The organism is Chitinophaga agrisoli (assembly GCF_008386695.1).
In the GTDB taxonomy this organism is placed as follows: domain Bacteria; phylum Bacteroidota; class Bacteroidia; order Chitinophagales; family Chitinophagaceae; genus Chitinophaga; species Chitinophaga agrisoli.
On record NZ_VUOC01000001.1, the window covers coordinates 1 to 57671 of the forward strand.

Genomic DNA, 57671 nt, shown 5'->3' on the forward strand with positions numbered 1-57671 from the left:
AGCCGTATCACACAGCGACGGCGTGCCGTTATCGCATACCTGATAGCTCAGACTATCAAGACCATTGAAGTTAGCGTTTGGGGTATAAGTAAAGCTACCATCAGCATTCAACACCACCGTACCATTTACAGCCGCAGTTACCAGAGAAGCAGTTAACCCATCCCCCTCGGGATCACTGTCATTAGTCAGCACATTGCCGGTGGCGGGTACATCCTCCGTAACGCCCACACTATCCCGTACAGCTATCGGCGCATCGTTAACAGCAGACACATTAAACACCAAACTAGCCGTATCACACAGTGACGGCGTACCGTTATCACAAACCTGATAACTCAAACTATCCAGACCATTATAATTACTATTCGGGGTATAGGTAAAGCTACCATCGGAATTCAGCACCACAGTACCATTTATAGGCGCAGTTACCAGAGAAGAGGTCAGACCATCGCCTTCAGGATCGCTGTCATTAGTCAGCACATTACCAGTAGACGCCACATCCTCTGTAACACCCACACTATCCCGCACAGCTATCGGCACATCATTAACCGCTGACACATTAAACACCAGGGCAGCCGTATCACACAGTGACGGCGTACCATTATCGCAAACCTGATAGCTCAGACTATCCAGCCCATTATAATTACCATTCGGGGTATAAGTAAAGCTACCATCGGAATTCAGCACCACAGTTCCGTTTATAGGAGCGGTTACCAAAGAAGCCGTCAGACCATTGCCCTCAGGATCACTATCGTTAGTCAGCACATTGCCCGTTGCCGCCACATCCTCGGTAACACCCACACTATCCCGCACAGCGATCGGCGCATCGTTAACGGCAGATACATTAAACACTAAGGTAGCCGTATCGCACAGTGATGGCGTACCGTTATCACAAGCCTGATAAATCAGACTATCAAGACCAGTGTAATTAGCGTTAGGCGTATAAGTAAAGCTACCATCAGCATTCAGCACCACGGCGCCATTCACAGGCGCAGTTACCAGAGAAGCTGTCAATGCATCCCCCTCAGGATCGCTATCATTAGTCAGCACATTGCCAGTAGAAGATAAATCCTCCGTCACATCCACGCTATCCCGCACTGCGACCGGGGCATCGTTCACCGGCGTAACAATAAACGAGATCAGCGCAGTATCGCATAAACCGCCCGCGTCGCAAACACGGTAAGAAGCGCCATCTGTCCCATTAAACCCAGGGTTGGGCACATAAGTGAATGAGCCGTCCGCATTCAGCGTGAGGGCGCCATTAGCAGTATTAGTTACAAGGGAAACCGTTAACGGATCGCCATCCGGGTCGCTGTCATTATCCCTTACATTACCGGTGAGCGTGCTGTCTTCCGGCAGGGCGTAAGCGTTGTTCAGCGCAATGGGCGCATCATTAACAGTATTTACGGTAATGCGGGCCACACTGGTATCGCAAAGGCCGCCGGCATCGCAGATGGTGTATACAAAAGAGTCCAGCCCGTTATAGTTTGGCAGGGGTATGTAGGTGAAGGAGCGGTCCGCGTTCATGGTCACAGTACCATGCAGGGTGCCGGTAAGCAGGCTTACGGTCAGGGCGTCCCCATCTACATCGCTGTCATTGGCAGATACGCCGGGGGCAGGTACGCTCAGGGTAATATCTTCCTCTGTCTGGTAGTCATCCGGCTGGGCTACAGGAGCGTCATTCACCGGGGTGAGTACAATGCGGATCCAGGCGCTGTCACAACCGCCAAAGGGATCACATACTTCATACTGAACGCTGTCAATACCGTTAAAGTTAGCACTGGGCGTATAGGTATAAGTCCCATCCGGGTTCAGCACATAGCTGCCATGGGTGGGATTGGTGATCGGATGGCCAGTCAGCAGATCGCCATCCGGGTCTGTATCATTTACCAGGGCTACGCTGGTGGGGAAGGTAAGCACGGTATCCTCTGTGCGTACAAAATAGTCGTCAACGGCTATAGGACGGTCATTCACCGGTGTGATAGTGAACCGGATGATAGCTGTATCGCAGAGGCCCTGCAGATCACACACGTTGTAGGTGGCGCTGTCTGGACCGTTATGATCCGGGTTAGGCGTGTAGGTGAAGCTGCCGTCTGTATTCAGTGACAACTGGCCATTCGCCGGCGGGGTCTGGATAGATGCCTGTATAGCGTCATTATCCGTATTCCCGTCGTTAGCAAGTACGCCGGGCGCGGTTACCACCAAAGGCGTATCCTCGCTAAGGGTATAGGTATCTGCATTGCCTGTTGGGGTATCGTTGACGGGTGTAACGTTGATCGTAACAGTATCTGTAATGCACTGATCTGTGCCGGAGGTATCACATACCTGGTAGGTGAAGATATCCGTTCCGTTAAAGTCCGGCGCAGGGGTGTAGCTAAAGCTGCCGTCCGGGTTCACCGTTACGGCGCCAAACTGTGGCGGTGTTGCCAGGGATGCTACCAGCGGGTAGCCGTCAGCATCGCTGTCATTGGCCAGTACGCCGGGCGCGGCGATGTTCAGCGGAGTGTCTTCCACGGTGGTATATACATCTGCGGCGGATTGTGGCGGGTCCTGTACCGGCCATACAATGATCCTTACTACGCCGGTGTCGCAGGCGCCAGCCTGGTCACAGGCTGTGTAGATGATACTATCCGGTCCGTTATAGTCCGGGTTAGGGGTATAGGTGAAGCTGCCATTGCGGTTAAGGGTCAATGCGCCGTGTTGCGGGCCAGTGAGCACGCTGGCTACCAGCGGCTCTTCATCTGCATCCACATCATTGGCCAGCACACCGATGGGGGCTACTGTCAGCACATCATCCTCCAGCACATCGTAGGTGTCGTCGCTGGCAACGGGTTTATCGTTAACAGGCAGCAGCTCTATTACTATTACGCCGGTATCGCATAATCCACCGGGATCACATACCTGGTATTGAATACTATCCAGACCGTAGAAGTTGGCCGCCGGGTGATAGGTGTAGGTGCCATCCGGATTGGCCGTATAGCTGCCTTTTGTCAGGGTACCAATGGGCTGACCGGTCAGCGGGTCGCCGTCCGGGTCTATATCGTTTATCAATGCGACAGATGGTGGGAAGGTGATCACGGTGTCCTCGGTACGTACAAAATAGTCATTTACGGCTATGGGCGCGTCATTGACGGGCTGTACATGGATCACTACGGAGGCGGTGTCACACAGGCCGCCCAGGTCGCAGGCACGGTAGGTAAAGGTATCTGTGCCATTAAAGTTATTACCGGGCCGGTAGATGAAGGATCCGTCGCTGTTCAGTTGCAGCGAGCCTTCTGAGGGAGATTCCAGTATGGACACCAGCACTTCTCCATCCGGGTCCGTATCATTCTGTAATACGCCGTTTACGGCGGGTACCTGTAGTACGCTGTCTTCTAGTGTTACATAGGTATCGCTGTTTGCTTCGGGCGGATCATTACGTGGTTCCAGGTTGATGATAATACGACCGGTATCACACAGGCCATGGTTATCGCAAACTTCATAGTCAATGCTATCCAGACCATAATAGTTGGGGGCAGGCGTGTAGGTGTAGGTGCCGTCCGGGTTCTGCACATAGGAGCCTTTTTGCAGAGAGCCTATGGGATGGCCTGACAGCGGATCGCCATCTACATCAATATCATTGATGAGCACTACGGATGGCGGGAAGGTAATAACGGTGTCCTCGCTTCTTACAAAATAGTCGTTTACGGCTATAGGCGCGTCATTGACCGGGGTAATATTCAACGTTACCGTACCGGTGGCGCAAGCGCCGGATAGGTCGCAGGCCTGGTAGGTAAAGCTGTCCGAACCGTTAAAGTCCTGGTTGGGCCGATATACAAAGGATCCGTCACTGTTTAATGTTAGCGTACCACTGGTAGGGGTCTGCAGGGTGGCTACCAATATTTCTCCATCGGCGTCATTGTCATTGCTCAGCACACCGGTGGAGGCAGGTACGGTTAATACATTATCTTCTGCCAGTTGATATTGGTCGTCAATCACCACCGGTACATCGTTCTGGGCAGTCACCGTTACTGCTACGGTGGCGGTATCGCATAATTGCGGGGTACCGTTATCACAGATGCGGTACTGGAATACATCCGTGCCGTTAAAGTTTGGCGCCGGGGTATAGGTATAATCACCGTTGGGGCTGATGGTTACCGTGCCGCTATTGGGCGGTACCGCCAGCGAAGCAGTGAAGGCGTCATTGTCCGTATCTGCATCATTGGTCAGCAGGTTGCCGGTTTGCGGGGTATCCTCATTGACCAGTATTGTATCACTAACGGCGGTGGGCGCATCATTTACCGGCGTTACGGTAATATTTACGACTACGGGTACACAGGCCAGGTTGGCGTCGCATGCATTGTAGGTAAACTGGTCTGCGCCATTATAGTTCAGGTTAGGCTGGTAGGTAAAGCTTCCATCTGCCTGCAGGATCACGGCGCCATTGGCAGCGGGTGTCACCAGGGTGGCGCTCAGCTGGGAACCCGCATCGGGGTCCGTATCATTGGCCAGTACGCCAGGCGCTGGTACCGTCAGGATCTCATCTTCATTTACGGTATAAGTATCGGTTGTGCCAACGGGGGGATCATTCTCTTCCCCTACTGTAAAGATGATAAATGCGGTATCGCAGGCGCCGGCAGGATCGCATACCTGGTAGGCGGCAGAATCTGGCCCGTTGTAGTTAGCGTCCGGGTTGTAGGTGAAGGAGCCATCTGCATTAAATGTCATCACGCCATGCGAGGTAGAGTCGATCAGCGTAAAGGTGAGCGCATCGCCATCCGCATCATTGTCGTTAGCCCCGGCATTGCCGCTTACGTTGGTATCCTCCAGGGTATTCAGCAGATCGTTGCGGGCTATCACCGTATCGTTCACCGGGGTGATAGTAAGGTAGGCCGTATCAGTTACACAAGCGCCGGCATTATCACAAACCTTGTAGATGAAGAGGTCTGTGCCATTATAATTTGGATTGGGCTGGTAAGTAAAGCTGCCATCAGGGCTTAGGGTAAGGCTGCCGTTCACAGGCGCCAGTTCCAGGGTAGCCGTGAGGTTATCGCCATCCGGGTCATTGTCATTGGCCAGTACACCATTGGCAATAGTGACAGACAGCGGCGTATCTTCCGCTGTGGTATAATTATCGGCTGCTGCGATGGGCGCATCATTTTCCGCGGATACTACAATACGCACTGTACCGGTATCACAGGCGCCGGATGGGTCGCAGGCACGGTAAACAAAGCTGTCCACACCCTGGAAATTGGCAGCCGGGGTGTAGGTGAAGCTGCCATCTGCATTAGATGCGAGGCTGCCATTGGCAGGATTGGCGATAATGCCGCTCAGGTTAATAGCGTCACTATCGGGATCCTGGTCATTAAGCAGTACGCCGGGCGCGTTGAGTACCAGCGGCACATCTTCTGGCGTGGCAAAGTTATCATCCTGTACCCTTGGCGCATCATTAGCGGCGGTTATAGTGAGTGTTACTACGGCTGTATCACAGGCCGCCGGAGTGTTATTGTCGCATACATTGTATACAAAAGAGTCTACGCCATTGTAATCCGGCGCGGGGGTATAGGTAAAGCTGCCGTCTGCGTTTACCACCACCGTGCCGTGCAGGGGCTGCCGGAAAATACCGGTAGCCGTCAGCGGATTATTGTCTGCGTCCGTATCGTTCGCCAGCAGGCCGGGGGCGGCAATGGTCAGCGGGGTATCTTCCGTAAGGGTATAGCTGTCATCAACGCCGGAGGGCGCATCATTGGCGGCGGTCACGTTAATTGTTACCGTGTCGGTGCTGCACAGGGAGGGCGTGCCATTGTCGCAGGCCTGGTATACAAAGCTGACTGTACCGTTGAAGTCTGGTTGGGGTGTATATACAAAAGAGCCGTTACTGTTCAGGACCAGGCTACCACTGGCTGGCGGCGTTACCAATACCGCCGTGAGCGGGTTACCTTCTTTGTCCTGGTCGTTGAAAAGCACACCGGCTGCCGGTACGTTCAATACATTGTCCTCTGTGATGGTGTATACATCCTTACCGGTTACGGGCGCATCGTTCACGGCAGTAACGGTAATGTTCACCGTTGCGGTATCACAGTTGCCGCTGCCATCACAGGCCAGGTATGTGAAACTATCTGTGCCGTTGAAATCAGCGCCGGGTGTATACACCAGGCTGCCGTCGGCATTGAGCGTTACACGGCCATTAGCGGGCACGCCTAACAGCGTGGCAGTGAGCACATCGCCATCCGGATCAGTATCGTTGGCCAACGGACCAGGCGCGGGCAGGGTCAGGTTATTATCTTCTGCTATGGTATAGCTATCATCTACGGCCAGCGGTTTATCGTTCACCGGCTGCACGGACAGGGCTACTGTACCAGTATCGCAAGCGCCGGAAGGATCGCAGATGCGGTAGGTAAAGGTATCCGTACCATTATAGTTAGCTGCCGGCGTATAGGTAAAGCTGCCATCAGGATTTAATACCAGTGAGCCATGGGAAGGGTTAGCCACCAGGCTAACGGTAAGTACATCATTATCCGCATCCTGTGCACTGAATAATAAACCGGGTGTGCTTACCGTCAGGGGCACATCTTCTACCACCGTGTAGCTGGGGTCACCTGCTGCGGGCGCATCATTTACAGCCGTTACGTTCAGGGACACGCTGGCTGTATCGCAGCCGCCTTTACCATCGCAAACGCGGTAGGTGAAATTATCTGCGCCGTTGTAGTTAAGACCGGGCGTATAGGTAAAGCTACCATCCGGGCGGAACACCAGCACGCCATTAGCCGGCTGGGTAATAAGGGTGGCGGTCAGCGCATCGCCATCCGTGTCGGTATCATTGGTCAATACACCGGGTGCGGTAATATTGAGCGGCGTATCTTCTGTAACATTATAGGTATCATCAACGCCCACTGGTGCGTCATTCACCGCAGCCACATTAATGGTGGCTGTTGCGGTATCGCATAAAGCGGGGGTACCGCCATCACAGAGGCTGAATGTGAAACTAGCCGTGCCGTTAAAGTTTGCCGGCGGCGTATAGGTAAAGCTGCCATCCGGGTTAATGGTCACGCTGCCATTGGCCGGACCAGTTACCAGGGCTGCTGTGAGGGTCCCCCCTTCTATATCTGTGCCGGCGGCTGTTAAACCGGGCGCGTTGATCACGAGCGGCACGTCTTCCGTAGCATTATAGTTAACATTGTTCACCACCGGGGTATCATTCACGGGGGTGATGGTCAGCGATACGGTGGCTGTATCGCAGGCGCCCTGCGGATCACATACGCTGTACGTAAATACATCGCTGCCGTTGTAATTAGCCTGGGGTACATATATAAAGCTACCGTTGGCGTTGAGGGTAAGCGTACCGCGGGTAGTGGTCTGCACCAGGGTAGCCGTAAGCGGGCCGCCTTCTACATCTGTATCATTGGCCAGCACGCCCGGCGCGGCGATGTTAAGCGGCACATCCTCTGCCGTGGTGAAAGTATCGTTTACGGCTACAGCGGTGTCATTTATGGGGCGTACGGTAATGGTCACTTCGGCAGTATCACAAAGCTGTGGCGTACCGTTATCACAAACGCGGTAAGTGAACCGGTCTACCCCGTTGAAGTTAGCAGCGGGTGTATATACAAAGCTACCGGCGGCATTCAGCGTTAAGGTACCGTTCGCAGGGTTGTCCACTACAGTGGCAGACAGCGTATTGCCATCTACATCCATGTCATTTGTAAGCACGCCGGCGGCGGCAATGGTCAGGGGAACGTCTTCGTTGGTACTATATGCGTCGTTGCCGGCATCTGGCGCGTCATTCACATTGGTCACTGTGATATTAACGGTAGCCGTGTCGCAGGCGCCGTTGGCATCGCAGCCACTGTATGTAAAAGAAACAGGCCCATTAAAGTTATCTGCAGGGGTATAGCTAAAGGAGCCGTCCGGGTTCAGGGCAAGGGTACCGCTGGCCGGCGCGGTGATCACGCTGGCAGTGAGGGGATCATTGTCTGCATCAGTATCGTTGGAGAGGACGCCAGCTACGGGCACATTCAGTACCGCATCTTCATTTACTGTGTAAGTGTCGTTATTGGCTACCGGTGCGTCGTTTTCATTACCTACCTCGATGGTAACGGAAGCGGTATCGCAGGTGCCGGCGGCATCGCATACCCGGTAGGTGAATGTAAGGTTACCCGTAAAATCCTGGGGCGGGGTAAAGCTGAGGGAGCCGTCGCCGTTCAGTACCAGCGTACCGGCACTTGGGGGCGTTACCAGCACTACGGTGAGCTGGCCGCCGTCTACATCAAAATCATTTCCCAATATCCCGGGCGGAGGAATATTAGTGGTCACATCCTCCAGCACATTTATTACATCCGGCGCGGCTACCGGCGCATCATTTACCGGTGTGATGGTCAACGATACGGTGGCGGTATTGGAGACAGCGCCCAGATTATCCCGCACCGTGTAGCTGAATACATCCGCGCCGTTATAGTCTGCTGCGGGTGTGTAGGTGATCACACCGGCAGGTGATATTGTCACTGTTCCATTAGCGGGCTGACTGGTCAAGGTAATACTACCCGTGTTCAGGCTGCCATCGCTGTCAGTATCGTTTGCCAGTACGCTGATGTTCACCGGCTGGTCTTCATTGGTGGTAATAGCATCATTTACCGCTACGGGCGGCGCATTTACAATGATCTGCACATCATCCGTACTACTGGTACAGGGTGGGTTGCTGATGGTCCAGCGGAAAACATAGGTACCCGGTACCAGGCCTGTTACGCTGGTAGTGGCCAGCGCAGGGTTTACAATGCCAGCAGTATTGGGACCGGATACCTGTGTCCAGGCCGCGGTACCGTTAACAGGCGTATTTCCGTTCAGCTGTACCTCGCGCAGGTTCAGCGGCCCCTGGTCAGCGCCGGCATTGGCGGTGCTAGCAGGCGGCGTAACGGTTACCTGTATAATATTGCTGATGCTGTTGCCGCAACCGCCGGAGATAACAGTTCTGCGGTAGCTGGTACTTTGCGTAAGACTGGGGGGCGTATAATTCTGCCCGTTGTTGGTACCGGCTGCGGCGGCAAAGCTGCCGCCACCGGTACTGCTTTCCCATAGATAAGTATAAGTCCCCGAAGCGCCCGATGGCGCAGTGCCGGTAAGCGCAGCAGGCGTGCTGCCGCTACAGATGGTTTGCGCGCTGCTGATCGTATTATTGGAAATGCCTGCCAGCACGGTTACGGTTACCGCATTGGAGATAGCATCCGCGCAGGCCCCGGACCGTACAATACGGCGGAACCAGGTAGTCTGGGATAAAGCGCCGGCATCATATACCGCTGCCGTAGCGCCGCTGATATCTGTAAAGCCGGCGGAGGCGCTGGTCACCGAGCTTTGCCACTGATAAGTATAGGAACCTGTGCCGCCTGTGGGCACAGTGCTAACTGTAAATGCAGCCGGATCACCGCTGCTGCAGAAGCTTTGCGAAGCGGCTATACTGCCTGCGGTAAGTGTGGGGTTGATGGTAACTGTGATCACATTACTGATCGCATCCGTACATACGCCGGAACGGGTAATACGCCGGTACCAGGTGGTTTGGCTCAGCACTGGCGCATTATATACCGCCGCGGTAGCGCCGCCGATATCTGTAAAGCCGGTGGAGGCGCTGGTCACCGAACTTTGCCACTGATAGGTATAGGTCCCACCGCCGCCGGTAGCGGGCCCGGTTTCCGTGAAGGCGGCCGGATCGCCGGAGATACAAAAATCCTGGTTACCGGCTACTGCGCCAGCCGTTAGCACGGGTGTTACCGTTATGGTAACCACATTACTGATACTGGCGTTGGTACAGGTACCGGAGGTCACCAGGCGGCGGAAATACATGGTACTCACCGCCTGGGAGGGATCATAGGACAGACCCGTAGCGCCGGACAGGTTTGTCCAGGTGCTGTTATCTGTACTGCTTTGCCATTGATACGTAAACGCGCCGTTTCCGCCCGCAGGAGTGGCGCCGGTAATAACCGCCGCATCGCCACTACCACAGAAGGTAGTAGTAGCCGGCGCGAGGATGGTGTTACCGGTAACCGCCGGCTGTATGCTGATCGTTACCACATTACTTACGGAGGCAGTGGTACAGCTGCCGGAGGTGACGAGCCGCCGGTAATAAGTAGTAGCGCTGATCGCCGGTGGGTCATAGGCCGCGGAAGTAGCCCCGGTAATATCTGTGAAATTGGTATTATCTGTTGATTGTTGCCATTGATACGTATAGGAGCCGGAGCCGCCTGTGGGCGTAGCACCGGTAATAGCGGCCGGATCACCGCTACCGCAAAAAACAGCGGTAGCCGGCGCGGTAATGGTATTACCCGACAACGCTGCCTGTACGGTGATCTGCACATCGCTGGTGCTGGCGGTACACGCGCCGTTACTGATAGTCCAGCGGAATACATATACGCCGGCGGTAAGCCCGCTCACGGTGGTATTGGCCACTGCTGCATTGGCAAAGGCCTGGGTACCGGCGCCGCTTACTTTTGTCCACGTGCCCGTGCCCACTGTAGGCGTATTAGCCGCCAGCGTGGCGGAAGTAGCCGCGCACAATACCTGCGCGGGGCCGGCATTGGCGGTAGTAGGCGTTTGTGATATAGTAGTGACGTCTGTTTTGATGTTATTACAGCCAACACCAGATGGCGCGGCATCACATTCTACCTGCGGATCTGTAGGCGCCGCCGCATCCGGATTAGTAGCGTCAGGGTCTGTTACGTCTGTGGGGCGCATCACAGACGAGGTAACGGATAAGCTGCCACCGCCTGGAAAAGCAGATACGGTACCGGTAATGGTAAAAGTGACCACAGCGGCATTGTTCATATTCAACGTGGCATTGTATTGATTACCGGATGTTGTGCCGCCGGTTACGCTGGCAGTACCGCTGGTAACTGCGCTGGTAACGCCTACGCCGGTGAGCTCCGCAGGAAAGGTAAAGCGGTAAGCGGCGCCTGTTACATTATTGGGGCCATTATTGCGTACTGTAACAGTATAAGTGATAGGCTGGCCCTGGCAAAGAGTTGCAGGCGTTTTAGCGATGCTTACTGTTTCCAGATCTGCCTCGCGCAGCTGTATAGCAAGCGCGGTGGCTGTAGGCGTGCTTTGCAGATAAGCCCAGGTATCCAGGCCATTCTCGTTACCAAAGTCCGTACCGCTGTAGGAGGTAGATCCCCATTTATGTCCGTTTGTGGCGCTGGAAAGGCCGGTAGTATTCACCAATGGGTTAGAAGGGGTACCGGTACTGGCGATATTGCTGTCATCCCAATACACGGTATTGTTACCGGCGCCGCTTCCGTTGGTGCGCGTAATGATTATACCATTTGGGTTATTCTCCACATCAATAAAAGGGAAGTGCACTTCGCCGCTGAATAATATTACCCTTGTATTATAGTTATTGCTGCCGGAAAGCACTTTTACTCCCTGGCCGTTGGTACCGTCCCAATAAGCATTATTAACGCCTACTACTGCGGTGCCTGTAAGTCTTTTATCTACGGCGTCTGCATAGGAGCCATTATTGTTGATATCTATATCCACGCCATAGTTGGTGGCATTGGTAGCAGTAAAACGCACATACCCGCCGGCAGGATTGGTGCCTGCTATACCGGCAGAGCCTTCTACCCCTACAAAGCTGATATTGGATACCGCTAGCGTAGGCGGGGTATTGAGCAACCAAATGCTACCGCTCACAGAAGGGGCATTGGCCGGGAGATCTGTAGCCGGCGTATTGAAGAAGATCTTATGGGTGATATCAGTTTCTGTATCTGCGGTACGGGGATCTTTTAAATTAGGGCTGGTAAGATCATCAATGCTTTTATAGGAAGGGTTGCCATTGCTAAGACGGAAGCCTTTATTATTTACGAGGAACACAAAACCATAACCTGCCTGACCGTTGTTATTAACGGTGTACATGTAACCATCCTGCGTTAATATATGGAAGATGGGATTAAAAGGCGCCGCAGGGGATCCCAGATGCGCGGAGAAAATATTGGTGAACACGCGGCCAGGAACAAAAGTATTGCTGCTATTACGCACGCTTACATCAAATGCCGCTATATAACAGGTGCCGGTTGGCTGGCTCCAGGCGGATGACGACAGCACAGCAGTGGGGTTGGTATTGTTACTGGCATTGGGCGGTACAAAATCTATTTCCCATACGCCCGCCTGACCAGCGCCTACTGTAACGATAAACGGCGTATACCCGCCATCGAGCAACGCCACAGATGGCCCTACCACTTCCTGCGAGCGGCTGCTGATACGGCCTGTAAGCGTACTGCTACCGGAAGTATAGGTTTGTCCGTTAGGCGCGCGCAAATTAATAGTACCACTCCCTATACCCTGCGCACTCGAGCCCAGGTAGATCCGCTCCCCCACATTTACATACACTTTTACAGTACCCAGTGTAGGGTACGGATTGAGTGAGCTGGCAGTAGTACTGGAATTGATATAGGCGCGGTAACCGCCACTTTGGTTCAATTCCTTACTGCCCTCTGCAAATAACAGCGGCGCCGTGAAAAGCAATAGAATAGCTAGAAGACAGCAAGCCTTCAGTGCTTTCATAACACTGGGGTAATAGAAAAAACTCATCTGCTGGACGGAATGACGTTACATGCTAATCAGTTTCTAAATCAGAGAAAACGCATCGACGCATGACAATACATTTTGGCTGAACTTTTCAGCGGCAGTAGGTTATGAAGAAAGGGCTCACAGGGGTATAGAGAAAATAGCAACGAAAAGGAATATTGGTATGCGCTTACTTAAAGGTCTTCATCAAAGGTCTTCATTCAGTCGTAGGTTCATCGGGTAATCAAAAATATACAAAAGATTATTACACCGTGCATTCCCCTATCAAAAAAATTCTGCCAAGGAAGCCGTGGGCGCTTACAATAGCCCGTTCTATTCCTATTAGGCATAATTCTTAACTGTTGAGGTTGATACTGTTCCCCTGGTAAAAATTTTTCTGGCTGGATCACGTGATGGGTTATATGAATAAAAAAGCAGGGGAATGTCTTTATCAGCTTAATACGGTATTCGTCAATTAGGTCAAGTTGAACAAAACCATCCAGGGACATGTGCATAAAAGCGATCACCTTTCTCATGGCTAATTGTTTGTAGTAGTTATAAATTTTCGAGTACTGTCTTTAAGTTCGCCAGGCTGCTTTCCAGGTCTTTGGCTAGCATACCTTCCAGGTTAAGCAGCACCAGCATAATGTTCATGGGATATTTTGTGCTGCTGCTAAAGCTCCATTTTACTTTGGTCTGGTCTCCGGATACAGCGGCCGTAGTGATATGGGCGTCTGCTTTGCCTTCGAAAGGTCTTATAAACCGCAGCTCCGTATCAATACCCTCGCCTTCACGGACATTTTTTATCTCCTGCTCTCCTTTGCCTACTTTTTTATTTTCGCTATCCCAGGCATATACAAAACCAGCAGCGCCATCTGTTCCCCTAAACGTCTTTTTTGAATTAGGGTCTTCCATGTTCCACTTGTTAAAGTTATCCTGGTTCCTGATAAGCTTAACGTAGTTGAAGACGGTTTGTTTGGACTGGTTGATCGTGATCTCCCGTTCGATCGTGTAGCCCTTTTTTACAAACAGGGCTACGATCAACAAGAGGGCGATCAATGCGGCCAATACGATTACAATGCCTGACAGGATGCTCATGCTTCTTTTGTTTTATGGTAATAGATATAGGAAACGGTGAGGATCACGAGGCCTACCAGCGGCATCAGGGCATTTAAGAAACCCAGCACTACGGCGTTGGCGATCATAGCAGAAATAAGGGAGATGCCAAAACCTACATAGGCCCATTCTTTCAGGCGGGCAGGCACCATGGGAAGGATCAACAGGATACCGCCTATTATTTTACCTATTACCAGTTCTACGCCGAAATAAGCAGGGAAGCCCATAGCGCGGATACCTTCTTTGGTCATCTCAGAATTGAAAAAGATAGCCGCCGGTACGGAATCCAATAATACAAACAGGGAAGTGAAGATCCAGTAAACGATCTTTTCTTTACGAACGCTTTTTTGAGTGGTTGCTAAGGTTGTCATGTTACTATGATTTAAGTGTGTTAAAAAATTTCGTTTGTTTCAGTGATGTAAAACTATCCCGAATTCTTAAATCATGTGGTCTGTAAACACGACATTCTAAGGGGGAGATTACGACATTCGTTTCAGCGCCTTGCTGATGGGCCGGAAGGCAACGAAAATGCTTATATTTGTATAGACCTATAAGCGTACAGCATATGCAATACCAGCAGATCCTACCGCCAGACCATCTGAAAGACTACGTCCGTTATTACTGGGTGCTGGAAAGCGATGCTGCAGATCCGGTAGCCGCACGTTCTTTCCGCACAATGGCCGACGGCCGCCCCGGCCTTATCTTCCAGGCGCCTGATAAAGGCGTCATGTACCAGAACGATAAACGTTTACCTGGTATCTTACTATACGGTCAGGCCACTACGCACGCCAATATACGGTTGGCCGGAGAGTTCAGCACCATTGGCGTTTTCTTTGAGCCCAATGCATTGCATAGCATCTTCCGGCTCAATGCGGAAGCGCTTACAGATACCTGCGTGGACCTGGATGAGCTGGCGGCGCTTAAGGATGTACGCCTGCTGGATCAGTTATGTAATACGCCTTCCTGTTATGACCAGGTGGAAGTACTCTCCTCCTATTTGTTTTCACTGATCCGCAAAAACAGCCATCTGGCGGATACGGATATGCAACATGCATTGTCTTGTATATTACAAACAAAAGGCAGTATTGCCCTACCGGACCTGCGGGATACCTTACAACTTTCCGAACGGAGTTTTGAGCGCAGGTTTAAACAGTACGTAGGCATCTCCCCTAAATTGTTTTCCCGTATCACCCGTTTCCAGGCATCACTAAGTCAACTGAAGAATAACCGGTTCGATAAATTGTCAGACATTGCTTTTGAGCATGACTATGCGGACCAATCTCATTTTATCCGCACTTTTAAGGAATTTGCCGGCTGCTCCCCTTTCCATTTCCAGAAGAATGCCACCAGGCTGACAGATAATTTCTCTGAGGTTACTTTATAAGGCGCTGCCGGTAATACCGTTAACAGTTGGTTAAACCATAGTTACCGCCCCTGCCGGACAGAGAGAAACCATAACAAATGCCGTTTTTTGTGAAAATTTGTTTAATTTTCGGTTGAATTATGAGCAGTCATAAACTAGCGAAATATCGCTATTACAGTGAACAGATGAGATGATCTATTCGTCGGCTTAGGTTACAAGGCTTGCACGTTAAACTCAAAAAAGTCAATATTCAGTTATCCGGAGAGCGCGTTTTCATAGATATTATCTATTAAAGGCTGTCTATTGCCCCCGATAGCGGCTTTACACTGTGCGTAGCAAAGTATACCCGGCTAGCCGTATATCGTATCATGGAAGTTCGGAAAAAGGATCTAACTAATTGAATTTAATACTATTACCACTATGACACACGGATTAAATAATCCCTGATACAGCTACGGCAACCATTTCATCGGACACCAACTTAATGCAAAGATTATGGCAATCTTAATGACGTTTACAACCAGCTATTATTCCTCCTGCCCCCCGATAACCCGGGCAGGCGGCCACACACACATTTTAGCCTTTGGAGCGCCGGGCCGGCAAATCCCCGCGCGTTCAATGGGTATGCCCTGATGGCGCGTTTAACTGTTCTTAAACCAACTATTAATTTTTAACCTTCAACTACGCACGAGCCATGAACAAGGAGAACGTACTGGATATTGCATCCGCTATAAAATACTACCTCTGTCCGTCCGCTACACCGCAGGCACAGAGCTTTGGATTGGATAAATATGAAGGTATCTGCCCGCAGGACAGTTTTGCAGTATTGAGCAATGAGGGCTGGCTTACAGAAAAACCACCTATCCGCCTGGATCATTATGCTGTGATCCTGTGCGTAAAGGGCAGCTGCACCCGCAGGGTAGGTCATTTTGAGTTTGCGGTAGCACCCGGCACGCTGCATGTGGTGTCACCCCGTCATACCAGCGCTTACCATCAGGCATCGGACGATCTGCTGTTATATATTGTACTGTTCCGGAAGGATTTTATGACCAATAGCTTTATGAAGGAAGCCATCCTGGAGCAGCTGATAGATCTTGATCCTTATATGCCACCGTGTTTCCATTTACAGGAGAATTTCCGTCATATGAAAGATATCTTCCTGAGAATGGACCGGGAATACCGTTCTGCCAACGCTTTCCGGGTGCAGATGATGAAGCTGCAGGTAGTGGAGCTTTTATATGAGATCAACCGCATCTGTGAAGGAGGCGCCCTCCAATCCCAGAAATACCTGAGCCGGCAGTACCAGCTGGTATACCGTTTCAGGAAGATGGTGGAAGATGATTTCCTGACTATACGCACGGTACAGGAGTATGCGGACCGTTTACACGTAACAGCCAAATACCTGGGCGAAGTGGTGCGGAACGAAACGGGCCAAAGCCCCTTACAGCTCATCCATCACCAGCTGTACCTGGAGGCGCAGTACCTGCTTAGCTCTACCCCTTATACTATAAAAGAGATCGCGGATAAGCTGGGGTTTACCACCGCCTCGCATTTCAGCCGTTTCTTTAAGCAATATTCCGGCAACAATCCTTCTGAGTTTAAGATCAACTCCTGCAGATGCCTTACGGCCTAGTTAATGTGTTAATGTGCTAATATGCTAATGTGCTGTCTGCGTCAATCCATTAGCACATTAGCATATTAGCACATCAGCACATTAGTCAATCTACACTCATGATAAACTGGTTGAACTGGTTTAAAAAGTCAGTCTGGTCGTCTTTAGGCGTATCATTGTAGAAATCTACATCATATCCCCTTTCTGCTTTAATGGTCGTGGCGCCCATCAGGTGTAAAGGCCGGGTATGCAATACGCCCGCCAACCTGCCGTCTTTAAAGATCAGCACCACGCGGTAGCCCGCAGAGGGATCATCTATCCAGTTCTCGTAATTATAATAGATCAAAAAAGGGCCAAATTGCTCCGCGTCCTTAGTCAGCTCAAAATCATTGATAAAAGGCTGCATAAAGGCTACGGTACGTTTGTTGTCCTTGGCGGTGGACATATAGAACGCCAGGGCATTTTCTATAATGGTGCTGGGGTAGATATTGTCTTTATGGGTATAGCCGATCAGTTCCGCCCAGCTGCCTTCGTTGTTGGTAGAAGTGCTTACTTCCATATCCTTTAGGATCTGGCCTACTACTTTTCCTTTCACTTTGATGGGCGTGCCTTTCTTCAGCTTTCCCTTGCCATATTCATCATTCGCTATATCCATATTCAGGCCTACCTGGTACCAGCCGTCCTTTGCCTGGGTACAGGTTACCAGGGCCTTATCATCCAGGGAGAAAAGTACTTCGCCGTTCACTTTGTTGCGGATATTAGCCGGGCCATTGATCCGTTCACCGGTCACCGGGCCGCTTATTACGGGTTTCTTTATTGCTTCTTTAGCGGGCTCTTTGGTCTCAGCCTTAGGAGAATCTGCGCCGGAAGGCTGTTTAGCCTGTTGATCGCCGGTGTGCTGATCGCAGCCCCATAGCGTCAATAACACTGCCATTATAACCAGGTACTGTTTCATCATAAACCTAATTTTATCCTGTGAAATACCGCCGCAAATATATTAATTAAAAACTCTTATTATTCCCGCAGGGAATGGATGCAAGTTTTCTTCCTGGTTTAAAATTTAACGGCTAATTTTAGCGGGCACACCAACGACTTCAAATGCACGCCGCAATGGATAATAAAATAGTAGTATATAAAAGCCTTTTTGATACTTACAACAGCATGGGCCTGCCGGTTGGCACCATAGACCCGTTTGCGGCGTTCACTATCCACAATCTGAAGGACCTGCACCCGGAGCTGCCTTTTTCCTCTGCCGGTTACCGGCCCAATTATTTCTCTTTTGTATTTGTAAAGGATGCAGACGGGCAGTACACTACAGACGAGCTTACATTTGCCTCCGTACCCTACACGGTCTATTTCACCAACCCGGGGCATTATAAATCCTTTGAATGGCGGCGGCTGGAGGAAGTATATCTTATCACCTTTACAGAAGAATACCTGAAAGAGAACGTACACCCGGATATCTTCAAGGAATTCCCTTTCCTGCTGGCGGAAACCGTGCTGCCCAGGGTACTGGAACCAGAGACCTTTGCGGAGTTTGAGCATTTATACCAGCAGATCTATAAGGAATACCATACAGACTCCACCTATAAAAAGAAGATCATTGCCAACCTGTTTGTAGTACTATTATTAAAGATAAAGGAGTACTTCTGGAAAGACTATAACCCCATTTATGAAGGTAACCGCAGCTCCCAGATCGTAAAATCCTTCCGCCGGCACCTGGAAGAGCATTTCCAGGACCTGGTAAATGGTAAGGTGGATAAACCTTTCCGGGTACAGGATTATGCGGATCTCCAAAGCCTGCACCCCAGCTATCTGAATAATGTGATCAAAAGCAAGACCGGTAAGGCCGTAAGCGTATGGATCTCTGAAAAAACGATCACGGAAGCCAAATCCCTGTTACAGCATTCTACCCTGTCTATTAAAGAAATAGCCTACCTACTGGGCTTTACAGAATCCAACCATTTCAGCAATTACTTCAAGAAACACACTTCAGTATCGCCGGCAGAGTACCGGAAACAGGGAGAAAATGCCTGATCTTTAAATTTTACACTTCTTCGTATAAATCTTGTACATACCAGGGGGTACCCGCGTAGTAGCTTTGTAATATCAAATCAAACAAAAACAAAGCACTATGAGCACACTCACAAACAAAGTAGTACTGATCACCGGCGCCTCCCGCGGCATTGGCGCAATGATGGCCCGTTACATGGCAAAAGCCGGGGCTAAGGTGATCGTTAACTATGTAGGCAGCCAGGCCCCCGCAGAAGAGGTGGTAGCAGATATCAAATCCGCTGGCGGCGAAGCAATTGCCGTACAGGCAGACATCAGCAAATCAGCAGATGTAAAAGCCCTGTTTGACGCTGGTATTGCTCAATATGGCAGGATAGATGTACTGGTAAACAATGCCGGCATCATGATCACCAAACTGCTGAAAGATACTACTGATGAAGATTTTGACCGCCAGTTAAATATTAACGTAAAAGGCGTGTTCTATACCCTGCGTGAAGCAGCTACCCGCCTGGCAGATAATGGCTCCGTTATCAATTTTGGCACTACCATCAGGCGTTTAATGGTACCTACCTATAGTTCCTACACAGCAGGTAAAGCAGCCGTAGAGCAGATGGGCCGCGTATTTGCCAAAGAAGTTGGCGCCAGGGGCATTAATGTGAACACCGTATCTCCCGGCCCCACCAATACAGAACTGTTCACCAAAGGCAAACCCGAAGAAGCCATCAACCGTTTTAAAGCATTAGCTGCTTTTAACCGCCTGGGCGAACCGGAAGATATTGCCAAAGTAGTCACCTTCCTGGCCAGCGACGACGCCAAATGGATCGATGGACAAGATATCGCCATCAATGGCGGCGTAGCCTGATCAACCATCACACTCATCTAACATTATCATCATTATCTCAACTCACATTATCCAACTATTTAAAACTTATCATCATGAACAGCTTAAAAGGAAAAGTAGCCCTTATTACAGGATCAGCCCGTGGATTAGGTAAAGCCATCGCAGAACGTTATGCCGCACTGGGCGCAGACATTGTACTGAACTATTCCAGGGACCAGATCGCAGCAGAAGAAACTGCCAGCACTATTAAGGCAATGGGCGTAAAAGTGATCGCCATCCAGGGTGACATCAGCAAAGTAAAAGATCTGGAAAAACTGTTTACGGAAGCAAAAGCTGCTTTTGGTAAGATAGACATTGTAGTGGCCAACGCGGGTATTGAGCTGGTAGAAACACCGGTGACCGATTTTACAGAAGAGCAGTTTGACCGGGTATTCACCATCAATACCAAAGGCTCTTATTTCACCATGCAGCAGGCTGCCAAACATGTAGCAGATAATGGCCGTATCATTTATATCGCTTCCAGCACCACCAGCTTCCCCGTACCGGGTATGGCGGTATACGGCGGCAGCAAAACCACGCCCCGTTATATGGTAGACGTACTGTCTAAAGAGATAGGCCATCGCGGTGTAACCGTGAATTCTATTATACCTTTCGCCGTAGATCATGCAGGTATATTTGTAGACCCGGCTTCTTATCCCGCGCTGCGGAAACAATTACTGGACAGCTCTCCCATGGGCCGGTTGGCAGAAGTAGAAGATGTGGCTAATGTTGCGGAGTTCTTTGCAAGTGATCTTTCCTCCTTTGTTTCAGGCCAGCATTTATTAGTGAACGGCGGCGCCACTAACTAAGCGATATGGTTGTATTTTATACAAAAAGCAGGCAGTTGTTGATAGATACACTGCCTGCTTTTGTTATTTATAAAGCTTCGCTTTTTTCAATGATGTCGTTTACAAAATCATTATATGTCTCTTTCATAGGCAGCTCATATGTTATCTGCAGCTGCCGCCTTTTTACCATGACAGGCTGCTCCCGTTTGGGATCAAACCCTTCTTTATCCACCATCTCCCAATAAAAGCCAATACCGCGCTTTTGCCAGGATGGAAGATCATTGAAATTTACCTGGTAGCTAAATAACAGCTCATTCTTTTCCGCGGTGGTCATCCGCTCGATCTTTTTAGTAGCCTCCGCGGCGGAATGCTGATCCTTACGCAGTTGCCAGTAGCAGTGGGCGTTGAGGGAATTGCGGTGCGCATCTTCATTACGCCAGCGGAAATAATCTGTTACTAATTGTTTATTGGGTAAGGCTGACAAACGGCAATCGAAGGCAGCCACATCTCCCAGCAGTACGGAGAATTTGGCGCTGGCTTCACCCGCCAGTATAGAATTGTATTTACGGTGTTTCCTGGAGAAGGCAGCTTCGCTGATATGAAATAGTAGCGATATTTCGTCACTTTCCGTATAACCGTACACCACATTGAAACCGGTTTGCATGAGGTGTTGTACGGTGGCTACCATATAATCCCGGAAGCGAATATCAAACGGCTTTTCAAAATCGTGCACTTCCTTGGTAAGCCGGGTAAACCCGCGGCCATCAATACGCGCTACTATATAATTACCGGGTAGCACAACGGTATCGTTGACTGTTTCGTACACCCGCATTTTACTGTCTAATTCATCAAATTTCACGGTTCCAGGGTTGGATGATAAAGGTATTGTTTTCTATTGCCACGTAGTATAATTCGTCAAAGCCCTCTTCCATATCCGGCAATTCCAATCTATTGTAGGTGCCGCGGACGCCTATTTCCGGCACCAATGCAGGGCCCGTGCGCTGGCTGTTCCTGTCCAGGGCTGCTGTGAGGACAGACTGGAAATAATAGCCTGTTACTTTAAACCGGTGGGCTTTAGCCCGGGTAATATAAGGCTGCCGGTCTGCCTTACAGGGATTGGTATTGTCAACCACAAAGGGCTGTTGGGAGGTAAGACAGGCATCCAGGAACACCGCTTCCCGATGCCTTGTCTTTAACAGATCCATAGATATGCGGACATGGGTTGCAAAAAAGCGCTGCTGAAAAAAGGTGCTTTTTCCGGTAGCCTGGATGCCGCAAAATATAATAGCTTCCATCAATTATTCTCGACAACCTTCTTCTCCGCCTGCTCCCCACTATCCCGGGTATTCTTCTGTACCGCGATAGCCCCAAACAACGCCAGTAAAAAAGCAAAGGCGTAAAACCCTTTTTCGCTGGGCAGCATGGTGGCATTCCACAGGCCCACCGTTAACAATACAATGCAAAGGATGGTAGAGAACCAGCAGATGCCATAATAAAGATCCGTAACAGGTATCTTCTCCAGGCGGTCTCTTACCGCCTTTTGTACGGACACCGCGGAAAACAGGCCATACATTAATACAGCAAAATAATATCCTTTTTCATTCAGCAGCATCTGCGCCCTCCAAAGGCCTGCTAAATAGCCTGCCATTCCTGCGCCCAGCGCCAGCCAGGAGGCCGCGATAAAGGCATTCGACGTTTTTTGACTCATGTTTGCGATTTAAATTTCCAGAAGCGGGGATAACGCCTCACTGTAATGTCCCAACGAATATCAAACAAATATACGATTTAAGTATTATGCATTTGTAATATGTATGTCAGGCGAAAGACAGGGTTGCCCGGTTGTACCACTATGCTTTTTGTATGATACAGGCATTATGTTTTACCGGATCTAATTACCCAACTATGCTGTAAAATCGTTACTTTAATCATCTAAAAATCCCACTTATGAACAGGAGAAATTTCCTGCAAACTGGTTCTTTAACAAGCCTGGGGCTGATAGCCGCCAGCGTATCCGGACTGGCGGCTGCCCCGGGTACTGCCGATCCCTTAGAAGAGGCCACTATTATGCAATTACAACAGCGGATGCAGCAAGGCAAGGCCACATCCATATCATTAACGCAAGGTTACCTGCAACGCATCCGCACTATTGATAAACAGGGGCCCCGGCTCAATTCCGTGATAGAGCTGAACCCTGATGCCCTCGCGATTGCCGCCGCCATGGACAAAGAACGGAAAGCCGGTAAAGTAAGAGGCCCCTTACATGGCATTCCCGTATTGATAAAAGACAATATTGATACCGGTGATAAAATGATGACCACTGCCGGGGTACTGGCCCTTACCGGCAATATTGCCAAAGAAGACGCCTTTATCATCAAACAGCTGCGCGCTGCCGGAGCAGTACTGTTGGGCAAGACCAACCTGAGCGAGTGGGCCAATTTCCGCTCCAGCAGGTCTACCAGCGCCTGGAGCAGCCGGGGCGGACAAACAAAATGCCCCTATATCCTGGACCGCAACCCATCCGGCTCCAGCGCAGGCTCCGGATCCGCTACTGCCGCCAACCTGTGCGCCATTAGCATTGGCACAGAAACGGATGGTTCTATTGTCTCCCCTTCTTCTGTGAACGGGTTGGTAGGCATAAAACCTACTGTGGGATTATGGAGCCGTTCCGGCATTATCCCCATCTCTGCCACACAGGATACCGCAGGGCCTATGGCACGCACGGTACAAGACGCCGTGATCTTACTAGGCGCCCTTACGGGTATTGACCCTGCAGATGCAGTGACGAAAGAAAGCGAAGGAAAGGCACAAAAGGATTACACCCAATACCTGGATAAAAACGGTCTGAAAGGCAAACGCATCGGCGTAGAAAAAGCACATTTTAATGAAACGCCGGCGCTGGTGCAGTTATACCGCGATGCGATAGCCGTATTGGAAGCACAGGGCGCTACCGTAGTAGAAGTAGAGATTAGAAAAGCCCTGGAGCCGGTAGGCCGCCGCGCTGAGTTCCAGGTGCTGTTATATGAGTTTAAGGATGGGGTGAACCGTTACCTGACAAATGCCGGCGGTAAAATGCGGTCACTGGATGATGTGATCGCGTTTAATAAGGCCAATGAAGCCAAAGCTATGCCTTTCTTTAAACAGGAAACACTGATAGAGAGTAATGGCAAGGGAGATCTGAACAGCGAAGAATATAAAGACAGCCTGCAAAAAACGCTCAGCTCCCGTAAGCTGTTGGCAGACCTGATGGCGGAACATAAACTGGACGCGCTATCTGGTATTACCAATGGCCTGGCTGGTTGTATAGACCTGGTGAACGGGGACTATGATAACGGCCCCTCCTCGTCTACACCGGCCGCTATCTCCGGGTTCCCGCATATTACGGTGCCCATGGGTTTTGCGCATGGACTGCCGGCGGGGCTGTCTTTTTATGCTACGGCGTATAAAGAGCCGGAACTGATTGCCATGGCGTATGCCTATGAACAGGCGTCTATGAAACGGCGGGCCCCGGTGTACAAGGTGGATCTGCTGGGATAATGCCATAGGCCTGCGATCAGGTAACTGGCATGTATACCCCTAATATGCCATTTTTTAACCAGGATACCCCGTATTCTGGTTATTTTTTTTATATTGTGACGGGTACAATACTGATATAATATATAAATATATCATGTTTAAGTACGTTATGGAGCGATCTGTTCACCCCCTGATTACGCATATCCCTCTGAAGATGTACTACTAAAAAATAACCATCTGTTTGCTGGAACACCTGTGAATGAAATAAAATTTATTTTTGACCAATCGATTATATCCCATGTTTACCACTCATGCGCCAATTGGGCTATCCCCTGTTAACAGATGCAGCACCGCTGCTTTATGGCTTACCCCTGCGGATCTACTCAGATCATAGCGCATATACCTGTTCAAATTCATTAATTACCTAAGCAAATCTCTGAAGTCAAAGTCATATGAATGGTTTGACCTTTGCAGCAACTACTTTCGGGAAGGACTGGTTCTCACATTTACAGGCGTATGGCCTGGAAACGGCCGCCAATAGCTGGCTGGAGAAAACCATTACCCAGGCCTATGACGCGCTGGATACTGCTGACCAACAGGTGATGGCGGGCATTATACCCGGCACAGGCGGCGTTGCCTATGTTACCTGCCGTTTACGGGAAAGATTGTATGATGCTATGCTGGAGCCCTTTCTGAGCCAGCGGCTGTCCGTATACAGCACCAAAGAGATCTTTTATGAGCTGATCAGCACCCGGAAGGAACAAGTGTCCCTCTTGCAGCAACATACAGAGGCAGTAACAGCAGCTGAACCGGAAGATGCTATCATCGACGTAACAGAAGACGCCATCATTGATATAACCAGTGAGGAGCGGCCTATTGTGTATGATACGGTCAGCGAGGCTGCCACAACAGCAGATACCGGCGCCGCGGGCGAGGACGATCCCGATAACGGTGCTTATGAAGAGGAAAGCTGGAAGTTGGGGCATAAGTATAAAGCTACACTGGGACTGAGCTCCCAGGAAGCCGGCTGGCTCAATAAGTTCTTTAATCCCTGTAATTCATTCCTGGCTGTTGAAGGTTGCTGTATCGCCACCATCCGGCTGTACCTGCATTGCATGAAAAAGCTGAATGCAGCGCTGATGAAGAAAGGCAAAACCCTATCCAAAGAAGCGAAGCTGTTCCGCGACCTGCTGCAGCTGCCATCCAACGCCAACCCCTATACTGTCACTTACGAGCGGCAGAACTTTGAATCGCAGATCTACCTCACCATCTTTAAACGGGCAGAGAATGCGGTGCGGGAATTCTATCAACATAAACGCAAGATTGGCCAGGCTTTTCCTTTTGCCGCCTATGCAGCCCGGTTTGAGAAAGCATTCGGCGCACTGACTACAGAGATCCTGAATGATAGCGACCACGCCATTCCGCTACCTGACCGGGAAACGGAGCTCCAGCTGAACAAAATGAACGTGAACCGCTGGAAAGCCAGTTTTGACCAGTGGGTAAGCACCCTCAATGAAAATAATGCAGCCCAGATAGCTGATCAGGTAACCCGGTTATGTGCCGCCAACGTACAGAACGACACACTGGAGAATATCTACTACGAGGCCTCCAAATCATTTGCCCGGGTGGATAAGGAAATGGCGGTGCGTTTTTACCTGCATTATATATACACCGATCTGCACTCTGAAAAGATAGACAACCGGCAACTGGGTAAAACTATCCAGAAAAACCTGTTTGCCAGTACAGAGCAGTTACAGGCTTTTGAAGTGATCGCCAACCAGCTGATCGCCAGCAAAGACCTGCCCGCCGCCCTGACAGCCGTTGCCACCATTTATGAAAAGAAGCGGCGACGGATCAACCTGGACGATGCCGCCATTGCCGCGGTGCGGGACCTTAACCGGGAAACCGTAGAGCGGCTAAACGTGATCTTACAGGAAGATGAGGAAGAAATGGCAACAGCGGGCGAAGAGATCACCATACAGCTGCATAGCGCTGCGCCGGCTGTCAGCAGCACGGAAAATATAGTATTTGTTACCGGTCTTGACCTCAATGATCATCAACGCGATCTGCTCACCTTATTCAGGGACAATGACTGCAGCCTGCCGGCCGGGGAGGTAATCAGTTATGCCAGGAGCCGGAAACTGTTTAAGAACCAGCTGATAGAGAGCATCAATGATTGTTGCTATGAGCAGCTGGATGATATACTGATCGAAGAAGCGGAAGACCGCTATGAAATGAATGCATTCTACTATCAAAAAATCATTAATCTATGTTAGGCGATATTAAACCAAAAGAGGCAACAGCCGTTATCAACTCGCTGCTGGGCGGGGTAGTACCCAAGATAGGCGTACAGCATATTGCAGTAGGACGTTCGGCAGAGGTAAATGCTTTCCTGAACGCCCTGGAAGATGTGAAGAACGGGCATAGTATGGTGAAGTTCTGGATAGGTGATTTTGGCGCGGGTAAGTCCTTTATGATGCACCTGTTGAACACCGTAGCCATTAAACAGAAGTTTGTTGTGGCCAATGCGGACTTTACGCCGGAGAACCGTTTATATGCTACAGATGGAAAAGCGGTAGCCCTGTATTCCGCCATCATAGATAACATTGCTATCCAAACCAAACCGGAAGGCGGCGCCCTCCCGGTGCTGCTGGAAAAATGGATAGAACAGACCATTACCAGAACCGCGCAGGAAAAAGGCCTTTCTCCGGATGCCATCCGCGAAACGGCTAACCTGCCGCTGGTACGGGACGCCATCATGCGTACCCTGAATAACTTAACGGAAGTAGGCGGTTTTGATTTTGGGCAGGTAATGACCCGGTATTATGAAGGCTATATCACCGAAGATGAATTACTTCGCAAGAACGCCCTCCGCTGGCTGAAAGGCGAATACCGCAGCAAAGTGGAAGCCCGGCAGGACCTGGGCGTGCGGGAGATCATCAATGACCTGAACTACTACGACATGCTGAAGAACTTTTGCAAACTGTTTGTAAGCATTGGTTACAGCGGGTTTATGATCAACCTGGACGAGGCTATTAATCTCTATAAGATCTCTACCGGCGCTATGCGCGAAAAGAACTATGAGAAGATCCTGAGCATCTATAATGATTGTTTCCAGGGAAAAGTAACCAACCTGTTTGTAAACTTTGCAGGCACGCGGGAGTTCCTGGAAAATGAGCGCCGCGGCCTGTTCAGCTACCAGGCATTAAAATCCAGGCTGGAAACTAATAAGTTCGAGACCGCCGGTGTAAGGGATTTTGCACAGCCGGTACTGCGTTTAATGCCGCTTAGCCATACGGAGATCTTTGTGCTGCTCCAGCACCTGAAACAGATCTTCGACTTCAACTATAAAGTGAGCGTGGACATTACGGACGACGATATACAGCTCTTCATGGAAGATATGTTCAACAAACCCGGCGCGCATGAATTCCTGACGCCGCGCGAGGTGATCCGCGATTTCCTGAACGTGCTGAGCGTACTGCGGCAGAATCCCTCACTGGATAAACGCCAGCTGATCAGTGATATCGAGATAAAAGATGAAAGACCCGCAGAAAATTCATTACAGAATATAGAAGAGATCTAATGGGATTTGAGCTATTGTCGGAACCTATTCGCCGGTATATACGGGAAAAGCGCTGGGAATCCCTACGGGCCATCCAGCAGGCAGCCATTGTGCGTATCATGGGCACAGAGGATAATTATATACTGGCCTCACGCACGGCCTCCGGTAAAACGGAAGCGGCTTTTCTGCCGGTATTATCCAAAGTGGATTTTAAAGAGCCCGGCGTACAGGTATTGTATATTTCTCCGCTGATCGCGCTGATCAATGACCAGTTTGTGCGCTGTGAGGACCTTTGCAAACACCTGGATATACCCGTGACCAAATGGCATGGCGAAGCGAATAAATCAGGGAAAGACAAACTGATAGCCAATCCCCGGGGCGTGGTCCTCATCACCCCGGAATCTATAGAGGCCATGCTGGTGAACCATGCCGGCCGGGCCAAACACCTGTTCTCTAATCTTAAGTTCATTATCATAGATGAGATCCATACTTTCCTGGGAACAGACAGGGGCACGCATCTGCAGTCTTTAATATCCAGGATAGGCCGCCTAAAGACCGGTGCGCCGGTACGGATCATTGGGCTGTCTGCCACTATTGGCAAGGATAACTACCAGGTAGCTAAAAGCTTTACGGGTAATGCCAACCAGACAAAAGTATTGGTGGATACAACGGCTAAAGAAACGGCCGCTACGTTCAAATACGTTCCTTCTGACGCGGAATATACCGTTGCCTTTATGGAGGAACTGTACGAGCTGACGAAGGATAAAAAAGTGCTCGTCTTCCCCAATAGCCGGGGCCGGGCAGAAGAGGTAGCGGTAAAGCTGAGCAAGATGGCGGAACGCAAAAAAGGGCATCCCTACTATTTCTCGCATCACTCTTCTGTAGATAAGAGCCTGCGGGAATATGTAGAGCATTTTGCCAAGACCAATGAGCGGCATAACTTCTGTATCTCCTGTACCTCTACACTGGAATTAGGTATAGACATAGGGGCAGTGGACCTGGTGGTGCAGATAGACGCCACTGCCAGTGTAGCCTCCCTGGTACAGCGCATAGGCCGTAGCGGCCGCCGGGAAGGGCTCATCAGCACACTGATGCTGTATGCCACCAATGGGTGGCAGCTGTTGCAATCCCTTAGCTGCTGGCTGCTGTACCGGTCGGAATTTATAGAACCGGTACTGCATTCAGATAAACCTTATGACCTGCTGTTTCACCAGATCTTATCCACCCTTAAAGAAACCAATGGCATCAGCAAAACACAGCTGGTACAGCAACTATTGACCAATAGCGCTTTCCGGCAGATAACAGAGAGCGAGATCAATAATCTGCTGCAATACATGATCATGAGGGATTATGTGGAAGACCTGCACCGGGAGCTGATCATCGGCTATGAGGGAGAAAAGCTCTCAGATAATAAAGAGTTCTTTGCGGTGTTTACTACGCCTACTTTTTTTAAGGTAGTGCATGATGGTACTACAGTTGGGGAACTGCCTTTTATTGCTGCTGCGGTAAAGGAAGACGCCAATATTTTCCTGGCGGCGCGGATCTGGAAGATCATTATGGTTGATACCAAGGCACGCAAGATAAGGGTAGAACCGGCCAGGGATGGCAAGAAGCCTATTTTCACGGGCGACGGCGCCGATGTGCATCCTAAGATAAGGGAAAAGATGATGGAGCTGCTGTACAGTGAGCTACCGTTGGATATACTGGACGAAACAGCGGTGATAGCGCTCGAGGAACTGCGGTTTGATTTTAAGTCAAACCCATTGAACGCCCAGGCTGGTGAACGGCCCTATATACGAAAAGAGGAGGTGTTCGCATACTACACCTTCACCGGTTCACGTATCAACAGAACTATAAAAGAGCTGTTATCCCTGGCATATATTGGTTGCGAGAAATATGATGAAGAGGAAAGCGTGTTCGTGATTAAAATGGACGCCTGCAGCCCGGAGGAACTGCCTGCACGCCTGCTGGAAATATTGCCTACGCTGGAAGATGTTGTGCAGGAAGAACTGGAAGAACTGGAACGGGCACGGGCAGCGGCAGCAGAAAAAGCAACCAAAAAAGCGCCAGCCGTAAAACCAGCTGCAACAAAATCAGCACTGGAGGCCGCAGCAGAAAAAGCGCCTGTCAATGAAGCCACAACCGATGACGATGACGACCTTGAAGAAGACGACGCCAACTACGCCAGAAACAGCCGCTTCCCCACCACCAAATGGGGCCGCCACCTGCCCCCAGACCTGCAAACCCAGCTCATTCTGGCCACCTGGTTTGATATACCCGGTACCGAAGCCTTTCTGCAGCAATTAAAGTTTGTGAAATGTTAAAATCAACAATTTAATATACATGACAAATTATAACATGTATATTGGAATTCCTGGATTAAATATATCTGTATATGGCTATTAACTTACAAAAGGGACAACGGATAGACATAGGCCTCACGAAAATAAGCCTGGGCCTTGGCTGGCACCCGAACGAAGGCACCGGCGCCGCTTTTGACCTGGATGCATCCGCATTTATGATCGATGAGAACCGTGTGATCCCTAAAGAAGAATACTTTATTTTTTATGGCAATACCGACTCCCCCGACGGCGCGCTGCACCATACCGGTGACGACCCCACGGGCGGTAATAGCGATGTGGGAGACGATGAGACCATACAGGTGGATCTGAGCAAAATAGACCCGCGTGTAAAGGAGATCCTGTTCGTAGTGACCATCCACGAAGCCACCAGCCGGCGGCAGAATTTTGGACAGGTACGGGATTCTTATATCCGTATTGTGGACGATGCTACCGGTAACGAGATCGCCAAATACGAGCTGGGAGAAGACTTCTCCATTGAGACCGGCGTTGAATTTGGCCGCCTGTACGTAAAGGATGGCAAATGGAAGTTTGAGGCCTCCGGCATTGGTTACAAGGAAGACCTGGCTTATTTCTTATCCAAATACTTTAAAGGACAGATCATCAAATAAATCCTAAAAACCTATATATGGCAATTAGCTTAGTAAAAGGTCAGACCATTGACCTCCGTAAAAACGATCAGGGAGAAGAGTTTGACCTTTCTATGGTCACCATCGGCTTAGGCTGGGATGTACGGCAGAAGCAGAGTAGTGGTGGTTTCTTTGGCAAGCTGATGGGCGGCGCAAAAAAAGAAGAGGAGTATGATCTGGACGCCGTAGCCCTGCTGCTGGACGCTAACGGCAAGGTAGCCAACCTGGGCCGCAGCGTACAGACCAAAGATGGTCGTAGCGTTGGCCTGTATGAAAGCGATGTGGTATTCTTTAATTCCATGAAACATCCTTCCGGCCATATCTGGCTGACAGGCGATAACCGTACCGGCGCAGGCGATGGCGATGATGAGCAGATCATCATCAAACTGGATGAGCTGGATAATAAATTCCAGAAGATCCTGTTTATGGTGACCATTTACCAGGGCCGCCAGAATAACCAGCATTTTGGTATGATAGATAACGCGTTTATCCGTGCGGTAGACCGGAAAGGCAAAGAGATCGCCAAGTTTAGCCTGTCAGGCGACAGCACCTATAACGGCATGTGCTCTATGACCTTTGCAGAGATCTACCGTAAAGACGGCGCATGGAAGTTCCGGGCGCTGGGTAATCCCCACCAGTCCGACAGCTTTGTAGATGAATTAAAGAAGCTGGTATATTCCTGATCCGTATCCGCTACTCATGAGAAAATTACCTGTTTACATTTTACTAGATACCTCCGGTTCCATGAACGGGGAACCGATAGAAGCCGTAAAAAATGGCGTGCAGGTCATGATCAGCACCTTACGGCAACATCCGCAGGCGCTGGAAACGGCGTTTATCAGCGTGATCACGTTTGATACTTCCGCCCGGCAGCTGTTACCATTGACGGACCTGGCCTATTTCCAGATGGTGGACATCAAAGCCTCCGGCACTACCGCCTTAGGCGCGGCGCTGGAGCTGGTGAGCATCTGTATTGACAAGGAAGTAGCCAAGACCACTACGGAGCAGAAAGGCGACTGGAAACCGCTGGTATTCATCCTCACGGATGGGGTGCCTACGGATAACTGGCAGCATGGCCTGGAACAATTCAAACAGCGCAAGGTAGCCTTTACCGTTGCCTGCGCCGTAGGCGGCAATGCGGATACCGGGGTGCTGAAACAGATCACGGATAATGTGGTGAGCCTGGAAACGGCTGATGGTCAGCATATCTCTAAATTCTTTACCTGGGTCACGGCTTCCGTAGGCGTTAGCTCCACCAAAGTGGAGTACTCCGGTAAAGAAGTACTGGGCCTGGATGAGCTGCCCCCTCCCCCGGCGGAACTGAATATTGTGACCTAGCTGCATATTGTGACATAAGCATTCAACCTATTTGAACATGCGAAGACTACCGGTATTTTTCCTATTGGATACCTCCGGCTCCATGTATGGAGAGCCCATACAGGCGCTGAATAATGCCCTGAGCGGTATGGTGAACACCCTCAGGCTGGATCCGCAGGCACTGGACTCCCTGTGGCTGAGCATTATCACCTTTGACAAAGAAGTAAAGGAACTGATGCCGCTAACGGAGCTGGTGCATTTTCAGCTGCCGGAGATCAGCTGTCCGCAAAGCGGGCCTACCCATACCGGCCGGGCGCTGGAATTCCTGCATGGCAGGGTAACCAGCGAAGTGCGTAAAAGTACCCCCACGCAAAAAGGCGACTGGCGGCCCCTGTTATTCATTTTTACAGACGGCAAACCATCAGACCTCCAGCTGTACCGTGAGATGATACCACAGATCAAGGCGCTGAACTTTGCCGCCGTAGTAGGCTGCGCGGCTGGCAAGGCAGCGGATAACGGCCTGCTGAAAGAGCTGGCAGATACCGTAGTGCACCTGGATACCGCGGACAGCGCCACGCTGAAACAGTTCTTTAAATGGGTATCCGATACCATAGAACAGGGCAATAAGAGCATGGGCACCACTTCGCAGGTAGTGCTGCCACCGCCGCCCCAGGAAGTGATCCTGATCGTGTAAACCTTATCTGCAAAAATTGTTTTCAACCTTTATCCATTATGCGAAGACTGCCCATATACTTCCTGATAGACGTATCTGAATCCATGGTGGGAGAACCCATCCAACAGGTAGAAGAAGGACTGGCCAATATTATACAGGCATTAAAAGCGGACCCCTACGCTATAGAGACCGTATGGATCTCTATTATTGTTTTTGCGGGTCAGGCTAAAACACTGGTGCCCCTGCAGGAGATCATCAATTTTTACCCGCCCCGTTTTCCCATAGGCGGCGGCACTTCCCTGAGCAAAGGGCTGGGCCACCTGATGTATGAGCTGCGGAAGAACCAGGTAAAGACCACCTATGAGCAAAAAGGCGACTGGAAGCCGATCATCTTCCTCTTCAGCGATGGCGTGCCAACGGATGATAGCCAGGCGGCCATAGCAGAATGGAAACAGAACTGGCAGCGGGCAGCCAATATGGTGGCCATTTCCTTTGGGAATGAAGCAGACACGCATATACTTTCCTCACTAACGGAGCATGTGCTGCATTTTAAGAATGCCAATGCGGCGGCTTATAAACAATTCTTTAAATGGGTAACGGATTCCATCAAGACCAGCAGCGTAAGCGTGGAGAATAATGCTTCCGGGTTTGAGCTGGCGCGTATTCATGATGACGATACCCTGTCAAAAATAGACCTTACCAAACCTTTACCACCGGCCAGTTATACGGACAGCAATTTTGCCGTACTGGCAGGCAAATGCCAGAACATGCAGCGGCCTTACCTGATGAAATACCGCCGCTCCGTAGAAGAAGCCGCCATTTACGGGCTGGACATCAACCGGCTCAATTACCGGCTGGTGGGCGCATACCAGCTGGATAACTCCTATTACGAACTGTCTGACGGATCGGCCACCCTGTCCCGCATAAACAGCGACGAACTGATAGGCAGCCCTACCTGCCCCTGTTGCGGTAACCAGGTAGCCTTTGCCATGTGTGGCTGCGGGCAGATCCATTGTATAGGAGAAGACCGCCAGGGCCGTTGTCCCGGTTGCGGTACGCAGGGTACTTACGGCAGCAGCGGGGAAGGGTTTGACGTTAACCGCGCCCAGGGCTAAACGTAGCAAAAGATGGGCAAAACCTATATTCAGCAACTATTCAAGGCATACAATATTACGGTGGATGCCGGCCGTCAGCAGCTGTTCGAAGAATTTATGTCGGATGAACGGAACATACTGGCGGCGGAGCAGATCATCACAAATCAACGGCTACTCATGGATACATGGCAGTTTAAGAACCGGTTGGCAGATATTCAGCAGCAGCAGGTGGTTATTCCCAATGCAACAGTAGGTAAGGCTTATACGGCCCGGTTTGATTTTGCACAGCTAAAATGGGAGGATTTTACCTGGTCCGGCATTAACGGGCTGGAAGATATTGGACTGGCGTATGATACGGCCACTGCGGAGATCAAAGGTACCCCGGTAAAAAGCGGCGACTTTAAGATCCGGCTGCAGTACCGGCTACAGGGCCAGGCGGAAGAAACGCCGCTGAATGAAAAGCTGGTATCGCTGGTCATCAATCCCAATCCCCGCTCTTTGTGGAAAGACCTGCCCAGTGACCGGGAAGGCGCTTTCTGGAAAGAAGACAATGTGACAGCCTTTGCCCCCCTGGGCGACAAACACCTGGTAGCGGCCTCCAAACGGGGACGCTCCCACGCCAATACCGGCGCTTACCGCGATGATGATTTTGCCTTTACGCACCTGGCAGACTCCGGGTGGAGCATATTGGCCGTAGCCGATGGGGCGGGCAGCGCCATCGCCTCGCGGGAAGGCTCCCGGCTGGCCTGTAATTACATTATAGATTACTTTGAAAAAGAGTTCAGCCCGGCATTGCAGGCGGATTTTGACGCCCTGCTGGCAGAATATGCCACCACCGGCAGCGATGCCACCCAAAAAAAGCTGACCCGTTTTGTATACGATATATTAGGCGCAGCGGCCTTTACCACTCATAAAAAACTGGACGAGTTTGCCGGCGGGCAGGGAATGTCCCTAAAAGATTTTCATTCCACCCTTATCTTTGTGCTGCTGAAAAAGTACGTACACGGCTATGTCATTATGAGTTTTGGTGTGGGAGACTGCCCTATTGGCCTGGTGCATACCGGCGCCTCCGATATTACTTTAATGAACCGTTTGGATGTGGGAGAGTTTGGCGGCGGTACCCGGTTTATCACCATGCCCGAAATATTCAAAAGCGATACCTTTGCGACCCGGTTTGGTTTTAAGCTGGTACCCGGCTTTTCCTATCTCATGCTGATGACGGACGGCATTTACGATCCCAAGTTTGAAGTGGAAGCTAACCTGGACAGGCTCAGCGCCTGGCAATCCCTGCTGGCAGACCTTGGGGGACAAAATGATGACCGTATCCAGGTAACGCTGGATGCGCCCAGCGAAGATACGGCCCGGCAACTGGCCGCCTGGATGGATTTCTGGAGCCCCGGCAATCATGACGACCGGACCTTAATGATCATCTGTTAAGTACGTACTATATTCTAACACCATGAGTACAAAAACGATACATTCAGTCATCACCCCCGGTAAATCTTATCAATACGTTGATAACGGGGAGCCTATGCGGGGTGGGATGAAAGACGTTTACTTCAGCCCCGACAGATCATATGTGGTAGCCTTTTACCGCGACGCCCAGGATCATAACTCGCGGGAGCGCCTGCGGAAGATCGTGACCGATTATTATACCAGCTTCTTTAACCGGGAAGGCGGCGCCTACTACAAGGACCTGTACTGCTGGCCCACAGATATGGTGGAAGCGGACAAACAGGTAGGGCTGATCGTACCATGTTATAACCAGCACTTTTTCTTTAAAAAGGGTTACGCCTCCAATGACCTGATCAAAGGGAAGGAAAAAGAAGGCAAATGGTTCTCATCGCCCAAATTCCGGCACAAACAATTTCCGCTTCGGCTGGATGAAACGGAACTGGGCAACTGGCTCAGCTATTTCCAGATCTGCATTAATATAGCCAGGGGCGTTAAGCGCCTGCACGCCGCGGGACTGGCGCACTCTGATCTTTCCTATAAGAACGTGCTGGTGGATCCCGTATCCAAATCAGCCGCCATTATTGATATAGACGGGCTGGTGGTGCCGGGGCTATTTCCGCCGGATGTGATAGGCACGCCGGACTTTATAGCGCCGGAGGTGCTGGCCACCAAACATCTGGACCTGAAAGATCCTAACCGCAAGCTGCCCAACCGGCTCACGGACCTGCACGCGCTGGCGGTGATGATCTATATGTACCTGTTATACCGTCACCCGTTAAAAGGCGGCAAGGTGCATGACCTGGATACGGAAAAAGACGATCTGCTGGCCATGGGGGAAAAAGCGCTGTTCATAGAGCACCCCACGGATACCGGCAACCGGCCCAAGCTGCAACACATCAACCCCAAGGAACTTCCCTGGGCGGATGTGGAAAAGCTGCCTTATTCCATTACCGGTCCTTACCTGAAAGAGCTGTTCCACCAGGCTTTTGTAACGGGCCTGCACCAGCCGGCACAGCGCCCGCCCGCAGAAATGTGGGAACAGGCCCTGCTGAAAACCACGGACCTGATGCAGCCCTGCAGCAACGACGCCTGCGAGCAGAAATGGTATGTATTTGATAACACCGTTTCGCCCAAATGTCCGTTCTGCGGCACGCCCCATAAAGGCACGCTGCCGGTGCTGGACCTGTATTATGAGTTTAAGCCAACGGTATGGAAACCGGAAAATCACCGGTTGATGGTATACCATAACCAATACCTGTTCCAATGGCATGTGAACCGCAATACCATCCGCAATGAAAAGCTAACGGCAGAGCAAAAGGTGCCCGTAGGCTATTTTACCTTTTACCAGGGTAAATGGGTACTGGTGAACCAGCGGCTGCCATCGCTGAAAGACCTCACGGAAGACCAGGAAGTCCCTGTAGGCACTATGGTGGAGTTAACAGATGGCAAGAAACTGCTGCTCTCCCGCGAGGAAGGCGGCAGGATCGTGATCATCACCATCACCAATAAATCGTAACCAATTGTAACCTGAATAAAACACTGTGAAATGAATGAATTAATTCAGCAAATCATTAACAATCCCGTTCCTTCGCTGATCGTAGTATTGAACCTTATACTGATCGAAAGCCTGTTATCTGTAGACAATGCCGCTGTACTGGCCACCATGGTAATGGACCTGCCGGAAAAACAAAGAGACAAAGCATTAAAATACGGCATTATCGGCGCCTACGTATTCCGTGGCCTGGCCATGCTGTTTGCCTCCTTCCTGATCAAAATATGGTGGCTCAAGCCCCTGGGCGGTCTGTACCTGCTGTATCTGACCTTTAACTGGATCAAAGAGCAGCGCGCAGAAAAAGAAGAGGGCGGAGAGGAAAGCATTGACAAAGGACAGAATTGGCTGTATAAAGCCACTGTGGGCTCTGTTGGTACCTTCTGGGCTACAGTAGCGCTGGTGGAGCTGATGGATATGGCTTTCTCCATTGATAATATATTTGCCGCGGTAGCCTTTACGGATAATATCATCCTGGTATGCCTGGGCGTATTTATAGGTATCCTGGCTATGCGGTTTGTAGCGCAGGCCTTTGTAAGGCTGATGAGCAAATTCGCCTTCCTGGAAGGAGCTGCGTTTATCGTAATTGGTATCCTGGGTCTTAAACTGGCGCTCTCTATTTACGAGCACTTCTTCCCGGAATCCCCGCTTACGCATTTCCTGGAAAGCTCCCTGGCAGATGTCCTTACCTCTATCCTCACGGTGGCTATCTTCCTGGTACCACTGCTGACCTCCATCCTGTTTAACGTTCCTAAAAGGTCTGTTCCGGCGCCGGCCGGCGCGGATGAAGTGGAAGAAGAGGAAGATCAGAAGATTGCCTGATAATACAATACCCGTTTTATACAGCAGCACCTGTCTACGGATAGGTGCTGTTCTTTTTTACATCATATCGGTATTGAGCATGGTGCGGAGGATGTTGGTCTGTACATCGTAGCTGCCTATATTCTGGAGGAAGTCCACATCTGATATCTTTTCGTAGTACTGCCCCAGGAGGGTCTTTACATTATCCGGCAGGGATGTTTTGAGCACATTGGCGCGGCTCATGAGGTTATCATTCTTATCTGTAAGCTCCTGGATGATCCGGGCTTTTTTGGAGAGGGTATTGGACCAGTCTACCTCCGCGATCTGAGACAGCTCGCAGAACAGGAACATATTCTTAGCCGGGAAATACAGGAAATAGCGGTCCATATTCACAAACCGGTAGATCTCTATGATAAGGCTACCGGCGCTAAGGCCGCAATAGAATTCCGTTTTAAAATCCAGCTTGTTCAATAATCCCATTAGCTTTTTGTGGATGATGGCGTGGCTGTTCCGGTATACCTCCGCGGGGTTGTACCTGATCAGCTCTTCCACCGCGGCAGGGGAAATATCGTAATAGAAATCCTGCGAGAAACGGGCGCTAAAGGCATTGATGTTTTTGGAGAAGGGATAGTCTTCCGTCCCGTCAGACAGTACCTGGAACAGTTTCCGCAGGGAGAGGTTGATCTTCAGGGATTGTTTCTGTTTATCCAGGTGGTAGTTCTTTTCAGAGAACACGGAATCGCCCAGGTTATCGATGAGGTCCTTATTGATCTGGACCTCATCGTACAGGAGGCCGGCATTTCTTTCGTTGCCGGCCTTTATTTTCTTCAGTAACTCGATGGCGGAGGCGGTGAACTGGATATGGAAGAGCTCCAGCTTGTTGATGTCGAGCTCCGGGTTGGTCTCAAACAACCTATGGACAACCTGGCTCCGGAGGTATATCTTATAGATAATCTCGTCTTCAAAGAAATTGGACAGCAAGTGCAGCTTGCTGATCGTTTTATTTGACTCATTCAATATGATGGCCAGGTGCTCGTCCATTTATCCGTCTTCCCCGCAAAATTAACCAACGTTTGTTACATTCTTCTTCAATTCTGTTTCCAGGTTCTGGAGCTCGTTATTCAGCACTTTACGGCTCTCTGTACCCTGGTCGTGTATACGTTTTACCTCGTGCAGGGTTTCTATGAGGGACTGAGTGGTACGTTTGAGCGTTTCTACAGATACCACGGTCTTCTCATTCTCCTTGGCCACCTCTATGCTGTTCTGACGGAGCAGATCGGCATTCTTTTGCAGGATGGTATTGGTGGTATCGGACACCTTACGCTGCATTTCCACGTTGGCTTTCTGCCGCTGAAGGGCTACCGCAATGGTGAGCTGGTTTTTCCATACCGGGATGGTGGTAGATACGATGGACTGGGCCTTCTCCGCGATAGAGGTATTGTTGTTCTGCACCAGTCTTATCTGTGCCAGGGACTGCAGCATGATAAAACGTACCACTTTCATATCTGCCAGTCTTTTATCCAGGCGGGTGATGAACTCACGCAGGTCCGCTATCTCGTAGTCGTTATAGCTGCCGGCATTGGCTTCCATCTGGGCCAGTTGCTCGTTCAGCTCGTTATATTTCAGCTGACCGGAGATGATCAGGTCCTCCATCTGTTTGATGTAGGACACGTTGCTGTCGAACATCGTTTGCAGGGAGCTGTTATCCTTCAGGGAGTTGAGGCGGCCCGCTTTGATCTTGTTGGTGATCTTATCGATGTTGGCAACAACGGTATCGTACTTCTGGAACAGCTTTTTGGCGTCCATGACCATCTTCTTCAGGAAAGGCACTTTGGATAGGAAGCTTTTGAGACCGCCCTGGTTCAGCTCATCTACATCTATGTAGTTAAGCTCAGCGAGCAGGTCGTTGATAAGGCCGCCTACTTCGCCGGAGTTGAAAGTACGTACAGAGGTCAGGAACTCGTTGCTGTAACGTTCCATGGAGTTCTGTACTTCTGTACCGTAGTTCAGTACGGAGTTTACATCCGTAATAACGAGTGATTTATTCAGCTCGTTGTATTTCTTCGTGTCCTCAGGGGTAATGAGGGACAGGTCGGCATTGCCATCCCTGTCCAGCCGCACCTGGGGCAGCGTTTGATCCGCGGTATTAGGATTTGTTGCGTCCATATGTATCTGGATTATAGATGATCTCGTAATACTACAAATAGTTCTTGGCAACGGTATCCACCGTTTCCTGCAGCTTTTTATCCTTGGTAGGCTCACCAATGGCGTTGAATTTCCATTCGCCGTTCTTTTTATAGAATACGCCCATTACCATGGATACGTGGCCGGCAAAACCGGGACCGCTGGCAATATCGTAGGTAGCGAATACTTCGTTTACGCGGGAAGGCGTGCCTTCATAAATGCGTATAGATGCAAACGGAATGGTACCGAAATCGTGGCCGCGGAAGCTATTGAGCACAAAGGCTACGTAGCCAACGCTGCCATTAAGACGGGAAAAATCCAGCGTGATCACTTCGTTATCCAGACCATCATTGCCGTTGATATCACCGGTAAGGTCATCACCGCTATGTTTTACGGCATGATCTTTAGACTGGAGGTTGCCGAAGTATACCACTTCCAGCAGCTGTTTCTGCTCGTTGAACAGGGCGCAGCTACCGTCCAGGTCCACCGCTTCCTTTGTTTTTGACATACCAAAAAGGCCGCCTTTCTTTTCGATAGCGCCCCAGTTAATACCTACGCATACACTCTGCAGCTTAGCGCCATTGCTTTTTTCGAGGCTGATACGCTGCCCTTTCTGAAGATTTATAGCCATGTTGGGTTATAATTATTTTTAGGTGGATCAATTGTATTTGTTCAGGTAGTCCTGCAGGCCGCCTTTCATGCCAACGCCTACGGCTTCGAACTTCCATTCATCGTTACGTTTGTAGATCCGTCCGAATTCTACGGCAGTCTCGATGGAGAAATCTTCTTCCAGCTCATATTTCAGGATCACTTCGTTAGTGGAAGGATCGAATATGCGGATATAAGAGTTCCTTACCTGGCCAAAGTTCTGGCGGCGAGATTCTGCTTCGTGGATGGTCACTACTACACAGATCTCGGTGATCTTGCTATCCGCTTTTGAGAGGTCTATTTTGATCTGCTCGTCATCGCCGCTGCCTTCGCCGGTAAGATTATCGCCGGTATGCTCTACGCTGCCATCGGGAGAAACGAGGTTATTGTAAAAAATGAAGTGTTGATCGGAAAGTATCTTTTTATTATCGCCCATTACGAAAATGGAAGCATCCAGGTCGAAGCTGGTGCCGGTAGAAGAAGCGTTGGCGTCCCAGCCTAAGCCGATGGTGAATTTAGGCGCATTGATCGTTTGCCGTTGCCCTTTTTGTAAGTTAATTGCCATGTTCTATGCTTTTGTATTTTCTATTAAACAGGTATTGATGAATAAAATCGAGGTTTTGCTGGTAGGCTTCTATGGTGTGATAGCCATTGCCCAGTGCCATGTTATATAAAAGATTGACAAATTTATGTGTTTGATTTTGCAGGAAGATACAAAATGAATCGAAATCGTAGTTAAGGATATACTTTACGATCCGGGTATTGATAAAAAAATGTTCTCCCTGTATGATCGGCTCCAGGTGGAAAATCGACTTAACATAATGGTAGTTCAGGTGATTTTCGATATTGGGCGGGATGCTTTTATTCATCAGCTCCGCAAAATAGAGCATATAGATCTCGTTGGTAAGGTTATAAGCCGCTACCATTTTCAGGATCATGCGCTCATGGCCGCCGGTAATGCGGATATCGTCCAGGAACACTACTTTTTTGCCAGCCAGGAATTCCCGGTCAATATGGAAGGAATCGTTGCCGATAAGCTGGAGGCGCTGGGCGGCATCCAGCTCCCCATAGTCTTCCTTGTAGGTAATAGTGCGATGCACTTTTGTTTCCTGTGCCACAGGGTTTCCATTTGCTGCCAGCCAGCGGTTGAGGCGGAACATAAAATGGTTCTTCATGGCAAAAGTAGCAGTGGGGATAAACGAATAAGGGCTGGAAACAATGACCAGCTGCGGTACTTTTCTACCGCGAAGGTGATGCTCAATAAAACCATCGGCCAGGTTAACGCCGTATTTTTCAGCAACGGCATCGTCGCCAAACTTAAATCGGCTATATTCATCGGGGCTAAAACCGAAGTTGCCGGCATCGGTGATCTTATGTAAAGAATATGAGGTGACCGTCATCAGTTAAGTAAACTTGAAATACATTGTTTATTGGAATTAATTAATAAAGTCCGGATGCCTATTACATTACCACCCTGGATATCCGCTTTCACATTATCGCCTATGTGGATGATATTGCCGGGGGCTGTAACGCCCTCCTGCCGCACCCTGGCCACGTTTTCCAGCATCAGCCGGAAGAACTGCTCATTGGGCTTTGACATACCATTCTCATCTGAATACAACTGGAAATCGAAGAAGCGGTCCAGCTTCAGCTCTTGTAATACTAACCGGAGGGTAGCGCCTTTTATAAAGCCGGTATTGCTTAACAGGCTAATGGTGCTGCCGGGTATCTCTTTTATAGTGCGCAGCACTTTTACCGTATTGGAGCAATAGACCGTTGGGAGGTATTTGAGCACGAGGGCATCCATCTCCCGGTAAAGGGCCGGCAGGTCTAGATCCCGGATCACGGCGGCATCGTCATTCAGTTCGCTGATGACCATCAGGTACATTTCTTCCGCATCGATATTACTGCCGGTTTTTTCGTTGATGGCATTGCACATGATATCTATCCGGCGGAAGATGCGGGCTACTTCTTCCATTGAAAGTTGCCGCTGGTTAAAATGATCATAGAAAAAACGTGCCCGTTCCTCTTTGAAAGACGGGTTTGATTTTATGAGTGTTAACCAGAGATCAAAAGAATAATGTTGATATATATTCATCTCTTGTATTTGGTGTATTAAACGTATGTCCCCTGCGCTGTCTGCAGCATACGGGTTAACTATCGTTAAAATAAGTTTTATTTATAAACCCACAGTTATCTTTTTATTACTAAATCGTATTTTTTCCGGGTTAAAGAAAAAAGTTTAGTCGCTATGTATAGGTGTCCGGAGGGCTAATATAGGATAAATATCGGGTGGATATACGATTTTTTTGATGAGAAGTGTGGAAATGATTGGGTATAGAAAAAGCCGTAAGTGGCCCTGGCGCTACGTGTTTCCTGCGTGCAGGGGGGAGCAGTGCGTTATTAACGGGCGGATACGTCTTAGCGGTACTAGGCTGACGGTTCTATGGAGTTAGATAGAGGCTACGCCGGCAGGGTTCCTCTGCGGGCTGCGCCTGCCGCGGGGTGTTCGTTTTGGAGGGTGGCTGGTGGAGCCCGCGCCAGCCAAGGCCCGGCAGATGAACCTGCCGGCAATGCAGTGTGCACGTTTGGCAAGAGGGGGTTTCACGGGTTAGGCGGGAGGCGTGGGGAAATGCTAGATAATTTGATGGAAATCCTACCTGAATTGAATATTTTCGACCTCGCAAAGGCACTTGTGCTTTGATAAACTATACTTATGGATTCAATCAGGATAAGATGCCCCAAATGTGAATGGGAGCCAGATGGTAAAGCTTACTGGCAGTGCAGCTGCGGTCATAAATGGGATACGTTTTCCACTGGCGGCAGATGCCCGGCTTGTCAGCGGGTATGGGAGGATACACAGTGCCCAACTGTACCTGGCGGATGCCGTAGCTGGTCGCCGCATCTGGATTGGTATGAGCACCTTGATAATGTGGTACTGGAAGTGAAGGAGGTATTGGAGGCGCCGGTGACGCAAGAGCGGGAACACTGAAAACCTGATGATTAACCCCGGCAGCTTCGGCCTGTTATGTTTGTGCCCCTGCACTCATGTGCAACATATGTCAACCCTACAGTAATAGCGTACATCACCCGGGGTAAAAGCGTAGAAAGTATAACTAAAAGCGTACAAGCGGAAGGTATAGTTGTACAGCAGCGTTGTTTTGCATGTGTGTTATATTCCTATTAGCTCTGGAATTTCTTGGCATTTGTCAATTTTCCGGATAGTTGATCTTCGTAATTTTGTTACTGCAAATTAGTTATCAATTTACTTAAAATTCTACGTTATGGCTAAACAAGCTGGCCCGGTATTTATTACGGGCACTCACAATGGTATTTCTTTTTACAAAATGGATGGGGAGTATTATGCCCGCCGTAAGAGCTCATTAAGTGGTAAGCGGGTAAAGAAGGACCCCGCGTTTACACTGACGATGGTGTATGCAGGTATTCTAGGGCAGGCATCAGCGATTGCTGCAGCCGTGTACCGTACGTTGCCACCAGAGCGTAAGCAACATCGTTTGTACCGGGCAATGACGGGCACGGCTAACCGGCTGTTAAAACAAGGGATGGAACTGGCGGCGGTGAAGGCGCAGTTGATGGAGGAATGTGGGTTGGCGGCTCCAACTACCAAACAAGTTCAGGCAGCCAGTTGCCAGATACCACGCGCCACAAAACGCGCTGGCAATAAGCCGCCTAAAACACTGCGGATAATGAACAGCCGGTTGATGATACACCCGCTGCAACAGCGGGGTAAACTGGTATATACTCAGGCGTGCTGCGGTACGGGCGCGTTGAATAACTCTGCAAACAGGCGATATGAATTAAGACGGGCCTCCGGATCATAGATATGCGCGGTGGCCATGATCTCATCTACCTGGGTGGCATTTACAAATGCCTCCAGACCTGCTTTAACGGTTTCCTGGCTGCCAAAGAATGAGTAATACAGCATTTGGTTCACCATATGCTCCGTTGCATCGTCCCAGATCTGGCTCATATCGTCAACGGGAGGCTGCAATAGTTTGCGGCGACCGGTGATCACGCCTATGAACAGCTGTTGGAGAGAGGTGGCCAAACGGGCAGCTTCCTGGTCAGTGGCCGCGGCAATCACGTTTACGCAGGCCAGCACATAAGGTTTATCGAGGTATTGAGAAGGCTTAAACTCTGCGCGGTAGATCTTGATGGCGTTCATCAGCTCTGCCGGAGCAAAATGGCTGGCAAAGGCATAAGGTAATCCCATTGCGGCGGCCAGGTGTGCGCTGTCTGTGCTGGAGCCCAATACCCAGATAGGGACCTCCAGGCCTTCTGCCGGAAAAGCCCGTAATGCGGAATTGCTGTTCTCTGCGGAGAAGAACCGTTGCAGCTGGCGGATATCATCCGGGAAATTGTAATGCGCATTGATGTTCAGTCCGCGTATAGCCCTGGATGTCAGCTGGTCAGAGCCGGGAGCACGTCCCAAACCCAGGTCAATACGGCCGGGATAAAGAGAGGCCAGGGTGCCAAATTGCTCTGCTACGATCAGGGGCGCATGATTAGGCAGCATGATACCGCCGGAGCCGACCCTGATTTTGGTAGTATTGCCTGCTACGTAGCCAATAAGCACAGCTGTAGCGGTACTTGCCACATTGGGCATGTTATGATGTTCTGCAAACCAGTACCTGGAGAAACCAGCGGCTTCCGCCTGAAGGGCTAATTGTAAGCTGTTATGAAAGCTGTCCGCGGCAGTGGATCCTTCTCTTACGGTGGCGAGATCGAGGATGGAGTATTTTACCTGGTTCAGTTGTTTCTTATTGTTCATCTTTTTGTCTTATGCTTTTAGGTGATGGCCGTTGTTTTTCAGTACTTATCGGCTATGGCGTTGCGCAGGCAAAAGCCAGGCGACGGTTAGGCTGACTGGATGAGTTACCTGGCGCAGCTTGACGGTGAGCACCATTTGACGGCGCACTGAATTATTGAACGGATGTTCAAAATTAAGCAAAGTTCATAAGATTTGGAGCCAGGCCGGAAGGGCAAGCAGGGTGAACAGGAGGAATATTACACTGGGGTTACAGGAGCAGGAGGCTGCGGAATGGAGGAAATGGGCGTGGATGTTAGTGAGTCGCAATACCCATCCCCGGCAAATGGCGAACAATATACCGGAAAAGCCGGCATTGACGCCGGCTTTATTGCACTATTGTCAATGTATGTTGGGGTGTCTACGGCCGGAATATCATCCGCAGGGACTGATCCTTTGTAACATAAGCCACTGCCCAGTTATAAAAGGTCTTCATCCTGTTATTCACCGTAACCAAAGAAACAAGGTGAATGAACAACCAGGCTAATAAGGCAAGAAATCCGCGTAGATGCACCTTGTGTTTGAAGAGGTCCACCACGGCGTTGTGCCGCCCTACGATCGCCATATCTCCCCTATCGAAATAACTAAAGGGCTTCATTTTCTTTCCATGGGCAATGGCCTTCAGATTCCGGGCCACGTTACGGCCCTGCTGGATGGCCACCTGCGCCAGCTGGGGATGCCCTTTGGCATATACCGGATCAGTGTATTGGATGCTGATATCACCAATGGCATAGATATCCTCCAGACCTTCTACCCTGTTAAATGTGTCCGTCTTCATCCGTTTGCCAATACCCAGGCTGGATTCCGGTATCCCTTCAAAGGTATGCGCGGTAATACCGGCGGACCAGATCAGGGTTTTGGCGTTGATGATCACGCCGGATGACAGCTTTACCACGTCATTGGCAAAATCCGTTACGCGGGTGTTCAGGAGAACGGTCACGCCCAGGGCTTCCAGCGCCTGGTAGGTCTCTTCCTGGGTTTTACCGCTCATGGCTGTGAGCAGGTGCTCTGCGCCATCTACAATGTAGATACCGCCTTTAGCGCCGGCCAGCTCCGGGTAGTCTTTTAACATGATATGCCGCCTCATTTCCGCCAGCATACCTACCACTTCTACGCCGGTGGGGCCACCGCCGGCTACTACGATCGTGAGCAATCGCTGGCGTTCTGACAGATCGGTTGTTTTGGCTGCTTTTTCCATCGTGTTGAGTAGGGCGTTACGCATTTTGATAGCGTCGTCTACTCCTTTCAGGGCGATGGCATTACGTTCAATGTTCTCGTTGCCAAAAAAGTTGGTCTTGGCCCCGGCCGCGAATACGAGGTAATCGTATTTCATTTCACCGTCGCTTAATACGGCGGTGTGGGTAGCGGGATCTACTTTTTCCAGTGCCGCCATGCGGTACTGGATGCCTTTTTTCCTGAATAGTTTGCGGAAGGGGTAACTTATGCTGGATGGATCCAGGAACCCTGTGGCTACCTGGTACAATAAAGGGGTAAAATAGTTATAGTTGTTCTTATCCAACAGGGTTACATCATAATCCTTGCTTTTGTAGAGGTGTTTAGCAAGATTCAAACCGGCAAAACCACCACCGGCAATCAATACCTGTTTTTTTGCGCTTTTGCTATTATGTTGTGTCATAACATCTGGCTTTAATTTCGAATCAAATGTAAGCCAGAATGGGGTTTTCCAGGGGGTCCAGTTGTAACATTCAGCCTAGTCCAGGGAGTGTTGTAACCCGCTGTGGGAGCGGGTATTTCCCTGCGTTTTCCTATTCATCATGGCGATCAATATCCAGATGCCAATAACAAATGCTGCTATTGCCATCGTGACCACCGGTTGAGCGGCAAATGGGTTAAGATAATAAAGCAGTAACATATTAAAGAAAACGAGTACAGCAAGGATACATTTCCCCAGCCATTTTCCGGCGGTATATGGGGGTAGCCGCCTCTTTTTGTAGGTCATAGCGATCAGATACGATAAATTCTCTGAGAACTGCCCGGAAGGCTGTTCCAGGCCGTTCTCCTTTATCAGGCGGGCCAGTTTATCGTTATGTTCTTTATTACTACTCATAAAAATCCTTTATTTCATTACCCAAAAGCTGCTCCAGTTCTACCTGCAGCTGTTTTCTCGCCCTTAATAGCCTCATTTTTACGGCGGAGCGCTTCATGCCGGTTATTTCGCAGATGGTTGCAATATCTTTTCCTGCTATATAGTGCAGGGTTACGATCAGGTGGTCCTCTACGGTCAGTTTTTTCAGCGCTATGTCAATATACTTCTTTCTCTCCTTCTGGCGTAATATTTCCCATTCAACGGCCATTCCGTTCAGGTGCGGCTCGTCTTTTATGTTATCCAGGCTACTGGTGATTATTCCTTTGCTCCTGCTTTTGGTAATGGCGGTATTATAAACTATACGATATAACCATGTGGAGAACCTAGCCGCCTTTTTAAAGCTGCCCAGTGAGGCAAATGCCTTTAGGAATGCATCCTGTACCACTTCTTCTGCATCTTCCCTATTCAATAATATCTTTATTGCAATGGTATATGCCAGATCCTTGTATAAACTCACCAGGTATTCAAGGCTCGCTTTATCGCCCTGAACAGCCATTTCCAATATCTTATTTTCCTGGCTTGCCGTCATGCTGCAATTAGACTAATATAACAATAAACTGGTCACATCTGTGACCACGCGGCTTTTTCCTGCGTCTTAAAGGAAACACTTAAAACACAAGATCATGTTAGTTACATCTGCCGCTTTACTCATTGCCGTAGCGTTGGTAGTTTTTGGCATCAGCTACTACTACTTTACTACCCGCCACAGGGAGCGGATGACCCTGTTGGAAAAAGGCCTGGCGCCCGATTATTTTAAAGGTACCGGTAGTTATCTGTCTTTTGTGCTTATCCTGGGAGTTGTCAGCATTGGTATTTCTCTGGGTATTCTTACCGGTTCGATCTTACAATCTGTTACGATAAGAGTTATACGGGAATCTGCATTTCCTGCTTCCATCTTCCTGTTCCTGGGAATCAGCTTACTGGTATCTTACTATCTCCTCTCCCAGATACAAAATAAACGGAAATGAGGTTACTGTTATTGGCCATCCTGGGCCTTTTAGCCAGTACCATTTACCTGGGCCAAAATCCGGAGCGGGCGATAGCTGTCATTGCAGACAGTATTTTTCCAAAGAAGGCCCCGGGGCGTTGTACTGGCAGTTAAAGACGGCAAGACCGTTTACCCCACCGCCTTTGGCAAAGCCGGTCTTGAATTGGGCGCTGATATGGATCCGGGCAATATTTTCCGGATTGGATCCATTACCAAACAATTTACCGCCTGCGCCATCCTGCGGCTGGCGGAAGCGGGTAAATTATCCCTCCAGGACAAAAAGGAGATACTGCCTTACGCTCCGGATAAGTTCTTTGCGAAGGAAATTGACGCCCCTATCGTTTTTGACATTGATGAGCATGGCCATGTAATAGGGCTGACAAAATACAGAACGGTGAAATGCAGGCGAAGCGGCTTCAATGAATTATCTTTAATCTTATAATACTATTTTGATCTAGACCTGCAATGGTTATATCCGACATCCAATCTGACATCCGGGCCATCGAAGAAGATGCTGCGCTCCATACAGCAACAAATTTTGACAACCGGGCAAATGCGATAGATTTTATTGATTTTCATATCATAGACCGGATCGACGGTTTACTGCAAACTGCTCCGTTAGAAGAACTTGCCGTATTAAGACAACGTGCCGTGGCGTTAAAATCCTCACTGGAAGCAGTGGATACAACCCTGTTCGCGCAGCTACGGGAGCAGATCCGGCGTAAGGTCTATACAGGACCGGCTTTCCTGGAGATGATCCGCAGTTACACCGCTAATGATATTGATCAGCAGGCGGAAATAGGTTACGACAACCTTGATATTTTTATCAACCGGTTATTATCTGACCAGGATGCGCCTGCCCCCACTATGGCGGTAGAACCGGAGATGGTATTCTATCAGAAAACACCCGCCAGGATCATATTTGAGATGATGGAATTGGCGCAGTTACAACCAGGAGATGTTTTCTTTGACCTGGGATCCGGTTTGGGCCAGGTGGCCATTCTCGCGCATCTGATCAGCGGGGTTAGTGCCAGCGGTATTGAATATGAGCCCGCTTATTGCAGTTATGCGAATACCTGTGCGGAACAGCTAAATCTGAACGATGTGCGTTTTATCCCTATCAATGCCCTCCAGGCGGATTACGCTGCCGGAAACGTATTCTTTATGTATACGCCTTTTGAAGGAGCCATGTTGCAGAGCGTACTGGACATATTGCAGGCGGAAGCGCAGCGAAAAACCATTACCATCTTTAGTTACGGGCCCTGCTCGTCCCATGTGGCGCGCCAATCCTGGCTCAGTTGCATAAATGGGGAAGGGGACGATCTGTATAAATTATATGAGTTCAGGAGCGTGATGTAACCCTTCTAATGTCCAGTGAATAATATCCATATTCTTACTATACCTCACAACCGGCATTTAATCTCCCAGCCTTTACTAACAAATTTGTAGGCGCCTTACAATTGACTGTACCCTCCTTAAAATCAGCCGGTACGCGCTACTTTGCCGGGAAATTCTGAACATCATGGATCTGTATTTAAAAGGTAAAACGGCCGTTATAAGTGGCGGCAGCCAGGGACTTGGCCGGGCCATTGCAAAAGAACTGGCCATGGAGGGCGTGCAGGTATTTGTTACTGCGAGGAACAAAGCATTATTGGATAATTTCAAAACGGAAGTAGTGGCCGCGGGCGGCGCGGAGCCGGCTATATTCGTACAGGATTTTGCCGCGCCGGAGGCGCCGCAACAGATCGCCGCGGCGGCGTTAGCCAGCCTGGGACATGTTGATATCCTGGTTAACAATACCGGCCGTAGTCAGCCATTGGATGTTATAGGCCCGGATGCGGCATGGGAAGATTCCATGACGCTGGATTTTAACCGCCACCGGCAGCTCACGCAACAGCTGCTGCCTCAATTTATGGCCCGTAAACAGGGCGCTATCCTAAACATTGCCAGCACCTATGAATTGCGGACTATTAATGCTTCGGCCGTAGCCAAAGCGGCTGTAATTGTGTGGTCCAAACAGCTTGCCGGGTCGCTGGGGCAATATGGTATCCGGGTCAATTGCCTGCAGCCTGGGCTTATAGATACGGAGAATATACGGCGGTTCTTTCCGGGAGAAAAGCGCCGGCAATTTGCCGAGCAAGAGATACCGCTGGGTGATTTTGGCGAGCCGCAGGATGTGGCCAATATGGCTGCTTTCCTGGTATCGCCCCGGGCGCGGTATATAACGGGTACGGTAGCGACTGTAGATGGTGGGATGCGGCATTATCCATTCTGACCACCGGATAATAAAAATAGGCTGGCCAAATGGCCAGCCTAATAATTTTCTTCAGTATATTGTAATGATTTGAATAATCCGAAACTCACATATACAGCTGCATTAGTGCTTTCTGTTGCCCTTTTTATAATAGGGCAGACTTTCTTTGACAGCATCTTCACGTTTTTTGAGCCACATATTGATGGTATTTCATTTCAAATAACGGAATTAGGCGCTATCGTAAAAACCTCCATCCTTTTTTCACTACTGCTGGCACTTATTCCTCTTCTGCTGGTATTAACCTGGAGATCAGGTAAGATCCATTCAACCGGTAAAAGAATTGCGTCCGTTATTACTGTATTGCTGTTTATAAGCCTGGCGATCTTTATCCGGCAGTATTTTGTAAAAATGTACTTTACAAGGATCGTCAAACCGGCATTACTTACAAGCGATAACACCACTATAGGCTACCCGATCGATCCGGTCAATTTCGTGTATTATATGTGCGGCGGCCTGCTGCTGGGACTGATCCTTGCTTATTTTATGTTCCGGAACAAAGCGAAGGTTACTGCTTTTTAGCTTCTTTTTTCTTTTTCTCATGATCTACGATGGCGCCAATACCAGCACCCATGCCTGCGCCTACTACCGTACCGATTGCAGCGCCTTTCAGGTGATCTTTGTTAACGATGGCTCCGGTCACTGCCCCTGCGCCTGCACCTACTACTGCGCCTTTAGCGGTATGGCTCCAGCCTTTTTTCTTTGCGGGCGTGGTGGTAGTGGTGGCTGTATTATCGGTAGTGGTGGTATTGTCAGCAGTTGTAGCGTTGTCGCTATTGGAAACGTTTTGGCTTTTTTTAGCATGGCTGCTTTTTGCTTCCTTGATGGAATCAAGCACCTGTTGTTTGACAGTGGCTGCGGTAATTGAATCTTTCTTTGCGCTTTCTATGGCTTCATGGTCTGCGTTGTTTGCGCAGGAAAAGAGTATGGTTGTTGCAGCAAAGGCGATCAATAATTGTTTCATGGTCTTGAAATTTTAGAATATAAGTTGATTTTGGGTGAGGAATGGCTAAAATTATGCCATTGTGAAGTTGAAAGGGAGGGATGACAGGCAAAAACTCATATTATATGTTGGAATACAATAACTAAGAATTATTAAAAAATAATAAATAGTAGGGGAATTAGTCGTTTTGGCAGGCATTGAAAAGGCGGCGGCCTTAGGGGAGGGAGGATAATTGGAGCTCACCAGATTGCCAAATAGAGCTCAAAAAGTCCCAAATTTGAGCTTGAAATCGATGTTAGATGAGCTTGAATTCTGTACGCCCTATCACGGTAGTGAAACAGCTCAAAATCTACAATTTCTTAAAATAAGGCAATAAAAATTATATAACAATTTGATATTCATCACAATAAAATGCATCAATTATTAAGTAAATGCATGAATTTTGACGAAATTTCATGCACTTTTAGAATTATTCTTAATTTTGAGGAAAGTAATTAATGGTGCAGAAATTTCAGCAATTCAAAAGCCACCTCAAAAAGGGCGGACTTTACAAAAGGTCTGAATTGGAGAAGTGGTCCAATTCAGTGGACAGAGATCTCTCCAAGCTGGTCTCTGAAGGAACGTTGACTAAAGTTGGACCAGGTCTTTACTACGTTGCCATATATAATGCATTTGGTGTACAATTGCCTTCCGATGAATCATTGGTTAAGAAATTCCTGGACGATGACAATTTCCTGATCACGTCCTATAATATTTATAACAAATTAAGCTTGGGTACGACCCAATTATACAATAACAAGGTTGTCTATAACCATCTGCGCAGTGGCGACATAATCTTGGGAAATCGGACATTCACTTTTAAAAAGAAATCTTCCTTTCCCAAAAAGGCTTCTGAAGCGTTCATTATAGTCGATTTAGTAAATAACTTAGACCAATTGGCCGAAGACCAGCCCCAGGTTTTAGAAAAAGTTCAACGGAAAATTAAAGATATGGATACTAAAGCGCTGGACGATGCCCTACACAAATATGGTACTGCCAAAACCCGTAAACTTTTGACTTTGGCCTAAATCTTTCCATGCATGGCTGTTTATCTTCATCAAAGAAAAGATTTTTTTGACCTCATCAGAACCCTGGCCGCAGAAATGGGAATACAAGAAACCCTGATCGAAAAGGACTATTGGATCATGCATGTGCTCCACAGTCTCAAAGCCCAGGGTTTTGTATTTGAACTTAAAGGCGGCACTTCCCTGTCAAAAGGTTTCAAGTTAATCGACCGATTTTCCGAAGATATCGATCTGCATATCAGCCCCCCTAAAAAATTCACTGAGGAAACGGGAATCGTAATCAACGAAAACCCCAAAAATGATAAGCAGGCGACTTTTGACAACAGAAAAATATTCTTCGACTGGCTGGCAGCAAATATCCATATCGACGGCATCGTTGAAGTGCTTAGGGATACGGATTTTGATGACATACAGAAATATCGCAGCGGTGGAATCCGATTAAAATACGAGAGCCCGTTCGAGAGTATTGGTGATCTGAAAGATGGAGTTTTATTGGAAGCCGGCTTTGCACAAGTAACTCCTAACTCACCCATCGATATCAGTTCCTGGATGTATGATAAAGCAACTTCCGTTAAACTAAACATCGCAGACAGTCGCGCCATGCGCATTGCTTGTTACCATCCGGGGTATACATTCGTGGAAAAACTACAGACTGTTGTCACCAAATACCGTAATGAAACACAAGGTGATCGCAAAGGCCCTATCGTCAATTTTATGCGCCAATACTATGATATATTCAAGTTGTTGCAGACCGATCTGATTCAGGCATTTATTAAGACTGACGAATACCAGCACCACAAGGATGTTTGGTTTTCAAAAGCGGATAAGGAAATACCTCTCTTCGAAAACCCAGCATTACTATTACCAGACGAAAAACTGATGAAAGACTTCAGAAAACGATATCAGGGCACTGCGAAACTTTATTATAACGGGCAACCAGACTTCGATGAAATGGTCAAATATATCCGAACTTTTGTGGACAAACTATAGCTATCGCTAGAACCGCTTTATACCCATAACCTCCGTGCACACAAAGAAGCCTTACAGCATCCACTGTAAGGCTTCTTGATCGTCGGGGCGGCAAGATTCGAACTTGCGACCTCCTGCTCCCAAAGCAGGCGCGATAACCGGGCTACGCTACGCCCCGAATCCGGTAAAAAAAGCCTGAAGAAAAATCCTCAAACCTTTTTGCGGTGAGAGAGGGATTCGAACCCTCGGTACAGTGTTACCCGTACGACGGTTTAGCAAACCGTTCCTTTCGGCCACTCAGGCATCTCACCGTCCCGTGAAGGGGCTGCAAAAATAGCAATAATTTAGAATTATCCAAAAGCATTTACTGATTTTTGCTGAAAGCCTTTCCCCACCCAATCGTTTACCCATAATTTTTTATATTTATCAGCTAAACACATCCTTTCATGCAAACCAGCTATCGTCTGTTACTGATAGTTGCCGTGGCCCTGGGCGCCTGCAATAGCAACCCAGGGAAAAATGCGGCAGCCGTCGATGACTCTACCGCCCTCAAAGCCATTACTGAAGAGGGCTTTACCAAACACCTACAGGTATTGGCCTCAGATTCTTTCGAGGGCCGTAAGCCTTTTACACCCGGCGAGGATAAAACCATCCAATACCTGCAGGCGCAATTTAAAGCGCTGGGACTGCAACCGGGCAACGGAGACAGCTACGTACAGGAAGTACCCATGGTGGAGATCACCTCCAAACCTACCGGCGCACTGGAGTTCAAAGGCAAAGGCGGTAAGCTCTCCCTCGCCTACCTGGATGATTATGTAGCCACTACCCGCCGCGTGCAGCCGCAGGTGCAGCTGAATAACAGTGAGCTGGTATTTGCCGGTTATGGCATCGTAGCGCCGGAATACAACTGGAACGATTATGCCGGTCTGGATGTAAAAGGCAAAACGGTGGTTGTAATGGTAAATGATCCCGGATTTACAGACAGCACACTGTTTAAGGGCCATACCATGACCTACTACGGCCGCTGGACCTATAAATATGAAGAAGCAGCGCGTCAGGGCGCTGCGGGCGTGATCATCATCCACGATACCGCGCCGGCCAGCTATCCCTGGGCGGTGGTAAGAAGCGGCTGGTCTGGCGCTAAGCTGTACCTGCAAACAGAAGATAACGGGCAATCCCGCGCTGCGATGGAAGGCTGGATCACGCTGGATGCCGCCAAAAAGCTGTTTAAGCTGGCCGGCGTGTCCGATACCCTGCTGCAAAGCGCACAGCATCCGGGCTTTAAACCGGTACCGCTGCCGGTGACCGCATCCGTAACGATCAACAACCAACTGAAGAAATCCACTTCTCATAACGTGCTGGCCGTATGGCCGGGCGCTACCCGTCCGCAGGAATATATTATCTATTCTGCGCACTGGGATCACCTGGGTATTGGCGAAGCCATTAAGGGTGATTCCATCTACAATGGCGCGGCAGATAATGCTACCGGCACAGTAGCCCTGCTGGAAATTGCCGGCGCATTTACCAAACTGGCGCAGCACCCGGCTCGCTCCATCCTTTTCATCGCCCTTACCGGCGAAGAACAAGGGCTGCTGGGATCTGAATATTATGCTACCCATCCGGTATATGCCAAGGATAGCACGGTGGCAGATATCAATATGGACGTTCTGAATACCTATGGCCGCACCAAAGATATCACCATCGTTGGTCAGGGCCAGTCAGACCTGGATGATTATGCAGAACGGGCAGCCGCCAAACAAGGGCGCACCGTATCTCCCGAAGATCATCCCTCCGCAGGACATTTCTTCCGTTCTGACCATTTCAATTTTGCCAAAGTAGGTATCCCCGCCCTGTATGCCGGCAGTGGCACTATGTCCCTGACACACGATACCGCCTGGGCCAAGATGAAAACAGAAGAATATGGACGCGACCGCTACCACTCTCCTTTTGACCAGTTTGACAGCACCTGGGAACTGGATGGTATGGTAGAAGACGCTCAGCTGTTATTTGACATCGGGCATGTGCTGAGCAATGAAGAGACCTTCCCTAAATGGAAACAGGGCTCTGAGTTCAAAGCAGCGCGGGAAAAGAAATAAAGATTTCAGTATAATGCGTAAGGGGTGAACAACAGGCATACTGCCTATGTTCACCCCTTACGCATTTAATACCGGCCTGAACGGGGATGATACATAAGACTAACTCATGGAACAAAAATTAACTATGAGGCTAAAAACTGGCATTTCGGGCAAATACAGCCCTAAAAAGCACCGTCTTGCCCGGGAAAATGGCAGATTTAACGTTTTCTACACATTATTAATGCAAATCAAAACGTTATCTTGTTGAAGGAGCCGGATCCTTGTCCGGCTCAGGACACTATACGCGGACTATCACTATCACTTACCTATACCCTCTTAAACACCTGGAATGAAAACATTTACTCTATTGACGGATCCTGTTTATACAAAACCGGATCGCGCCTACACTAGCCTACAACTGTTTTTCCGGTCACTGATCAGGGATGAGCGTGACCTGCCATTTGTTTACCTGACGCTGAAGATCACCTTCACAATGCTTCCACTGGCCATCATCATGTATATACCGGGTGTTCCCGGCTGGTTATGGTGGGCGGCGGCAATCGGTTATTTTGCGTTGAACAATTTTGCGTACAAAGGACCTTACGGGCTGATGCTGCATTGTACCAGCCACCGCTGTTTCTTTGAGCGCAAGTATAATGTGCTGAACCATTACCTGCCCTGGGTGCTGGGCCCGTTCTTTGGCCAAACGCCGGAGACGTATTACTCCCACCATATTGGCATGCATCACCCGGAGAATAATATGCCGGATGATGATAGCTGCACCATGTATTTTCAGCGTGATTCCCTGCGGGGTTTTGCGCGGTATTTTGGCAGCTTTTTCTTTGCCGGTATCTTTCACCTGGCCCGGTATTTTATCAAAAAGAACCGTAAGAACCTGCTGATCCGCTCCGTACGGGGCGAGTTCCTGTTTGTTGCCATGTGCGTAGGGCTTTGTTTTATAAACTGGCCGGCTACCTTAATGGTATTCATCCTGCCCTTTGTGATCTCCCGCATTATCATGATGCTAGGCAACTGGGCGCAACATGCATTCATCTGCGCCGGAGAGCCTGCTAATCCATATAAGAACAGTATTACCTGCATTAATACCAGTTATAACCACCAGTGCTGGAACGACGGCTATCATATCGGCCATCACCTGAAACCGTCCTTACACTGGACGGAGTATCCGCATCATTTCACCAAAACGCTGGATGAATATGTGAAAAATGAAGCGGTGGTATTTGACGGCATCCATTACCTGCATGTATTTGCCTACCTGATGCTGAAACGGTATGACCTGCTGGCCAAACATTTTGTAAATATTGGCGGTCGTTTTGGTTCTGATGAGGAGGTGATCTTATTCCTTAAGCAACGTACCCGTAGGATTCCCCAACTGGCAGCCGCCTGATGAGGGAAAGATTTTCATATCCTATGCTAATAAGTGTATAAAAAGTAAAAGAGCGCTCAAATGAGCGCTCTTTTTTTGCATGGTTTCCTTTCCTAGTGAAATCGAAAATCTTAGAAATTACCTTTATTAACATCCCACCAGAGACGGGTACCGCCGTTATCGGCGCCGCCTAACAGCTGGATGCCTTTGTTCAGTTCTGCTGCATTTGTATTGTATTCGTTCTGCGGATACTGCAGGCGTCTAACCTGAATACGACTATCGATAAGACCGCCGCTGTTGTTATTCACTACAGGGAACAGCTTAGGATAACCAGTACGGCGGAACTCTGTCCATGCTTCCTGTCCTTCCGGGAACATAGCGATCCATTTCTGGGTCATGATACGCTCCAGCTTACGCTCAGGCGTAACACCCTCTTCCCATTTGATGGTAATATCAGACAGGGCAGGGGAATTATTGGCTGCATTTTTTGGATCTGCATAGGCAGCCGGTTTGCTGGTTGCATCCGTAATGTAATTTGCGTCTGCTACGCCCCACTGATCAAGAGAGGTCTGAATACCTGTTTCGTACAAAGCCTGGGCGGTACCGCCGGCGGAGGTCCAGCCACGCAGCGCAGCTTCCGCACGCAGAAAGTATACTTCCGCGGCTGTCATGATCTGCACCGGTGTGGTGGAATTGAACGAAGGGGTTTTACCGTCTTTAAAATTGAGGGTAGAGTAAGTTACATAGTCATTTTTCAGCACGGTGCTACCGATGCGGATACCTTTATACTGACCATTAAGGGCAGGGAGGGCATCAGTAGATTTATCCATGTACTTACCAATACGCGGGTCATTGTAACCGCTCATGTAAGCCTGGATGGAAGCGCCGATATTGATATCTGTCCATGACTGGGCAATATGTAC

47 protein-coding genes and 2 tRNA genes (1 of these 49 running past the window's edge) are annotated in these 57671 nt (G+C 49.5%); 28 read left to right on the forward strand and 21 right to left on the reverse strand.

The genetic code is table 11. The annotated features are described in order from the left end of the window. From F0L74_RS00005 to F0L74_RS00015, 3 genes are all read right to left on the reverse strand, one after another. The coding region (locus tag F0L74_RS00005) for a cadherin-like domain-containing protein (RefSeq protein WP_188315810.1) at positions 1-12516 on the reverse strand (12516 nt) is incomplete at its 3' end. Positions 12517-13074: 558 nt separating this feature from the next. Then, positions 13075-13617: an SRPBCC family protein gene (locus F0L74_RS00010; protein WP_149835806.1), complete on the reverse strand. Its 543-nt coding sequence runs from the start codon at positions 13615-13617 to the stop codon at positions 13075-13077. Then, on the reverse strand, positions 13614-14006 hold the full coding sequence (locus F0L74_RS00015; RefSeq protein ID WP_149835807.1) for a DoxX family protein: 393 nt from the start codon (positions 14004-14006) through the stop codon (positions 13614-13616). The genes F0L74_RS00010 and F0L74_RS00015 overlap by 4 nt, the downstream gene beginning before the upstream one ends. A gap of 167 nt (positions 14007-14173) precedes the next feature. On the opposite strand from F0L74_RS00015, the gene F0L74_RS00020 reads away from it, so the two are divergent. Then, on the forward strand, positions 14174-15019 hold the full coding sequence (locus tag F0L74_RS00020) for a helix-turn-helix transcriptional regulator (protein ID WP_246197578.1): 846 nt from the start codon (positions 14174-14176) through the stop codon (positions 15017-15019). Between the two features lie 673 nt (positions 15020-15692). After that, positions 15693-16631, forward strand: coding sequence for a helix-turn-helix domain-containing protein (locus tag F0L74_RS00025; RefSeq protein ID WP_149835808.1), 939 nt, complete (start codon positions 15693-15695; stop codon positions 16629-16631). Between the two features lie 85 nt (positions 16632-16716). On the opposite strand, the gene F0L74_RS00030 is transcribed toward F0L74_RS00025, so the two are convergent. After that, a complete protein-coding gene (locus F0L74_RS00030) occupies positions 16717-17568 on the reverse strand; it encodes a hypothetical protein (protein WP_149835809.1) in 852 nt (283 codons plus the stop codon). 152 nt (positions 17569-17720) lie between these two features. On the opposite strand from F0L74_RS00030, the gene F0L74_RS00035 reads away from it, so the two are divergent. From F0L74_RS00035 to F0L74_RS00045, 3 genes are all read left to right on the forward strand, one after another. Continuing rightward, positions 17721-18647 carry a helix-turn-helix domain-containing protein gene (locus F0L74_RS00035; RefSeq protein WP_149835810.1) on the forward strand — a complete coding sequence of 309 codons (927 nt, stop codon included), beginning with the start codon at positions 17721-17723 and terminating at the stop codon, positions 18645-18647. A gap of 97 nt (positions 18648-18744) precedes the next feature. Next, the gene (locus F0L74_RS00040; protein WP_149835811.1) at positions 18745-19485 is read left to right on the forward strand and encodes an SDR family oxidoreductase; all 741 of its coding nucleotides are present in this window, start codon (positions 18745-18747) and stop codon (positions 19483-19485) included. 74 nt (positions 19486-19559) lie between these two features. After that, a complete protein-coding gene (locus F0L74_RS00045) occupies positions 19560-20312 on the forward strand; it encodes an SDR family oxidoreductase (RefSeq protein ID WP_149835812.1) in 753 nt (250 codons plus the stop codon). 67 nt (positions 20313-20379) lie between these two features. Here the strand turns inward: F0L74_RS00045 and F0L74_RS00050 are convergent, their stop codons facing one another. From F0L74_RS00050 to yiaA, 3 genes are all read right to left on the reverse strand, one after another. Continuing rightward, positions 20380-21150 (reverse strand): tRNA(His) guanylyltransferase Thg1 family protein, encoded by a 771-nt coding sequence (locus F0L74_RS00050; protein WP_149835813.1) that lies wholly within the window; start codon positions 21148-21150, stop codon positions 20380-20382. Continuing rightward, complete coding sequence (locus F0L74_RS00055; RefSeq protein WP_246197579.1) at positions 21140-21496, reverse strand: ATP-binding protein; 357 nt, start codon at positions 21494-21496, stop codon at positions 21140-21142. The genes F0L74_RS00050 and F0L74_RS00055 overlap by 11 nt, the downstream gene beginning before the upstream one ends. A gap of 89 nt (positions 21497-21585) precedes the next feature. Then, positions 21586-21999, reverse strand: a complete 414-nt coding sequence (gene yiaA, locus F0L74_RS00060; protein ID WP_149835815.1) for an inner membrane protein YiaA — start codon at positions 21997-21999, stop codon at positions 21586-21588. Between the two features lie 236 nt (positions 22000-22235). Between yiaA and F0L74_RS00065 the strand changes: the two genes are divergently transcribed. The 12 genes from F0L74_RS00065 to F0L74_RS00120 all read left to right on the forward strand — a co-directional run bounded on the left by F0L74_RS00065 (position 22236) and on the right by F0L74_RS00120 (position 37265). Next, positions 22236-23825 (forward strand): amidase, encoded by a 1590-nt coding sequence (locus F0L74_RS00065; RefSeq protein WP_149835816.1) that lies wholly within the window; start codon positions 22236-22238, stop codon positions 23823-23825. Positions 23826-24256: 431 nt separating this feature from the next. After that, positions 24257-26080, forward strand: a complete 1824-nt coding sequence (locus tag F0L74_RS00070) for a tellurite resistance TerB C-terminal domain-containing protein (RefSeq protein ID WP_149835817.1) — start codon at positions 24257-24259, stop codon at positions 26078-26080. Further along, positions 26074-27387 (forward strand): ATP-binding protein, encoded by a 1314-nt coding sequence (locus F0L74_RS00075; protein WP_149835818.1) that lies wholly within the window; start codon positions 26074-26076, stop codon positions 27385-27387. The genes F0L74_RS00070 and F0L74_RS00075 overlap by 7 nt, the downstream gene beginning before the upstream one ends. Positions 27388-27401: 14 nt before the next feature. Next, positions 27402-29690 carry a DEAD/DEAH box helicase gene (locus F0L74_RS00080; protein ID WP_213086852.1) on the forward strand — a complete coding sequence of 763 codons (2289 nt, stop codon included), beginning with the start codon at positions 27402-27404 and terminating at the stop codon, positions 29688-29690. Positions 29691-29761: 71 nt separating this feature from the next. Continuing rightward, on the forward strand, positions 29762-30337 hold the full coding sequence (locus F0L74_RS00085) for a TerD family protein (RefSeq protein ID WP_149835820.1): 576 nt from the start codon (positions 29762-29764) through the stop codon (positions 30335-30337). 17 nt (positions 30338-30354) lie between these two features. After that, positions 30355-31038 carry a TerD family protein gene (locus tag F0L74_RS00090; protein WP_149835821.1) on the forward strand — a complete coding sequence of 228 codons (684 nt, stop codon included), beginning with the start codon at positions 30355-30357 and terminating at the stop codon, positions 31036-31038. A 16-nt stretch (positions 31039-31054) separates the two neighbouring features. Beyond that, complete coding sequence (locus tag F0L74_RS00095) at positions 31055-31693, forward strand: vWA domain-containing protein (RefSeq protein WP_149835822.1); 639 nt, start codon at positions 31055-31057, stop codon at positions 31691-31693. A gap of 37 nt (positions 31694-31730) precedes the next feature. Continuing rightward, positions 31731-32366 (forward strand): vWA domain-containing protein, encoded by a 636-nt coding sequence (locus tag F0L74_RS00100; RefSeq protein WP_149835823.1) that lies wholly within the window; start codon positions 31731-31733, stop codon positions 32364-32366. Positions 32367-32404: 38 nt separating this feature from the next. Continuing rightward, positions 32405-33460, forward strand: coding sequence for a TerY-C metal binding domain-containing protein (locus tag F0L74_RS00105; RefSeq protein ID WP_149835824.1), 1056 nt, complete (start codon positions 32405-32407; stop codon positions 33458-33460). A 12-nt stretch (positions 33461-33472) separates the two neighbouring features. Further along, entirely contained in the window at positions 33473-34876 is a 1404-nt protein-coding gene (locus tag F0L74_RS00110; RefSeq protein ID WP_213086853.1) for a protein phosphatase 2C domain-containing protein, read from the forward strand. 22 nt (positions 34877-34898) lie between these two features. Then, complete coding sequence (locus F0L74_RS00115) at positions 34899-36410, forward strand: helix-hairpin-helix domain-containing protein (RefSeq protein WP_149835825.1); 1512 nt, start codon at positions 34899-34901, stop codon at positions 36408-36410. 30 nt (positions 36411-36440) lie between these two features. Further along, positions 36441-37265: a DUF475 domain-containing protein gene (locus F0L74_RS00120; RefSeq protein WP_149835826.1), complete on the forward strand. Its 825-nt coding sequence runs from the start codon at positions 36441-36443 to the stop codon at positions 37263-37265. A gap of 57 nt (positions 37266-37322) precedes the next feature. Here the strand turns inward: F0L74_RS00120 and F0L74_RS00125 are convergent, their stop codons facing one another. Genes F0L74_RS00125 through F0L74_RS00150 form a run of 6 tightly spaced genes read right to left on the reverse strand, consistent with a single transcriptional unit; the run spans position 37323 to position 42174 of the window. Continuing rightward, positions 37323-38285, reverse strand: a complete 963-nt coding sequence (locus tag F0L74_RS00125) for a hypothetical protein (protein ID WP_149835827.1) — start codon at positions 38283-38285, stop codon at positions 37323-37325. Between the two features lie 21 nt (positions 38286-38306). After that, complete coding sequence (locus F0L74_RS00130) at positions 38307-39410, reverse strand: toxic anion resistance protein (protein ID WP_149835828.1); 1104 nt, start codon at positions 39408-39410, stop codon at positions 38307-38309. 31 nt (positions 39411-39441) lie between these two features. Continuing rightward, on the reverse strand, positions 39442-40059 hold the full coding sequence (locus tag F0L74_RS00135) for a TerD family protein (RefSeq protein ID WP_149835829.1): 618 nt from the start codon (positions 40057-40059) through the stop codon (positions 39442-39444). 27 nt (positions 40060-40086) lie between these two features. Next, a complete protein-coding gene (locus F0L74_RS00140) occupies positions 40087-40641 on the reverse strand; it encodes a TerD family protein (RefSeq protein WP_149835830.1) in 555 nt (184 codons plus the stop codon). Beyond that, positions 40631-41476 (reverse strand): phosphoribosyltransferase family protein, encoded by an 846-nt coding sequence (locus F0L74_RS00145; protein WP_149835831.1) that lies wholly within the window; start codon positions 41474-41476, stop codon positions 40631-40633. Before F0L74_RS00145 ends, F0L74_RS00140 begins: the two co-directional genes overlap by 11 nt. After that, the gene (locus F0L74_RS00150) at positions 41476-42174 is read right to left on the reverse strand and encodes an HAD family hydrolase (protein ID WP_149835832.1); all 699 of its coding nucleotides are present in this window, start codon (positions 42172-42174) and stop codon (positions 41476-41478) included. The genes F0L74_RS00145 and F0L74_RS00150 overlap by 1 nt, the downstream gene beginning before the upstream one ends. A 618-nt stretch (positions 42175-42792) precedes the next feature. Between F0L74_RS00150 and F0L74_RS00155 the strand changes: the two genes are divergently transcribed. Together F0L74_RS00155 and F0L74_RS00160 are read left to right on the forward strand one after the other, a co-directional pair. Beyond that, entirely contained in the window at positions 42793-43068 is a 276-nt protein-coding gene (locus F0L74_RS00155) for a hypothetical protein (protein ID WP_149835833.1), read from the forward strand. A gap of 292 nt (positions 43069-43360) precedes the next feature. Beyond that, complete coding sequence (locus F0L74_RS00160; protein WP_149835834.1) at positions 43361-43918, forward strand: hypothetical protein; 558 nt, start codon at positions 43361-43363, stop codon at positions 43916-43918. Here F0L74_RS00160 and F0L74_RS00165 read toward each other — a convergent pair. From F0L74_RS00165 to F0L74_RS00180, 4 genes are all read right to left on the reverse strand, one after another. Beyond that, complete coding sequence (locus F0L74_RS00165) at positions 43840-44868, reverse strand: LLM class flavin-dependent oxidoreductase (protein ID WP_149835835.1); 1029 nt, start codon at positions 44866-44868, stop codon at positions 43840-43842. The genes F0L74_RS00160 and F0L74_RS00165 overlap by 79 nt on opposite strands. Before the next feature lie 397 nt (positions 44869-45265). Further along, the gene (locus F0L74_RS00170; protein WP_149835836.1) at positions 45266-46540 is read right to left on the reverse strand and encodes an NAD(P)/FAD-dependent oxidoreductase; all 1275 of its coding nucleotides are present in this window, start codon (positions 46538-46540) and stop codon (positions 45266-45268) included. Positions 46541-46615: 75 nt separating this feature from the next. Continuing rightward, positions 46616-46972, reverse strand: a complete 357-nt coding sequence (locus tag F0L74_RS00175) for a hypothetical protein (RefSeq protein WP_149835837.1) — start codon at positions 46970-46972, stop codon at positions 46616-46618. After that, entirely contained in the window at positions 46965-47540 is a 576-nt protein-coding gene (locus F0L74_RS00180) for an RNA polymerase sigma factor (protein WP_149835838.1), read from the reverse strand. Before F0L74_RS00180 ends, F0L74_RS00175 begins: the two co-directional genes overlap by 8 nt. Positions 47541-47634: 94 nt before the next feature. Between F0L74_RS00180 and F0L74_RS00185 the strand changes: the two genes are divergently transcribed. From F0L74_RS00185 to F0L74_RS00205, 5 genes are all read left to right on the forward strand, one after another. Continuing rightward, entirely contained in the window at positions 47635-47979 is a 345-nt protein-coding gene (locus tag F0L74_RS00185) for a DUF6249 domain-containing protein (protein WP_149835839.1), read from the forward strand. An 81-nt stretch (positions 47980-48060) separates the two neighbouring features. After that, entirely contained in the window at positions 48061-48441 is a 381-nt protein-coding gene (locus tag F0L74_RS00190; RefSeq protein WP_213086854.1) for a serine hydrolase, read from the forward strand. A gap of 23 nt (positions 48442-48464) precedes the next feature. Next, the gene (locus F0L74_RS00195) at positions 48465-49358 is read left to right on the forward strand and encodes a class I SAM-dependent methyltransferase (protein WP_149835841.1); all 894 of its coding nucleotides are present in this window, start codon (positions 48465-48467) and stop codon (positions 49356-49358) included. A gap of 163 nt (positions 49359-49521) precedes the next feature. Continuing rightward, positions 49522-50274 (forward strand): SDR family NAD(P)-dependent oxidoreductase, encoded by a 753-nt coding sequence (locus F0L74_RS00200; protein WP_149835842.1) that lies wholly within the window; start codon positions 49522-49524, stop codon positions 50272-50274. A 69-nt stretch (positions 50275-50343) separates the two neighbouring features. Continuing rightward, the gene (locus F0L74_RS00205) at positions 50344-50832 is read left to right on the forward strand and encodes a hypothetical protein (RefSeq protein ID WP_149835843.1); all 489 of its coding nucleotides are present in this window, start codon (positions 50344-50346) and stop codon (positions 50830-50832) included. Here the strand turns inward: F0L74_RS00205 and F0L74_RS00210 are convergent. Then, on the reverse strand, positions 50819-51274 hold the full coding sequence (locus tag F0L74_RS00210; protein ID WP_149835844.1) for a YMGG-like glycine zipper-containing protein: 456 nt from the start codon (positions 51272-51274) through the stop codon (positions 50819-50821). The two genes, F0L74_RS00205 and F0L74_RS00210, sit on opposite strands and share 14 nt — an antisense overlap. A 476-nt stretch (positions 51275-51750) precedes the next feature. Between F0L74_RS00210 and F0L74_RS00215 the strand changes: the two genes are divergently transcribed. Together F0L74_RS00215 and F0L74_RS00220 are read left to right on the forward strand one after the other, a co-directional pair. Continuing rightward, positions 51751-52320, forward strand: a complete 570-nt coding sequence (locus tag F0L74_RS00215; protein ID WP_213086855.1) for a DUF6088 family protein — start codon at positions 51751-51753, stop codon at positions 52318-52320. A gap of 12 nt (positions 52321-52332) precedes the next feature. Further along, on the forward strand, positions 52333-53307 hold the full coding sequence (locus tag F0L74_RS00220) for a nucleotidyl transferase AbiEii/AbiGii toxin family protein (RefSeq protein WP_149835845.1): 975 nt from the start codon (positions 52333-52335) through the stop codon (positions 53305-53307). Between the two features lie 82 nt (positions 53308-53389). On the opposite strand, the gene F0L74_RS00225 is transcribed toward F0L74_RS00220, so the two are convergent. Continuing rightward, positions 53390-53464: transfer RNA gene (locus F0L74_RS00225), tRNA-Pro, on the reverse strand. A gap of 44 nt (positions 53465-53508) precedes the next feature. Beyond that, positions 53509-53597 (reverse strand) — tRNA-Ser (locus F0L74_RS00230). Positions 53598-53732: 135 nt separating this feature from the next. Between F0L74_RS00230 and F0L74_RS00235 the strand changes: the two genes are divergently transcribed. Next, a complete protein-coding gene (locus F0L74_RS00235) occupies positions 53733-55382 on the forward strand; it encodes a M28 family metallopeptidase (RefSeq protein WP_149835846.1) in 1650 nt (549 codons plus the stop codon). A gap of 328 nt (positions 55383-55710) precedes the next feature. After that, positions 55711-56769: a fatty acid desaturase family protein gene (locus F0L74_RS00240; RefSeq protein ID WP_149835847.1), complete on the forward strand. Its 1059-nt coding sequence runs from the start codon at positions 55711-55713 to the stop codon at positions 56767-56769. 110 nt (positions 56770-56879) lie between these two features. Here the strand turns inward: F0L74_RS00240 and F0L74_RS00245 are convergent, their stop codons facing one another. Further along, on the reverse strand, positions 56880-57671 hold the 3' portion of the coding sequence (locus F0L74_RS00245) for a RagB/SusD family nutrient uptake outer membrane protein (RefSeq protein WP_149835848.1). The gene runs 843 nt beyond the window's last position; the window shows 792 of its 1635 coding nt (coding positions 844-1635); its start codon lies beyond the right edge, outside the window — the gene reads right to left on this strand; it ends in the stop codon at positions 56880-56882.

What these genes read in the sequence shown, in the direction of transcription:
- F0L74_RS00140 (WP_149835830.1), bottom strand. Translation starts at nt 40,641, where the DNA reads ATGGCAATTAACTTACAAAAAGGGCAACGGCAAACGATCAATGCGCCT.
- F0L74_RS00065 (WP_149835816.1), top strand. Translation starts at nt 22,236, where the DNA reads ATGAACAGGAGAAATTTCCTGCAAACTGGTTCTTTAACAAGCCTGGGG.
- F0L74_RS00115 (WP_149835825.1), top strand. Translation starts at nt 34,899, where the DNA reads ATGAGTACAAAAACGATACATTCAGTCATCACCCCCGGTAAATCTTAT.
- F0L74_RS00090 (WP_149835821.1), top strand. Translation starts at nt 30,355, where the DNA reads ATGGCAATTAGCTTAGTAAAAGGTCAGACCATTGACCTCCGTAAAAAC.
- F0L74_RS00085 (WP_149835820.1), top strand. Translation starts at nt 29,762, where the DNA reads ATGGCTATTAACTTACAAAAGGGACAACGGATAGACATAGGCCTCACG.
- F0L74_RS00030 (WP_149835809.1), bottom strand. Translation starts at nt 17,568, where the DNA reads ATGATGAAACAGTACCTGGTTATAATGGCAGTGTTATTGACGCTATGG.
- F0L74_RS00135 (WP_149835829.1), bottom strand. Translation starts at nt 40,059, where the DNA reads ATGGCTATAAATCTTCAGAAAGGGCAGCGTATCAGCCTCGAAAAAAGC.
- F0L74_RS00035 (WP_149835810.1), top strand. Translation starts at nt 17,721, where the DNA reads ATGGATAATAAAATAGTAGTATATAAAAGCCTTTTTGATACTTACAAC.
- F0L74_RS00110 (WP_213086853.1), top strand. Translation starts at nt 33,473, where the DNA reads ATGGGCAAAACCTATATTCAGCAACTATTCAAGGCATACAATATTACG.
- F0L74_RS00165 (WP_149835835.1), bottom strand. Translation starts at nt 44,868, where the DNA reads ATGAACAATAAGAAACAACTGAACCAGGTAAAATACTCCATCCTCGAT.
- F0L74_RS00240 (WP_149835847.1), top strand. Translation starts at nt 55,711, where the DNA reads ATGAAAACATTTACTCTATTGACGGATCCTGTTTATACAAAACCGGAT.
- F0L74_RS00100 (WP_149835823.1), top strand. Translation starts at nt 31,731, where the DNA reads ATGCGAAGACTACCGGTATTTTTCCTATTGGATACCTCCGGCTCCATG.
- F0L74_RS00150 (WP_149835832.1), bottom strand. Translation starts at nt 42,174, where the DNA reads ATGAATATATATCAACATTATTCTTTTGATCTCTGGTTAACACTCATA.
- F0L74_RS00040 (WP_149835811.1), top strand. Translation starts at nt 18,745, where the DNA reads ATGAGCACACTCACAAACAAAGTAGTACTGATCACCGGCGCCTCCCGC.
- F0L74_RS00220 (WP_149835845.1), top strand. Translation starts at nt 52,333, where the DNA reads ATGGCTGTTTATCTTCATCAAAGAAAAGATTTTTTTGACCTCATCAGA.
- F0L74_RS00145 (WP_149835831.1), bottom strand. Translation starts at nt 41,476, where the DNA reads ATGACGGTCACCTCATATTCTTTACATAAGATCACCGATGCCGGCAAC.
- F0L74_RS00120 (WP_149835826.1), top strand. Translation starts at nt 36,441, where the DNA reads ATGAATGAATTAATTCAGCAAATCATTAACAATCCCGTTCCTTCGCTG.
- F0L74_RS00160 (WP_149835834.1), top strand. Translation starts at nt 43,361, where the DNA reads ATGGCTAAACAAGCTGGCCCGGTATTTATTACGGGCACTCACAATGGT.
- F0L74_RS00010 (WP_149835806.1), bottom strand. Translation starts at nt 13,617, where the DNA reads ATGAGCATCCTGTCAGGCATTGTAATCGTATTGGCCGCATTGATCGCC.
- F0L74_RS00155 (WP_149835833.1), top strand. Translation starts at nt 42,793, where the DNA reads ATGGATTCAATCAGGATAAGATGCCCCAAATGTGAATGGGAGCCAGAT.
- F0L74_RS00045 (WP_149835812.1), top strand. Translation starts at nt 19,560, where the DNA reads ATGAACAGCTTAAAAGGAAAAGTAGCCCTTATTACAGGATCAGCCCGT.
- F0L74_RS00130 (WP_149835828.1), bottom strand. Translation starts at nt 39,410, where the DNA reads ATGGACGCAACAAATCCTAATACCGCGGATCAAACGCTGCCCCAGGTG.
- F0L74_RS00200 (WP_149835842.1), top strand. Translation starts at nt 49,522, where the DNA reads ATGGATCTGTATTTAAAAGGTAAAACGGCCGTTATAAGTGGCGGCAGC.
- F0L74_RS00215 (WP_213086855.1), top strand. Translation starts at nt 51,751, where the DNA reads ATGGTGCAGAAATTTCAGCAATTCAAAAGCCACCTCAAAAAGGGCGGA.
- F0L74_RS00025 (WP_149835808.1), top strand. Translation starts at nt 15,693, where the DNA reads ATGAACAAGGAGAACGTACTGGATATTGCATCCGCTATAAAATACTAC.
- F0L74_RS00235 (WP_149835846.1), top strand. Translation starts at nt 53,733, where the DNA reads ATGCAAACCAGCTATCGTCTGTTACTGATAGTTGCCGTGGCCCTGGGC.
- F0L74_RS00015 (WP_149835807.1), bottom strand. Translation starts at nt 14,006, where the DNA reads ATGACAACCTTAGCAACCACTCAAAAAAGCGTTCGTAAAGAAAAGATC.
- F0L74_RS00195 (WP_149835841.1), top strand. Translation starts at nt 48,465, where the DNA reads ATGGTTATATCCGACATCCAATCTGACATCCGGGCCATCGAAGAAGAT.
- F0L74_RS00180 (WP_149835838.1), bottom strand. Translation starts at nt 47,540, where the DNA reads ATGACGGCAAGCCAGGAAAATAAGATATTGGAAATGGCTGTTCAGGGC.
- F0L74_RS00070 (WP_149835817.1), top strand. Translation starts at nt 24,257, where the DNA reads ATGAATGGTTTGACCTTTGCAGCAACTACTTTCGGGAAGGACTGGTTC.
- F0L74_RS00125 (WP_149835827.1), bottom strand. Translation starts at nt 38,285, where the DNA reads ATGGACGAGCACCTGGCCATCATATTGAATGAGTCAAATAAAACGATC.
- F0L74_RS00105 (WP_149835824.1), top strand. Translation starts at nt 32,405, where the DNA reads ATGCGAAGACTGCCCATATACTTCCTGATAGACGTATCTGAATCCATG.
- F0L74_RS00075 (WP_149835818.1), top strand. Translation starts at nt 26,074, where the DNA reads ATGTTAGGCGATATTAAACCAAAAGAGGCAACAGCCGTTATCAACTCG.
- F0L74_RS00170 (WP_149835836.1), bottom strand. Translation starts at nt 46,540, where the DNA reads ATGACACAACATAATAGCAAAAGCGCAAAAAAACAGGTATTGATTGCC.
- F0L74_RS00095 (WP_149835822.1), top strand. Translation starts at nt 31,055, where the DNA reads ATGAGAAAATTACCTGTTTACATTTTACTAGATACCTCCGGTTCCATG.
- F0L74_RS00055 (WP_246197579.1), bottom strand. Translation starts at nt 21,496, where the DNA reads ATGGATCTGTTAAAGACAAGGCATCGGGAAGCGGTGTTCCTGGATGCC.
- F0L74_RS00185 (WP_149835839.1), top strand. Translation starts at nt 47,635, where the DNA reads ATGTTAGTTACATCTGCCGCTTTACTCATTGCCGTAGCGTTGGTAGTT.
- F0L74_RS00175 (WP_149835837.1), bottom strand. Translation starts at nt 46,972, where the DNA reads ATGAGTAGTAATAAAGAACATAACGATAAACTGGCCCGCCTGATAAAG.
- F0L74_RS00210 (WP_149835844.1), bottom strand. Translation starts at nt 51,274, where the DNA reads ATGAAACAATTATTGATCGCCTTTGCTGCAACAACCATACTCTTTTCC.
- yiaA (WP_149835815.1), bottom strand. Translation starts at nt 21,999, where the DNA reads ATGAGTCAAAAAACGTCGAATGCCTTTATCGCGGCCTCCTGGCTGGCG.